The sequence below is a fragment of the Sphaerisporangium rhizosphaerae genome, assembly GCF_042665155.1.
GTDB classification, from domain to species: domain Bacteria; phylum Actinomycetota; class Actinomycetes; order Streptosporangiales; family Streptosporangiaceae; genus Sphaerisporangium; species Sphaerisporangium rhizosphaerae.
In genome coordinates, this window is sequence record NZ_JBHTCG010000017.1 from 112304 (window position 1) to 156246 (window position 43943).

At 73.0% G+C, this 43943-nt stretch carries 35 protein-coding genes and 1 tRNA gene (1 of these 36 cut by a window edge); 10 read left to right on the forward strand and 26 right to left on the reverse strand.

Going from position 1 to position 43943, the window contains the following annotated elements:
• Both ACFQSB_RS24165 and ACFQSB_RS24170 read right to left on the reverse strand, forming a co-directional pair.
• Nucleotides 1–2324 carry the 5' portion of a PEP/pyruvate-binding domain-containing protein gene (locus ACFQSB_RS24165; RefSeq protein WP_380829269.1) on the reverse strand. It extends 280 nt beyond the left edge of the window, so the window shows 2324 of its 2604 coding nt (coding positions 1–2324); its start codon is at nt 2322–2324; its stop codon lies beyond the left edge, outside the window.
• Complete coding sequence (locus tag ACFQSB_RS24170) at nt 2321–3106, reverse strand: TetR/AcrR family transcriptional regulator (RefSeq protein ID WP_380829270.1); 786 nt, start codon at nt 3104–3106, stop codon at nt 2321–2323. The genes ACFQSB_RS24165 and ACFQSB_RS24170 overlap by 4 nt, the downstream gene beginning before the upstream one ends.
• Nucleotides 3107–3285: 179 nt before the next feature.
• On the opposite strand from ACFQSB_RS24170, the gene ACFQSB_RS24175 reads away from it, so the two are divergent.
• The gene (locus tag ACFQSB_RS24175; protein ID WP_380829271.1) at nt 3286–4077 is read left to right on the forward strand and encodes a class II aldolase/adducin family protein; all 792 of its coding nucleotides are present in this window, start codon (nt 3286–3288) and stop codon (nt 4075–4077) included.
• Between the two features lie 15 nt (nt 4078–4092).
• On the opposite strand, the gene ACFQSB_RS24180 is transcribed toward ACFQSB_RS24175, so the two are convergent.
• Nucleotides 4093–4944: a spermidine synthase gene (locus ACFQSB_RS24180; RefSeq protein ID WP_380829272.1), complete on the reverse strand. Its 852-nt coding sequence runs from the start codon at nt 4942–4944 to the stop codon at nt 4093–4095.
• Nucleotides 4945–5006: 62 nt separating this feature from the next.
• Between ACFQSB_RS24180 and ACFQSB_RS24185 the strand changes: the two genes are divergently transcribed.
• Nucleotides 5007–6560 (forward strand): penicillin-binding transpeptidase domain-containing protein, encoded by a 1554-nt coding sequence (locus tag ACFQSB_RS24185; protein WP_380829273.1) that lies wholly within the window; start codon nt 5007–5009, stop codon nt 6558–6560.
• A 79-nt stretch (nt 6561–6639) separates the two neighbouring features.
• Nucleotides 6640–7314 carry a PAQR family membrane homeostasis protein TrhA gene (gene trhA, locus ACFQSB_RS24190; RefSeq protein ID WP_380829274.1) on the forward strand — a complete coding sequence of 225 codons (675 nt, stop codon included), beginning with the start codon at nt 6640–6642 and terminating at the stop codon, nt 7312–7314.
• A gap of 129 nt (nt 7315–7443) precedes the next feature.
• Here the strand turns inward: trhA and ACFQSB_RS24195 are convergent, their stop codons facing one another.
• Nucleotides 7444–8649 (reverse strand): M20 metallopeptidase family protein, encoded by a 1206-nt coding sequence (locus ACFQSB_RS24195; protein ID WP_354928662.1) that lies wholly within the window; start codon nt 8647–8649, stop codon nt 7444–7446.
• 156 nt (nt 8650–8805) lie between these two features.
• On the opposite strand from ACFQSB_RS24195, the gene ACFQSB_RS24200 reads away from it, so the two are divergent.
• Together ACFQSB_RS24200 and lat are read left to right on the forward strand one after the other, a co-directional pair.
• Nucleotides 8806–9408, forward strand: coding sequence for an HdeD family acid-resistance protein (locus ACFQSB_RS24200; RefSeq protein ID WP_380829275.1), 603 nt, complete (start codon nt 8806–8808; stop codon nt 9406–9408).
• A gap of 156 nt (nt 9409–9564) precedes the next feature.
• Entirely contained in the window at nt 9565–10875 is a 1311-nt protein-coding gene (lat, locus tag ACFQSB_RS24205) for an L-lysine 6-transaminase (protein ID WP_380829276.1), read from the forward strand.
• Nucleotides 10876–11012: 137 nt separating this feature from the next.
• On the opposite strand, the gene ACFQSB_RS24210 is transcribed toward lat, so the two are convergent.
• The 7 genes from ACFQSB_RS24210 to ACFQSB_RS24240 form a co-directional block, all read right to left on the reverse strand.
• Nucleotides 11013–11249 (reverse strand): helix-turn-helix domain-containing protein, encoded by a 237-nt coding sequence (locus ACFQSB_RS24210; RefSeq protein ID WP_380829277.1) that lies wholly within the window; start codon nt 11247–11249, stop codon nt 11013–11015.
• 202 nt (nt 11250–11451) lie between these two features.
• Nucleotides 11452–11527, reverse strand: a tRNA-His gene (locus ACFQSB_RS24215).
• Between the two features lie 71 nt (nt 11528–11598).
• Nucleotides 11599–12195 (reverse strand): oligoribonuclease, encoded by a 597-nt coding sequence (orn, locus tag ACFQSB_RS24220; protein WP_354840830.1) that lies wholly within the window; start codon nt 12193–12195, stop codon nt 11599–11601.
• Between the two features lie 21 nt (nt 12196–12216).
• A complete protein-coding gene (locus ACFQSB_RS24225; RefSeq protein WP_380829278.1) occupies nt 12217–13728 on the reverse strand; it encodes a DUF2510 domain-containing protein in 1512 nt (503 codons plus the stop codon).
• A gap of 57 nt (nt 13729–13785) precedes the next feature.
• Nucleotides 13786–15198 carry a protein kinase family protein gene (locus tag ACFQSB_RS24230; protein WP_380829279.1) on the reverse strand — a complete coding sequence of 471 codons (1413 nt, stop codon included), beginning with the start codon at nt 15196–15198 and terminating at the stop codon, nt 13786–13788.
• Complete coding sequence (locus ACFQSB_RS24235; protein WP_380829280.1) at nt 15199–16893, reverse strand: serine/threonine-protein kinase; 1695 nt, start codon at nt 16891–16893, stop codon at nt 15199–15201. It abuts the gene before it with no gap.
• A gap of 155 nt (nt 16894–17048) precedes the next feature.
• Complete coding sequence (locus tag ACFQSB_RS24240; protein WP_354928686.1) at nt 17049–17696, reverse strand: pyridoxamine 5'-phosphate oxidase family protein; 648 nt, start codon at nt 17694–17696, stop codon at nt 17049–17051.
• A gap of 66 nt (nt 17697–17762) precedes the next feature.
• Here ACFQSB_RS24240 and ACFQSB_RS24245 point away from each other — a divergent pair, with 66 nt between their 5' ends.
• The gene (locus ACFQSB_RS24245) at nt 17763–19283 is read left to right on the forward strand and encodes an aminotransferase-like domain-containing protein (protein ID WP_380829281.1); all 1521 of its coding nucleotides are present in this window, start codon (nt 17763–17765) and stop codon (nt 19281–19283) included.
• A gap of 123 nt (nt 19284–19406) precedes the next feature.
• On the opposite strand, the gene ACFQSB_RS24250 is transcribed toward ACFQSB_RS24245, so the two are convergent.
• The 3 genes from ACFQSB_RS24250 to ACFQSB_RS24260 form a co-directional block, all read right to left on the reverse strand.
• The gene (locus ACFQSB_RS24250) at nt 19407–20561 is read right to left on the reverse strand and encodes a DegT/DnrJ/EryC1/StrS family aminotransferase (protein ID WP_380829282.1); all 1155 of its coding nucleotides are present in this window, start codon (nt 20559–20561) and stop codon (nt 19407–19409) included.
• Nucleotides 20562–20745: 184 nt separating this feature from the next.
• A complete protein-coding gene (locus ACFQSB_RS24255) occupies nt 20746–21828 on the reverse strand; it encodes a GNAT family N-acetyltransferase (protein ID WP_354840850.1) in 1083 nt (360 codons plus the stop codon).
• A 96-nt stretch (nt 21829–21924) separates the two neighbouring features.
• Nucleotides 21925–22503 carry a hypothetical protein gene (locus ACFQSB_RS24260; protein WP_380829283.1) on the reverse strand — a complete coding sequence of 193 codons (579 nt, stop codon included), beginning with the start codon at nt 22501–22503 and terminating at the stop codon, nt 21925–21927.
• A 319-nt stretch (nt 22504–22822) separates the two neighbouring features.
• Here ACFQSB_RS24260 and ACFQSB_RS24265 point away from each other — a divergent pair, with 319 nt between their 5' ends.
• Nucleotides 22823–24208, forward strand: a complete 1386-nt coding sequence (locus ACFQSB_RS24265) for a GH39 family glycosyl hydrolase (protein ID WP_380829284.1) — start codon at nt 22823–22825, stop codon at nt 24206–24208.
• Nucleotides 24209–24226: 18 nt separating this feature from the next.
• Here ACFQSB_RS24265 and ACFQSB_RS24270 read toward each other — a convergent pair whose 3' ends face one another.
• The 10 genes from ACFQSB_RS24270 to ACFQSB_RS24315 form a co-directional block, all read right to left on the reverse strand.
• Nucleotides 24227–27481: a hypothetical protein gene (locus ACFQSB_RS24270; RefSeq protein WP_380829285.1), complete on the reverse strand. Its 3255-nt coding sequence runs from the start codon at nt 27479–27481 to the stop codon at nt 24227–24229.
• Nucleotides 27478–28869: a lipopolysaccharide biosynthesis protein gene (locus ACFQSB_RS24275; RefSeq protein WP_380829286.1), complete on the reverse strand. Its 1392-nt coding sequence runs from the start codon at nt 28867–28869 to the stop codon at nt 27478–27480. The genes ACFQSB_RS24270 and ACFQSB_RS24275 overlap by 4 nt, the downstream gene beginning before the upstream one ends.
• Before the next feature lie 49 nt (nt 28870–28918).
• The gene (locus ACFQSB_RS24280; protein WP_354928710.1) at nt 28919–29719 is read right to left on the reverse strand and encodes a polysaccharide deacetylase family protein; all 801 of its coding nucleotides are present in this window, start codon (nt 29717–29719) and stop codon (nt 28919–28921) included.
• Nucleotides 29720–29724: 5 nt separating this feature from the next.
• A complete protein-coding gene (locus ACFQSB_RS24285) occupies nt 29725–30711 on the reverse strand; it encodes a glycosyltransferase family 2 protein (protein ID WP_380829287.1) in 987 nt (328 codons plus the stop codon).
• 4 nt (nt 30712–30715) lie between these two features.
• Nucleotides 30716–31438 (reverse strand): glycosyltransferase family 2 protein, encoded by a 723-nt coding sequence (locus ACFQSB_RS24290; protein WP_380829288.1) that lies wholly within the window; start codon nt 31436–31438, stop codon nt 30716–30718.
• Between the two features lie 264 nt (nt 31439–31702).
• Nucleotides 31703–32716 (reverse strand): GNAT family N-acetyltransferase, encoded by a 1014-nt coding sequence (locus ACFQSB_RS24295; RefSeq protein WP_354928716.1) that lies wholly within the window; start codon nt 32714–32716, stop codon nt 31703–31705.
• A 101-nt stretch (nt 32717–32817) separates the two neighbouring features.
• Nucleotides 32818–33189: a hypothetical protein gene (locus ACFQSB_RS24300; protein ID WP_380829289.1), complete on the reverse strand. Its 372-nt coding sequence runs from the start codon at nt 33187–33189 to the stop codon at nt 32818–32820.
• A 265-nt stretch (nt 33190–33454) separates the two neighbouring features.
• On the reverse strand, nt 33455–35224 hold the full coding sequence (locus ACFQSB_RS24305; protein ID WP_380829290.1) for a hypothetical protein: 1770 nt from the start codon (nt 35222–35224) through the stop codon (nt 33455–33457).
• Nucleotides 35225–35751: 527 nt separating this feature from the next.
• Nucleotides 35752–37467 carry a substrate-binding and VWA domain-containing protein gene (locus ACFQSB_RS24310; RefSeq protein WP_380829291.1) on the reverse strand — a complete coding sequence of 572 codons (1716 nt, stop codon included), beginning with the start codon at nt 37465–37467 and terminating at the stop codon, nt 35752–35754.
• Nucleotides 37468–38140: 673 nt separating this feature from the next.
• Nucleotides 38141–38779 (reverse strand): cation diffusion facilitator family transporter, encoded by a 639-nt coding sequence (locus ACFQSB_RS24315; RefSeq protein ID WP_354840885.1) that lies wholly within the window; start codon nt 38777–38779, stop codon nt 38141–38143.
• 123 nt (nt 38780–38902) lie between these two features.
• Here ACFQSB_RS24315 and ACFQSB_RS24320 point away from each other — a divergent pair, with 123 nt between their 5' ends.
• On the forward strand, nt 38903–39811 hold the full coding sequence (locus ACFQSB_RS24320; RefSeq protein WP_380829292.1) for a DUF4184 family protein: 909 nt from the start codon (nt 38903–38905) through the stop codon (nt 39809–39811).
• Nucleotides 39804–40832 carry a TrmH family RNA methyltransferase gene (locus ACFQSB_RS24325; protein WP_380829293.1) on the forward strand — a complete coding sequence of 343 codons (1029 nt, stop codon included), beginning with the start codon at nt 39804–39806 and terminating at the stop codon, nt 40830–40832. The genes ACFQSB_RS24320 and ACFQSB_RS24325 overlap by 8 nt, the downstream gene beginning before the upstream one ends.
• A 3-nt stretch (nt 40833–40835) precedes the next feature.
• On the opposite strand, the gene ACFQSB_RS24330 is transcribed toward ACFQSB_RS24325, so the two are convergent.
• Both ACFQSB_RS24330 and atzF read right to left on the reverse strand, forming a co-directional pair.
• Nucleotides 40836–41009 carry a hypothetical protein gene (locus ACFQSB_RS24330; protein WP_380829294.1) on the reverse strand — a complete coding sequence of 58 codons (174 nt, stop codon included), beginning with the start codon at nt 41007–41009 and terminating at the stop codon, nt 40836–40838.
• 33 nt (nt 41010–41042) lie between these two features.
• Entirely contained in the window at nt 41043–42917 is a 1875-nt protein-coding gene (gene atzF / locus ACFQSB_RS24335) for an allophanate hydrolase (RefSeq protein ID WP_380829295.1), read from the reverse strand.
• Between the two features lie 152 nt (nt 42918–43069).
• Between atzF and ACFQSB_RS24340 the strand changes: the two genes are divergently transcribed.
• A partial coding sequence (locus ACFQSB_RS24340; RefSeq protein ID WP_380829296.1) for an RNA-guided endonuclease InsQ/TnpB family protein occupies nt 43070–43943 on the forward strand: 874 nt, incomplete at its 3' end.

Below are 43943 nucleotides of genomic sequence, written 5' to 3' on the forward strand. Positions count from 1 at the left end.
ACCCGCGCCCGGCCCTCGACCACGCCCGCCGCGCCGGGGAAGCCGGTCACCGCCTCGGCCGCCGGCGCCTCCCGGTCGTGCTCGTCGTACACGTCGCCGCGCCGCGCGGGGTCGGCCGCCCACCGGAAGGGGTCGAACCGGCCCCTGATCAGCGCGGGGTAGGGCGGCAGCGCCCGGTAGCGGTCGTAGAGCCGGCGTCGTCCGGCGACCGCCGCGAGCGCGGACGCCCCGTCCGCCGCCCCGTCCGCCGCGTTGCCGGCGCCCGGCGCGTCCCCGGCGCCGCCGCCGGGCGATCGGGCGTCGAGGACGGCGAGGATCTCCTCGACGGACAGGAAGAACAGGTCCTCGCCATGTCCGGTGATCTCGCCGGCGCGCAGCACGAAGTCGCGCACCGCCCAGAAGGCCCGGACCACCTCCGAGCGCGCCACCTCCCGGTCGCGGAGCGCCCTGGTCATGCGCGCGACCGTGCGCCGGGCGCGCCGCACCTGGCGCGGGTGCTCTTCCGCCAGCCGGCGCCACGCGGCGGCGCGCCACTCGCTCTGGCGGGCGAGGAGCGCGTCGAGGTCGTGCTCCGCCTCGCGGAGGCCGGCGAGCTGGGCGTCGATCCACCGGGGATCCTCGCCGGGGCGCGCGACGGAGACCTCGAACTCGCTCGGCCCCCTGTGGCCCCACTCGCGGGCGAAGGCGTCGCGGTCGATCTCGCCGCGGGACAGCCGGTCCAGGCCGACGAGCAGGCCGAGGCTCGCCAGGGCGGAGTCGCCGCCGTGCAGGCCGCTGCTCAGCGCGGCGACCTCGGACTCGCCGACCAGCTTGGCGAGCCGTATGCGGCCGAGGCCGAGCGCCCCGCTGTCCTGGCGGGTGGCGGCCTCCAGCATGTGCGAGCATTCGAGCAGGTACGGGCCGAGCTCCTCACGCCACAGAGCGGCCAGAGCGGCGGCCGTGGGGGCCGCCGCGACGCGTCCGCGCAGCGCTTCGCACCGCCCCGGCGCCGTGGCGAAGAACTCCGGCAGCCGGCGGGTGTTGACCCGTACTTCCCGCTTGACCGCGACCGCCGCCGGGAGGATCAGCCGGGCCATCCGCCACCACGACAGTGGCACCGTCGGGATGTCCATGCCGGCGGGCAGCCTGCCGAACACCGGCTCGATGAACATGGCGAAGCGCTTGCGCAGGCCGAACGCCGCCGCGAGCGTCATGGCCAGGCTGAGGTTCATGTAGAAGCGCCCGCCGATGCGCCCGTAGGCCCGGAACTCGGCGACGGACGAGGTGCGCATCGCACCGGACATGAAGATCTCGACGAAGGAGTAGGTGCTCGGCGTCATCACGTCGGGGATGGCCTCGCCGAGGTTGCCGTTGCTCCACAGGTAGTCGCCGGTGAGGCTGTCGTTCCACAGGTCCGCGGGCGCCGCGGCCTCCAGGGCGGTGATCGGGCGGGCCTGCAGGATGGACGGCCGCCCGGCGTGCAGGGCCCACTCGACGTCCATGGGAAGGCCGTACAGCTCCTCGACGCGTTCGCCCAGGCGGGCGAGGGCGGCGATGGCGGCGGCGTCCAGCACCGGGGCGGCGCGCAGGTCCTCGGGCACCGGCACCTCCGCGGTGCCGGCTCCGGCGCGCACGGTCATCACGGCCTTCTCGGCGGTGTGCCGGGCGATGACCGCCCCGCCCGGCCGGGCCACGACCACCGTGTCCGGGGTGACCTGACCGCCGACGACGGCCTCTCCGAGACCCCACGCCGCGTTGAGTACCATGCGGTCGCGCGCCCCGGTGACCGGGTCGGCGGTGAACAGGACGCCGGCCGCGTCGGCGGGCACCAGCTCCTGGACGACCACCGCCATCGTCACCTCCTCGTGCGCGACGCCGTTGCCGGCGCGGTAGGCGATGGCCCGGGCGGTCCACAGGGAGGCCCAGCAGCGCCGGACGGCGTCGATCAGGGCGGCCTCGCCCTGGACGCCCAGGTAGGTCTCCTGCTGCCCGGCGAAGGACATGCCCGGAAGGTCCTCGGCGGTGGCCGAGGAGCGCACGGCGACCACAGGCTCGCCGAGGGCCTTGTACGCCGCGCGGATCGCCGCGCTCACCGGCTCGGGGACCTCGCGCCCGGCGAACAGCGGCCCGATCGCCCCCTCGTCCTGGGCGGCGACGGCGGCCAGGACGGCCTCGCGCAGCCCGCCGGCGACGAAGCGCTCGTAGGCCGTGGTGGTGACGTGGAAGCCCGGCGGGACCGGCAGCCCGGCGGCGGCCATGCGGGCGAGCGAGGCGCCCTTGCCGCCGGTGAGGGCCAGGTCGGCGGCCGGGTCGGCCAGGGGCAGCACCAGAGGGGGCTCGCTCACGATCGGTAGTCCTCTCCGAGGTCGGTCGTCGTCAGGGACAGCCCGAGCCGTTCGCGGGCCACACGCAGCGCCTCGTCCAGAAAGGCGACGGCCGCCCCGGTGGCCTCGGCGGTCTGGCCGGGGGTGAGCGGGCGGCCCGCGTCCAGGGCGCGGTGCAGGGTGTCGGCGAGGAGTTCCGCCAGGTGCTCGCCGGAGAGCCGGTGGTCCTCCGGCATCCGCGGGGTGATCATGAAGAAGCCGTACATGGTGCCGGTGATCACGTTCACCTGCTCGACCGCCGACAGGTCGGTGCGGACGGCCCCGTGCTCGCGCAGCGCGCCCAGGTAGACCTCCGACAGCGAGCGCATCGCCGCGGCGGTCTGCACGGTGGGCTTGTTGCGGATCAGCTTGCCGAGCACCTCGGCGTCGCTCAGCAGGCTGGCCTTCATCAGCGGCCGGGTCATGACCGCCAGGGCGAGGTGCCGGAACAGGGAGCGGGGCGTGGCGCCGCCGGGGTCGGCGGCAAGGCCCGCGCGCACCTGTTCGAGCATGGCGACGCGGTCGCGGCGCAGCAGGGCGGCGAACAGCGCCTCCCGCGACTTCCAGTGCAGGTAGATCGTGCCCTTGGCCACCCCCGCGGCGCGGGCGATGTCGTCGATGGTCGTCTTGTCGTAGCCCCAGCGCAGGATCAGCTCGGCGGCGGCGTCGAGGATGCGGTGGGCGCGTTCTTCACGGCCTGGCCCGGGGGGAGCGCCTCGGCCGGCGCGAGGTTCGGTGTCGGGGGACGGCATGGCCTCACTCACGATGGACGGATGACCAGATAAGCTCATTTGGTCATCGGTTGGTCATCGAACGGTAAGCCCGGTCGTCCTCGCGGTCAAACCGCCGCGTCCGGCGGACGGCGGCAGGGCCTTCACCGGCCGGGCGACGACGGCCATACTGGTTGGTAACCGACAGATGTTCGGGCAATGAGGAGACCCAGATGAGCCTCTCGGACCTGCGTCCGGTCCCCGGCGAGCAGCTGACCTTCCGGCTGCCCCCGAAGTTCGAGAACGTGGCCGACGAGCGGCGCCACCGCCAGGAGCGGCTGGCCGCGGCGCTCAGGCTCTTCGGCCGCTTCGGCTTCGAGGAGGGCGTCGCCGGACACATCACCGCGCGCGACCCCGAGCACCTCGACCACTTCTGGGTGAACCCCTTCGGCATGAGCTTCAAACACGTCAAGGTCAGTGATCTGATCCTGGTCAACCATCAGGGCGAGGTCGTCGAAGGGCGTTACCACGTCAACAAGGCCGCGTTCGCGATCCACGCGATGGTCCACCAGGCCCGGCCGGACGCCGTGGCCGCCGCGCACAGCCACTCCGTGCACGGCAAGGCCCTGTCGTCGCTCGGGCAGTTGCTGGAGCCGCTCACGCAGGACGCGTGCGCCTTCTACGACGACCACGGCCTGTTCGACGACTACACCGGCGTCGTGGTCGAGACAGAGGAGGGCCGCAGGATCGCCCGGGCCCTGGGCTCGCACAAGGCCGTCATCCTGCGCAACCACGGCCTGCTGACCGTCGGCGACTCGGTGGACGCCGCCGCCTGGTGGTTCGTCACCATGGAGCGCTCGTGCCAGGCCCAGCTCCTGGCGAAGGCCGCCGGTGAGGTCGTCCCGATCACCCACGAGAACGCCAAGCTCACCCACGGGCAGATCGGCAACGACCTGGTGGGGTGGATCAACTTCCAGCCGCTGTACGACCAGATCGCCCGCGACGAACCCGACCTGTTCGACTGAGGCCGGGCGGGCGCGTCAGGTGAAGAGCTCGGGCGGCGGGACGGGGGTGAGCACCGCGTCGCCGTCCCTGATCGGCGCCGCGCCCGCGACGAACCTCACCAGGTCCTCCTCGTACACGCACCGGGCCTGGGTGAGGCCGCCCGCCGCCTTGCGGGTCAGCTCGGGCAGCGGCAGCGGCGCCGCCGAGGCGGTCACGATGAGGTTGCCGAACCGGCGCCCGCGCAGGATGCCCGGCTCTGCCAGCAGCGCCACGTGGCGGAAGGTGCCGCGCACGGTGGCGACGACGCGGCGCGCGAAGGCCAGCCCCTTGCCGTCGGCGATGTTGATCAGCAGGGTGCCCGGGTCCTTCAGCACGCGGGCGATGTCGCCCATGTACTCGGCGGTCGCCAGGTCCACCGGCATCGTCGCGCCGCTGAAGGCGTCCAGGATGAACAGGTCGGCCGAGGCGTCGCGCAGGCCGGCGGCGGCGCTGCGGCCGTCGGCCACCCGCACCTTCAGCCGGGGCACCGACCGCAGCCGCAACTGGTCGCGGACAAGCTGCACCAGGGCCGCGTCCGGCTCGATCACGATGTGCCGCGAGCCGGGCCGGGTCGCCGCGACGTACCGGGGCAGGGTGCAGGCGCCCGCGCCCACGTGCACCACGTCCAGCGGCCCCTCCTCGATCGCGTCGATCACGTCGGCCATCAGCCGGACGTACTCGAAGTCGAGGTAGGTGGGGTCCTCCAGGTCCACGTACGACTGAGGGACCCCGGCCATGCTCAGCAGCCAGCCGTGCGGCCGGTCCAGGTCGCGCAGCAGCTCGACCTCGCCCATGTCCACCGGGTAGCGGCCGGGCATGGGGCCCGCCTCGGCCTTACGCTTCCCCACACGGTCTCCCATGGTTCTGATATATCGGGATGTGCCATACCCGGCACTCTTGGGAGAACCGTATGCGCCGCCGAGGACTGCTCGCTCTCTTCGGGGTGACCGTCGTCATCATCGCGGCCTCCCTGGTGGCGCTGGTGCTGGACGCGCGCCGGATCACCGGCACCCCCGAGGCGGCGGGGCGGGCCTACCTGGACGCCTGGGCGGCGGAGAACCTGCCTTCGATGAGGGAGATGGTGTTCTCCCCGCCCGCCGACTTCCTGGACCAGCACCGCCGCCTCAGCACCGACCTGCAGGTGCTGTCGATCAAGCTGACCCCCGGCACGCTGGTGCGGCACGGCGAGCGGGCCGCCGACCTGCCGTTCGAGGGAGTGCGGCAGATCGGCGAGCTCGGCCAGTGGCGGTTCTCCTCGGTGCTCCATCTGGCCGTCAGGGACGGCGCGTGGAAGGTCGTCTGGACGCCGCAGACGCTCCACCCCGGCGTCGCGGCCGGCGAACGGCTGCGCCTGGCGGAGATCCCGGTGCCGGGCACCGAACTGCTGACCCGCCAGGGACGGCCGCTGCCGCACGCCAGCGGCGCCGAGACCTACCTCCGTGACCTGTCGGGCAAGGTCGACGACTTCTACGACGCACCGTCGGCGGGGTGGGCGATCGAGGCCGGCACCTCCGCGGGCAGGTCAAGGAACCTCGTGGTGTTCCGCCGGCCGGCCGAGCGGACCTTCCGCACGACGCTGGACTGGTGGACGCAGGCGGCGGCCGCCCGCGCGCTCGACGGACTCGACCGGCCCGCGGCCGTCGTCGCGGTGCGGCCGTCCACCGGCGAGGTGCTCGCCGTCGCCGACCGGCTCGCCGGCCAGGGCGCCTTCTACCAGCCCGCCCCGCCCGGCTCCACCTTCAAGATCGTCACCGCGGCGGCGCTGCTCGGCGACGGGATGAGCGCCGACACCCCGGTGCCGTGCCCCGCCCGCTACACCATCCCGAACGGGCGCACCTTCACCAACCACGACGACCAGGACCACGGGATGGTCAGCCTCCGCCGGGCGTTCGCCCTGTCGTGCAACACGACCTTCGCCCGGCTCGCCGTCGAACGCCTGGGCGACGGCGCGCTCCGGCGGGAGGCGACGGAGCTGGGGTTCGGCGGCGACCTGAAGTCGGGCATCGGGGGGACGTGCGGGACGATGCGCAGGGCCGGCGACCGCGACGAGCTGGGCGCCGACGCGATCGGGCAGAACTCGGTACAGGCCACCCCGTTGTGCATGGCCCTGGTCGCCGCGGCGGTCCGGGACGGCACCTGGCGCCCGCCCCGGCTGATGTCGGAGAAGGCCGTCAAGCGCCTGGAGATCGACGGCCGGCCGAAGCCGAGACGCATGCCCGGCCCGGTCGTCGCGCAGCTCAGGTCCATGATGGCGGCCGTCGTGACCGAGGGGACGGCCGCCGGCTCCGCCCTGCCCGGCGGGGTGGCGGGCAAGACCGGCACGGCCGAGACGGGGACGGGCGAGGACCACTCGTGGTTCGTCGGCTACCGCGGGGACCTGGCGTTCGCCGTCTTCGTCGAACACGGCGGCGCGGGGGCGGGGGCGGCGGCCACCGTGGCGGCCCGCTTCCTGGGCGCTCTCTGAGGCCGTCCAGTGCAGTGAGGGAACTCACCGCCTACGGAACCGTAGGTTACGGTACCGTAGGTTGGCAGGAGGTTCGATCATGTACGCATCGGTTCTCGACCGCCCCTCAGGCCCGGCGGTGTCCCCTCCCCGGCTGCGCGGCTGGCTGCACGCGGGCGCCCTGCCCGCCACGCTGCTCGCGGGGTTCGTGCTCGTGGCCCTGGGGCCGACGCTCCAGGCCCGCCTGGCCGCCGCCGTCTACGCGGTGACCTCGGGCCTGCTGTTCGGCATCTCGGCGACCTACCACCGGGGCCGCCCGGCGCCGCGCCTGGCCGAGGCCCTGCGGCGGCTCGACCACGCCAACATCTACCTGATCATCGCCGGCACCTACACGCCGTTCGCGCTGCTCGCGCTGGAGGGCACGGCACGGGTCGTCCTGCTCACGGCCGTCTGGACCGGCGCGGCGGCCGGGGTGGTCTTCCGCGCCGTGTGGATGGGCGCGCCCCGCTGGCTGTACACGGCGCTGTACATCGCGCTGGGCTGGACGGCCGTGCTCCTGCTGCCCCAGCTCGTGCGCGGCGCCGGGGCGGCGGCCGTCACGCTCGTCGTCGCCGGCGGCCTGCTCTACAGCGCCGGGGGAGTGGTGTACGGCCTGCGGCGCCCGGACCCCTGGCCCCGGTGGTTCGGCTTCCACGAGGTGTTCCACGCCTTCACCGTGGCCGCGTACGTCGTGCAGTACGTCGCGGTCTCGCTGGTGGTCTACGCCGCCGCCTGACCCGTGCTCCACGCCGCGGTCCGGCCCGTGCTCCACGTCGCGGTCCGGCCCGGTGGTCCTCGCCGTCCGACCCGGTGGCCGACCCCCGCCGTCCCGCCCGGCCCGCGGCGCGGCGGGGGGACGGCGCGCTCAGGCGGTGGCCGCCTCCAGGCCGAGCCGGCGCTCGGCCAGCTCGGCGTACAGGGCCGCGCCGTCGGGCAGCACCGTGTCGTCGAAGGCGGCCTCGGGCGCGTGGTTGTAGGCCGCCCGCGCGGGGTCGGCCCCGTCCGGGCAGGCGCCGAGGGCGACGAAGGCCGAGGGCACCTGGTCGCAGACGAAGGAGAAGTCCTCCGAGCCGGTGAACGGCTGCGGCGCGGTGATGTAACGGTGCTCGTCGAACACCTCGCGCACCGTGTCCCCGGTGAAGTCGGCCTCGGCCGCGCTGTTGACGGTCACCGGGTAGCTGACGTCGTACTCCGCGTCGACCTCCAGGGCGTGCGCGGCGGCGATGCCCTTGAGCAGCGTGAGGATGCGCTCCTGGACGCGGCCGTGCGCGGCGGCCGAGAACGACCGCACGGTGGCCTCGAACGTCGCCTCCTCGGGAATGATGTTGTCGGCGGTGCCGGCGTGGAAGCTGCCCACGGTGACCACCACCGGGTCGAACACGTCGAAGCCCCGCGTGACCATCGTCTGCAGCGCGGTGACCATCTCGCAGGCGGCGGGGATGGGGTCGGCGGCCCGGTGCGGCATCGACCCGTGGCCGCCCCTGCCACGCACCGTGACCTTCAGCCGGTCGGCCGCCGCCATGATCGGCCCGCCCCTGCTGACGAAGAGGCCGCGCGGCAGCACCGAGCTGATCACGTGCAGCGCATAGGCGGCGATCGGGCGCCGTCCTGAGGCGTCCAGCACGCCCTCGTCGATCATGATCTTCGCGCCGCCCTGGCCCTCTTCGCCGGGCTGGAACATGAACACCACGTCGCCGGCGAGCCGGTCGCGCCGCGCCGCCAGCAGGTGGGCCGCGCCGGCGAGCATGGTGGTGTGCAGGTCGTGGCCGCAGGCGTGCATCCGCCCGGGCAGCGCCGAGACCACCGCCGCGCCGCTGCGCTCGGAGACGGGCAGGGCGTCCATGTCGCCGCGCAGCAGCACGGTCGGGCCGGGCCGCCCGCCGCGCAGCACCGCCGTGACCGAGCTGAGCCGCTCGCCGGTGGTCACCTCCAGGGGCAGCCCCGCGAGGGCGCCGAGCACCTTCTCCTGGGTCCGCGGCAGGTCCAGGCCGAGCTCGGGCTCGCGGTGCAGGGCGTGGCGCAGCCGGACGAGCTCCTCGCCCAGGTCCTTGGCGGCTTCGCGGAGCGACACCGGGCATCCCCTCCAGGTTCCTCACCGATACATCCCAGACTTCAGACGATATAGCCCGACTTGGCGGCAGGTAGACAGCATTTGGCGACTTTTTGGTCTGTTACCAGGGTCTTTCCGGATAGGAACGGAACGGTAGCTCGACGGGGGAGATTCGACATGCATGAGGTCAGCGGCGAGGCAGGCCGTCACTGGACAGAGATGGGCCGTCACTGGTGGGTCCAGGCGGCGCGCGGCGCGTGCGCGATCATTTTCGGCGTCCTGGCCGTCGTGTGGCCGCTGATCACGCTGCTCACGCTGGTTATTTTGTTCGGCGCGTACGCGATCGTCAGCGGGGCCTTCGCCCTGTTCGGCGCCTTCCGCGGCGTCCATCCGCGCGACTCGCGCACCTGGCTGGCCATCTCGGGCGTCCTGGCGATCGTCGCCGGCATCGTGGCCTGGGTCTGGCCGGGCATCACGGCGCTGGCCCTGCTCATCCTGATCGCCGCCTACGCGGTCGTGATCGGGGTGTCGGAGATCGTCGCCGCGGTCGCCCGGCGCAAGGCCGGCGAGACCGACTGGGCGTACCTGGTCAGCGGCGTGCTCGCCGTGATCTTCGGCATCCTGCTGTTCGCCTGGCCGGCCTCCGGAGCCCTGGCCCTGACCTGGCTGATCGGCCTGTTCGCCATCCTCTACGGCGCCTCGCTGCTGCTGCAGGCCTACCGGGTCCGCGAGAGCGCGCGCAGGGGGAGCGCCGCGGGCCCCGCCGCGCACGCGGTCTGACCGGTCCGCCGTCGCCCGTTCCGCCCGCCGGAGGGCCGCCTGTCCTGCATGATTCCGCGTGGTAAGCCGGATGTACCGGAGGACTTCCACATAATCATGGACTTGGCCGGGAATATTCTTGCCGACTATCGGACAGGCTCCTCATGGGGAGGGCACATGAGCGTGCTCGACCGGCTGGCCCGCCACCTGCTCGTCGACGGTTACCGCTTCGAACTCGACCTCGACCAGAGCCGGGGATCGTGGATCGTGGACGCCGGCACCGGCCGGCGCTACCTCGACTTCTACACCTTCTTCGCCTCCGCGCCGCTGGGCGTCAATCCCTTCGACGACGATCCGGAGTTCCTGGCCCTGCTCGGCCGGGTGGCCGCCAACAAGCCGGCCAACTCCGACATGTACACCCGCCACCTGGCCGACTTCGCCGACACCTTCGCCCGGGTGCTGGGCGACCCCGCGCTTCCCCACCTGTTCTTCGTCGAAGGCGGCGCGCTCGCCGTGGAGAACGCCCTGAAGTGCGCGTTCGACTGGAAGAGCCGCCAGAACGAGGCGCACGGCCGTCCGCGCGAGCTGGGCACCAAGGTCCTGCACCTCACCCGCGCCTTCCACGGCCGCAGCGGGTACACCCTGTCGCTGACCAACACCGAGCCGGTCAAGACCGAGCGCTTCCCGGTCTTCGACTGGCCGCGCGTCGAGGTGCCCGCGATCCACTTCGGCGAGGTGGAGGCGGCCGAGGAACGGGCGCTCGCCCAGGCGCGCGCGGCCTTCGACCGCCACCTGCACGACATCGCCTGCTTCATCGCCGAGCCGATCCAGGGCGAGGGCGGCGACAACCACATGCGGCCGGAGTTCCTGCTGGCCGTCCAGCGCCTGTGCCACGAGCGGGACGCGCTGTTCGTCATGGACGAGGTGCAGACCGGCGTCGGGCTCACCGGCACGCCATGGGCCTACCAGCAGCTCGGCCTGGCCCCCGACATCGTGGCGTTCGCCAAGAAGGCCCAGGTCGGCGGCATCATGGCCGGCCGCAGGGTGGACGAGGTGCCGGGCAACGTCTTCCAGGTCAGCGGGCGGATCAACTCCACCTGGGGTGGCGGGCTGGTGGACATGGTCCGCTCGCGCCGCATGCTGGAGATCATCGAGCGGGACGGCCTCATCGCGCGCGCGGCCGAGCTCGGCGAACGGCTGCTCGGCGGCCTGCGCGAGCTGGAGGCCGGGTTCCCCGGCCTGGTCCGCGCCGCGCGCGGGCGCGGGCTCATGTGCGCCTTCGACGTGCCGGACCGCCGTGACGATGTCGTGCGGGCGCTGCGCGAGGACCAGGGCGTGCTGGTGCTGCCCTGCGGCGAGCGGTCGGTGCGGCTGCGCCCCGCCCTCTCGGTCACCGCGGAGGAGATCGCCCACGGCCTGGCGGCGCTCGAGCGCGCGCTGACGGCCGTCCGCGAGACCGCGCCGAAGGCCGTCGGCGTGCCCGCCTGACCGGTGGGGCCGCAGGCGGGTGGGGCCGCAGGCGGCGTGCCCGGCTGACCGCCGGGGTCGCGGGGCGGCACGCGTGGCCCGACGTCGGGCCGCGCGCCGGCCACCTCCCCCTGGCCGGCGCGCCGTCCGCGCCGTCGTCAGGCGCGCGACCGGCCGTCGCCCTTCCACAGGCCGATGGCCGTCATCCGGCAGTCGGCCCCGAGCTTGGAGTAGATGCGGTTCACGTGGTTCTTGACGGTCTTCTCGCTCAGGAACAGCCGCTGGGCGATCTCACCGTTGGAATGGCCCGTCGCGATCAGGTCCATCACCTCGGCCTCGCGTTTGCTCAGCCCGGCGTGCGCGTGCTCGTTGTAAGTGGCGTCATCGACACTCATCCGGCCTCCGTGGCACGAATCATTGTCTGATCGCCGAGCCCCCCGCGCTGGCGGTGTGCGGTTTTTGCGAGCATAGCCCGCCATCGCGGCCTTTGGGGGCCAGCCAGTCCGAGAAATGCTCACTTTCCCCGAAAGCGATGGAGAGGGCGGTGACGCCGTGAAAGCGCGATGGCCGGTCCGAGAGGGACCGGCCATCGACCGCTGGGGTGAGTGATGGGACTTGAACCCACGACATCCAGGACCACAACCTGGCGCTCTGCCAACTGAGCTACACCCACCATGTCCGCGGTCATCGCCGCGGCACAGGAAAAGTGTAGCGGGCTTTGGGGGGTTCTGGTGCCGTGCCGCGTCAAGATCCGGTTATGGCCTCCGCCACCTCACGTGCGGTGGCGGTGTCGGGGCCCGGCTGCGGCACGAAGACGGCGGCGCGGTAGTAGCGCATCTCCTGCACGCTCTCGGTGATGTCGGCCAGCGCCCGGTGGCCGCCCTGCTTGGCCGGGGAGGCGAAGTAGACCCGTGGGTACCAGCGGCGGACCAGTTCCTTCACCGAGGAGACGTCCACCATGCGGTAGTGCAGGTAGGCGTCGACGGCCGGCATGTCGCGCGCGATGAAGGAGCGGTCGGTGGAGATGGAGTTGCCGCACAGCGGCGCCTTCTTCGGCTCCTGCACGTGCCGCTGGATGTACGCCAGGACGAGCGACTCGGCCTCGGCGAGCGTCACGCCGTCCGCAAGGGCGCTGAGCAGGCCGGAGGAGGTGTGCATCTGCCGCACGACCTCCGACATCTGCTCCAGCGCCTCCTGCGGCGGCTTGATGACGACGTCGATGCCCTCGTCCAGCTGGTTCAGCTCGCCGTCGGTCACGACGCACGCGACCTCGACGAGCGCGTCATTGCCGAGGTCGAGCCCGGTCATCTCACAGTCGATCCAGACCAACAGGTCACTCATAATGCTCAGCGTAGTGCCCGGTCATGAGGCCTTGAGAGAGTCCAGTACGCGATCGATCAGCGATGTGTCCAAATTGTCGGGTACGGAGGCGTAAAGGACGGAAGGTCGCTTGCCCAGACCCTGGTCCACCAGGGCGATCACCCCGTGCTCCTTCTTGAAGTCCCAGCCCGCCTTCTTGGCCTCGGGCGTGAAGTCCATCTCGAACCTGAGCATCCACGCCTTCTTGCCGCTGACCTCGAAGCTCTCGTCCTTGACGATCTTGCGCTTGTGCGGGGGGCTGTAGAAGAGCTTCTCGTAGTTGATCAGGAAGCTCCCGGCCGCGTTGCGCAGGTCCTGCGGGCCCGAGTAGTCGAAGACCTGGGGGAGCGTGCACACCGTCACCGTGCCCACCCAGTCGTGGTCCTGGCCGTCGTAGTTCTTCTGCGAGGTGGCCTGGTAGCCGCTGGTCCACAGCGGGAAGCGCGGGTCGGGCCGCCCGGTGCCGTTCAGCTCCGCCCACGTCGGCACCGACCACTTGCCGCCGGGGAAGGTGAAGGACAGCCCGTTGCGGGGGTCGGTGATGGTGTCGCCCTTCGGCGGGGGCAGCTGGGCCGGGAAGTCCGTGACGCTCGGATCCGGGGTCGGGGTGTCCAGCGGCGGGTCGGTGGCCGGGGCCGACGGCTCCGCGGTCTCGCTCGGCAGGGGCGTCGACGCCGCGGTCGGGGTGCCGTCGCGATTGACGAAGGTGAAGGCGAGCACCAGGGCGATGACCACGAGGATCGCGACGGCGCCGCCGCCGAGCACCCACGGCAGCGGGCTCTTCTTCGGCGGCGGGGGCCCCTGCGGGCCGAACTCCGGCACCGGCATCTGGGCCGTGGCCCCGGGCGGGCCCCACTGCTGCGGCCCGCCGTACGGGCCCGGCTGCCCTGGTTGTCCCGGCTGCCCGTACTGCCCGGCCGGCTGGCCGTAGGCGCTGGTGGGCTGGGCGTACGGACCCGTCGGCTGACCGTACTGGCCCGTCGGCTGACCGTACTGGCCGCCCGGCCCGCCGAACTGCGGCTGCCCGCCGGGCGGGGCGAAGGCGCCGGGCTGCTGGTGCGCCCCGGTGCCCTGCTGTCCCCCGGGGCCGGGCGCGCCCGGCTGCGGGTACGGCCCGGTGCCCTGCTGCCCGCCGATCGCCCCGGGCTGCGGCTGGGGGCCGGTGGCGCCGGGCCGCGGGTACGGGCCGGTGCCGCCCGCGCCCAGGTGAGGCTGCGGCCCCGTCTGCGGCCCCGTCTGCGGACCGGTCCCCGGCTGCGGGGGCGCGTCCTGCGGGGTGTCGGCGCCCGGCGGGGAGCCGCCCGTCCGGGACGCCTGGGAGGAGTCGTCCGGCGCGGACCCCGCGCCCTGCTGGGGCGTGCCCTCCGGCCGGCTCCACTGGCCGGTCGTCACCGGGGCCTGGCCCGAGGAGGCCTCCAGGGGGTGGGTGGCGTCGGTCCACTGCGTGCCATCCCACCACCGCAGTTGCGGTGATCCGTATGGGTCCGGGTACCAGCCGGCGGGGGTCTGCGTCATGTCGTCAGAATAGTGACATCCCCGTTATTACGCGCATTTGGCGAGCGATCTGCGCGGTCAGCATTTATAAGTGAACGTCGCCGCGTCCTCGATCGGGGCGCCCGAGGCGCCGACCGGCGACAACACGCGCAGCCGCGCCGTCAGTTTCCGGGTACCGCGCCCGCTCACGTCCCATTCGAGGGTGACCTCATGGCTGGACCGCCCGGACGGCACGGCGTCGGTGTGCTTGATCGGCTTCTGCTTGCTCAGCAGCCACTCGTAGGAGACCTGGCCTGCCGACCCGTTCGTGGTGAGCACCCCGACGACGTTCACGGTGGTGTCGCACCCGGCGGCCTTCGGCTGCCTGACCTGGACCGCCGTCACCGAAAGCGGCGCGCCGCGCTGGAACCACAGGAAGACCGCGGCCAGCAGGATCAGCGCGAACAGCACGGCGGACCCGACGAAGCCGCCGCGCCGGCGCCGCCGCTTGCGCGGAGCGGCCAGTCGCTCGGCGGCCGCCACGGTGGGCTGCTCGCGTCCGGCCCGCCAGATCTGCGCGGCGGTCGTGTCCACGGGCACCCCGGGGCCGAACCGCATCTCGCCGCCGGCCGGCGTCGTGGCCGCGGGCGGGGCCTGCCCGGTCTCGGCCGCCGGGTGGGCCGGCCGCTCACCGGCGCCCGCCGGCACGTACAGCAGGGTCACGACCTCGCCGGTGTCCACGCCCTGCGGCGACGGGGGCAGGTGCGGGGGCTGCCCGGTGGGCACCGCCGACGCCGACCACCACTGGATCGTCTGGACCAGCCGCTCACGGGTGGCGAACCCCGAGGGCAGCAGGTCGCGCCCGTTGACCAGGGCGTCGCGCGCGGCGCCCAGGCCATGGGTGGTCGCGGTGGCCGCCGCGCGGTCGAACAGCCGCGCCGCCTGCTGGTCGCCGGCCGCCCACGCCGCAGCGAGCCCGCGGGCCAGCGAGGCCCACGCGGCCAGGTCACGCTCCACCGAGGCGTGCGCGCCGCGCAGCGCCGGGACCAGCCCGCGCTCGGCGAGCAGCGCCGTGCCGTCCTCGGCGATCACCACGGTGCCGGCGTGCAGCGCGCCGTGCACCAGGCCCGCCGAGTGGACGGCGAGCAGCGTCTGCGCGGTCTCCACCAGGATCGTGGCCGCGCTACCGGCGTCCGGGGCGGGGGCCCGCATCAGCTCGGCCAGCGACGGCGTGCCCGGCCGCGCGGTGAGCAGCCACACCTGTCCCCGGGCGGCGACCAGGTCGGTGATCGGCACCAGGCCCGCGACGCCGCCGCGTGTCAGGCGCCGGTCGGCGGTCACCTCGGCGACGACCCGGTCGCGTGCCCCGGGGTCCACCAGGACCCCGGGATCGATCCACAGGACCCCGCCGCGTCCGCCGTCCGGCGTGACCGCGTCGGTCCAGGTGCCGGTCTCACCGGCGCGAGATCGGCCCGTCAGCCGGTATCCCGCGATGCTCTCGCCATCTGGCATCTACCGCCGCCTCCGGTGCCGTCCCGCCATGCGCTGTCTGAGGACAAGTGTGGCGGGAACCGCCCCGGTCGTCACCAGGCCGACCGCCAGCACGCCTGCCGCGTCCCCCCGCGGGGTCGTCTCGGGCGACGGGGTGTCGCCGACGTCGCCCCTCGGCGGCGGTGACGACGGCGACTCCGAGGGCCGCGTCGAGGGACTGGGCGACGGCTCGGGGGAGGGCTGGGGCGGCTGCTGGGTCGGGCGGGGAGTCGGGGTGGGCTTGGGCTTGCCGGAGGGCAGCGTGTCGTCCACGTTGGGATCGGAGGTGTCGGGCTTGTCCGACGGGCTCGGCTTGGCCGAGGCCGAGGGCTTGGCGGACTTCGTCGGCTTCTTGCTGGGCGAGGGCTTCGGCTTCGGCGAGGTCTTGGTGGCGGTGGGCTGCGGGGCGGTCGAGGGGACCGCGGCGGCCGTGGTCTGGGGAGGGGCCGCCGTCGGCTCGGCCGTCGGGCTCTCGGACTCCGTCTGCTCCGTCGGCTCCTCGGAGGGCTCCTGCGCCGGCGACTCGGCGATCGCCGGCTCGGGCGAGCCTCCGGCGATGGCGGGCGTGGCCGACGGCGTGGTGGTCGTCGTCTGCGCCTGCAGCGAGCTGTCGCCGAGCGTCCCCACCAGGACCGCGCCGCCCGCCGCGACGACCGCCAGGCCCACGGCGCCCACCATGAGCTTGACGCTCAGCTTGCTCAGGCCCCGGCGGACGCCGCCGAGCTCGGTCTCCGCCAGCGAGGTGCTGGCGCCGGGCAGCTCGTCGACCAGCGGGAACAGCAGGGCGAGCAGGCCCGCCAGCGCGGCCAGGCGGCGGCGTCCCTTGTCCTCCCAGTCGGGCCCGTACGCCTGGAGGGCGACGTCCTCCAACTCGGCCAGGAACGCGTCGGCGGTGGCGGGCCGCTCGGAGGCGCGCTTGGCCATGCCGCGCTCGATGAGCCCCCGCAGCGGCGCGGGAACCTGCTCGACCGGCGGCGGCATCGCCTGGTGCTGCCGCGCCAGCGCCGCCATGTTGCGCGACTGGAACGGCCTGGTGCCGGTGAGGCACTCGAAGAAGACGATGGTCGCGGCGTACACGTCGGTGCTGGGGCCGGCGGGAGCGCCCGCCCACTGCTCGGGCGCCATGTACGGGGGCGTACCGGCGCCGCTGACCCCGTCGCCGGAGCGCACGGCGATGCCGAAGTCGATGAGCTTGCTGTCCCCGGTGCCCTCGATGACGACGTTCTCGGGCTTGAAGTCGCGGTGCACGACGCCGCTGGCGTGCGCGGTGGCCAGGCCCAGCAGCGACCCCTTGAGCAGCACGAGCGCCGCCTCGGCGCCGGTCGGGCCCTCCGAGCGCAGCATCGCGCGCAGGGAGACGCCGTTGACCAGCTCCATGATGATGGCGGCGCCGCCCTGGTGCTCGATGTACTCGTAGAACCGGGCGGCGTGCGGGCTGTCCATCAGCTCCAGCAGCCGCGCCTCGTGGCGGAAACGGACGACGAACCCCGGGTCGGCGCACAGCTCGTCGGACAGGTATTTGATCGCGACGTAGGTCTGGTCCGCGTCGTAGCGAGCCATGACGACACGTCCGGACCCTCCGCTGCCCAGGTCACGAATCTCGGTATATCCGGGGACTCGCCATGCCCCGCTCTGGCCGTCCATGCGGTCTCCTTTTGTGGCCGGGCCCCCACCCATGACGCGACAACGAAGCCTAATGGCGACGTGGCTGATCCGAGATGTTTAAATAGATATTTGCTATATTGTCGGCGCCATTGTCAGCGATGGGCGCGACCCGGCGGCGCTTTACGCCCGGCCTTCCGCGCGGTCGTCCAGGGCCCTTTTCCGTGCGGTCACCCGGCGTCCGGCCGCCCCCTGCCGGCGATGTGGGCGGGCACCGGCGTCCCCGGCGGCAGCGCCGGGTCGGGCTCGGGCTCCCCCCAGCTCACCCGCAGCGGCAGCACCCCCGCCCACAGCGGAAGCGCGTAGTCCTCCTCGTCGTCCACAGGAGGCCCCTGGCGCACCTTCACCGACGCCTCGGCGAGGGACAGCGCGACGACCGCCGTCGCCGCCAGCTCCTTCCCGTCCGGTGGCCGGGTGGCCTCCCACTGGCCGGGCGCCAGGTTCTCGGTGATCGCCCGCAGCCCCGCCAGCCGCTCGTCGGCGTCCTCGACCGGCCGCGGCGTGCCGTAGATCATCGCCGAGCGGTAGTTCACCGAGTGGTGGAACGCCGAGCGCGCCAGCACGACGCCGTCCAGATGGGTGACGGTCACGCAGACCTCCCCGCCCGCGCGCAGCGACGCGGCGCCGGTCGATCCGTGCAGGTAGAGGGTGTCGCCGATGCGGCCGTACCCGGTCGGGACCACCATGGGCGAGCCGTCGACCACCACGCCCACGTGGCAGATCAGCCCGGCGTCAAGGACGGCGTACAGCTCGGAACGGTCGGTGCGGCCGCGGCGCTTGCCGCGCCTGAGGGTGGTGCGCGAGGTCGAGGACAGCATGCGATTACCGTACGAAGAAGTGGACCTGTGGTGCAGGTCCACTGCCGCGCCGTTTCAGGAGACCACTTGCCGCTCCACGTCGACCTTCCCCTCGTCCTCGACCGGGACGCGCCCGTCCCGCTCACGGTGCAACTCGGCGACCAGCTCCGGGCCGGTATGCGCGCGGGCATGCTCAGGTCGGGAGAGCGCCTGCCGTCCAGCCGCGCGCTCGCGCGGCTGCTCGGCGTGAGCCGCACGGTCGTCACCGACGCCTTCCAGCAGCTGTACGCCGAGGGCTGGCTGGAGGGACGCCACGGCTCGGGCACCTACGTGGCCGACCTGTCCGGGATCGCCGGTCCGGCCGGCGGCGCCTCGCACGCGCCCCCGGCCGGGGGCGCCGGTCCGGCGGGCGGCGCCTCGCACGGGCCGCCGGAAGGGGCGCCCTCCGGGAACGGCCCGGCGACGCGGGCACCCGCCACGACGGCGGGCGCGGCGGCCGGGTGGACGCGGGGGGACACGGTGTTCGCCGCCGCCGGCGCGCAGGACGTGCCGGACGCCGGGGTCGTCGACCTGCGGCCCGGCCGGCCATGGGTGCGGGACTACGACCGGGCGGCCTGGCGGCGGGCCTGGCGCGGGGCCGCCGACCGGCCGCCCTGCGACGTCATCGACCCCTACGGGCATCCCCGCCTGCGGGAACTGCTGGCCGGCCACCTGCGCAGGGCGCGGGGCGTCCCGGTGGGCCCGGAGAACGTGATGGTCACCCGGGGCACCGGCCACGGGCTCGACCTGCTCGCCGCCGCCCTGCTGCGACCGGGCGACCGGGCCGGGGTGGAGGAGCCCGGATACGGCAAGGCCCGCTCGATCATCGCCGCGCGCGGCGGCCGCATCGCGCCGTGCCCGGTGGACGAGCAGGGCGTCCTGACCGAGGGGCTGCCCGACGACCTGCGCATCCTCTACACCACGCCCGCACACCAGTACCCGCTGGGGGGCAGGCTGCCCATCCCGCGCCGCGAACGGCTGCTGGCCTGGGCCCGCCGCACCGGCGCCACCGTGGTCGAGGACGACTACGACGCCGAGTTCCGCTACGACGTGGCGCCCCTTCCGGCCCTGTACGGCCTGGACCCCGGACGGGTCGTCCTGCTCGGCACGCTGTCGAAGTCGCTGGCGCCGGACGTGGGCATCGGCTGGCTGGTGGCGACGCCCGCCCTGCTCGGCGAGCTGGCCCGCGTGCGCGTGGAGCTCGCCGACCGGACCTCCGGCCCGGTCCAGGAGGCCGTCGCGGTGCTGCTCGAACGCGGTGACCTGGACCGCCACCTGCGACGGGCGCGGCTGTCCTACGGGCGCCGCCGCGCCGCCATCGTGGAGATCCTCGGCGGGCGGGTGAGCGGCGACTCCGCCGGCCTGCACGTCTTCCTCAGGCTGCCCGCCGGGCAGGTGGGCCGCCTGGTCGCCGCGGCGGCCGAGCGCGGCGTGTTGCTGGACACCACCGAACGGCACCACCACGGCCTGGTGCGCCACCACGGGGTGGTCATCGGATACGGCTCGGCGTCCCTGGCCGAGGTCCGCGAGGGCTGCGCCGTCATCGCCGCCCTGCTGTCCGGCCGCTGACCACGGCCCGCCGGCCAGGGCCGCCGGCTACGGCCGCGCCGGACGGGGGAGGCGACGGGCGCGGGGCCGGAGCCGTGTGCGGCCGGGGCCGGGCGGCAGAGGACGGGAGTCAGGGGACGGGGGTCAGGCGGCGCGGGGGAGCAGATGGTCGCCCGGCGGGGGCGGAGCCGGGAGCAGCGACTCGACCACCGGCAGCGCGCGCCCGGCGTACAGCGGGTCGACCGGCAGCACGTGCCGCGCCCACCAGCGGGCCGTCTCGCGCTCCGGCGACGGCTCGACGAACCCCTCGGCGTAGTCGTCGTACGGCGGGTCGTAGAGGTAACCGGTGGGCACCCCGCGGCGCTCCAGCGCGGCGATGGCGCCGTCGCGGTCGGCGACGAGCAACGGGACGCGGAACAGCGGCTGGTCGATCTGGGCGCGGACCCCGGCGGCGGCCGTCGGCAGCTCGGCCAGCCGGGCGACGCCCGCCAGCCGCGCCGCCCGCTCCTTGGGCAGGCGCGCGAGCCGCCGCCCCTGGTACCACCGGGCGACGGCGCCACGAGAGCCGCGGTAGTCGTGCAGGTCGGCGCGGACCCACGCGTCGAACGCCGGCAGGCCGTGCCCGCCCGCGAGCGTCGCGGCGAGCTCCTGCGGACGCAGGGCGATGCGGTAGCCCTGGCGCGGCTCCTGCAGGCCCAGAACGCGGGCCAGCCGCATGGCGGGGCGGGCCATGTCCAGGCGCAGGGCGGTGCGCCGGGCGGCGGAGGTGGCGACGCCGAGCAGGTCCCTGCGCAGGGCGCCCGGCTGGAGCAGCAGGTCGCGCTCGCGCTCCAGCTCGCGCCGGTCGGCCGGGCTGTCCACGGCGAGCACGCCCCCCGACCCCGCCCCCGCGTGCTTGGACATGCTGAAGACCCCGGCCACGCCGAACGTGCCGAGCGGCCGGCCGTCCACCGACGTCTCGGCCGCGTGGGCGACGTCCTCGATCACCAGCAGGCCGGTCATGCCGAGCACGTCGTCGGGCAGGCCGTACAGGTTGGTGGTGAGCACGGCGTCCACCGCGCCCAGCAGCACCCGGGCCAGCTCGATGTTGCCGTCCAGGACCGAGATCGGCGCGATGACCGGGATGAGCCCGGCGGCCAGGACCAGGAAGAGGATCTCGTCGGCCGAGATCGGGGACATCAGCAGCCGCTGCCCGGGTGTGCACCAGTGCCGCAGGGCCAGGTACAGACCGAGCCGGTTGGACGGCAGGTACACGGTCTCGCGCCCCGTGCGCGCCGCGAGATGTCTTTCGGGACTCACTGCTCCCTCTTTCCGCCGCCTGGTGGTGCCTGGACCAGGTCCGGCAAAGCAGAAAGGTAGCGCATGGGAGCCGGGCGGTTACCCCATCTATGCGGGCCCGTTACCCGGCTGGGCGGGCGCCTGTTACACGGCGAGGCCGGTGTGGACGCCGGTCATCAGGGACGACGCGCGGACGCGGAGCAGGTCACGAGGCGATGGTGGTGCGGATCCTGCCGTAGGTCTTCAGCGCCAGGTCGGCGGTCTCGCGGAGCACCGAGTTGGCGAGGACCGTTCCACGGGCCTTACGGACGGGCACGCGGACGAGCCAGTGAACTCCGGCCCCCGGAGTCGGCCGGGCGACACGGCCCTCGGTGACCCACAGCTCGCCGGTCTTCAGCTTGTCCTTGTACTCCTTCTCGCCGCGGCCCATGTCGATGAGGCGGATGCCGGCCTCGGCGGCGCGCTCGGCCATCGCCAGGTGGTGGATCAGGCCGGGGGAGTACTTGGCGTAGGCCGGGTCGTAGGCCGGGAACCAGCCGGCGAGGGTCGTCTTGGTGCGCAGCCCGAAGTGCCCGGCGACCGGCCGGCCGTCGACGTACACCATGTCGAGCTGCCCGCCGAAGTGCTCGGTGTCGATGTGCAGCAGGTTCTCCACCAGGCGCACGATCCACGGCCGCGCGAAGCGGTCGGTGCGGCCGGTGCGGCGGTACTGGTCGGTCTTCCAGTCGAGCAGCGTGCGCAGGACGGCCTCGTCGGTGACGCCGAAGTCGTGGCGCATCGGGCCGAAGTCGCGCTGGAGCTTGCGCGTCTTGTACGCGGTGGACTTGTAGGTCTTGCCCGACACCTGCTTGAGCGTCTCGACGTAGGCCGCGTAGCCGTCGGACAGGTCGATGACCGGCGAAGGGTGCCGGGTGTGCTTGGCGGGCACCAGCGGCTGGCCGGCCAGCAGGTGGTCGAACTCGAACACCGCCAGCCCGCAGGCCTTCATCAGCTCGTTCGGGTCGAGGTCGATGTCCTTGGCGTGGACCATGCCCTGGGCGTCGGTGAGCCCGGCGGCCACCGGCATGCCGATGCCGAACTGGTGGCGCTCGAAGGGAAAGAAGCCCACGATGTCGGCGCCGTCGGTGAGGACGGCCACCCGCGCCTGCTCGCGCACCCGGCCCGTCTCGATCGTGAACTCGGGCGAGAGGAAGGGGCTGTCGAGTGCGGGGTCGGCGGCCTGCAGAGCCCGCCAGCGGGCCGTCTCTGAGGGACCGAGTTCCCTGGGATGGACGACGGTTACGCGCATGGGCTCCTACTGGGGTGATCCCTGTGGTGTTGAGACGGCGCCTACACCTTCTACCCAGCTTGGTGCCTGCCATGTAATAGGGCGATAAAGATCGTATCACGGTGCGATTGGGGAATGCTGGTAGCGATCGCGCTCCACGTCGCGTCCATCGGCGCCGATCCTGCCGGCGCCGTTCACACCGCCCTCGCGCGGGCGCGGGACGTCGAGGCTCGCGGGCGGCTCGCCGACGATGCGGTGCACGTCGATCGCCCCCGGGTCCCCCTCGGAGGCGCCGGGCACCTGCGAGGCGCCGAAGTGGCCGCCCCTGGCCCACACTCGCGGACTGCCCTGCGCCGCCACCGACAGGGGGTAGGGCAGGGGAGGGCCGGCGGGCCACCGGCGCGGCACCGCCCAGGAGTCCAGCCAGGACAGGATGTCGTCCAGCCCGTCCATCTTGCTCTCGGTGAACGGCTCCTCCACCGATCCGAGCACGCGGATCTGGACGCACACCCGTCCCTGCCGGTTGAGCGCGCCCGGCAGCCCGCAGGCCGCCCTGGTGGGCGGGAGTGACTGGACGATCTGCCCGGTGACGGGGTTCCACACCAGATGGGCCGGTCGGGAGATCTGGACGAGCCGCTGGGCCACCGATTTGGCCGACACCCGTTGGGGGTCGGTCGGCCAAATGAACCAGACCACCCGGGGCGCGCCTCCGGCCATCGGCCCTGCGTCCTCGAGAGCGGGAATTCGACTGGCGACGGGCAGCCATGCCTGGGCCACTGTGCCCCCTCAAATCCTCGGTCGCGGCTTTTATACCCCTTTAATCAAGCCGTTGACACCTTATGCTGCTTGATTCTTGGAACAACACATAGAGTGATACTTGCGGCGTTAAAAGGGTTATATGCGTGTCTGGTGGTAAGTGGGCGAGCCATGTGCACCATGGCGGACGGCGCCCACGGGCCCTCGCGCGGTGGGAGCATTCAAGGGTCCTGCAAGCGTGAGCGGATACGGTGACGGAGTGTTGGAGAGCAGTGGCCGGCATGCTCGGCGTCGTTACATCCCGCGAGGGCCCATCGCCATCGGCGCCGGCGTCCTCGCCCTCGCCCTGGTGGCCGGGCTCCTGGCCATCGCCGCCCAGCGCGGCGGCGGGCGGTCCGACGGCGTCGCGGCCACCATCCTCGCCACCCCCGAGCCGCCGCCCAGCCTCGAGCAGCCGCCGGTGGTGGACAGCTGGCCGCGGTGGGGCGTGACCCACACCCAGTACAGCGCCGACAACGAGAGCGACGAGGTCCGCTCCAAGGTGGCCGACCTGTTCGCCCGCGTCCCCATGCTGGAGAACCAGCACATCATGGGCTGGGGCGCCGGCAACCCCGAGCCCGCGCCCGGCAAGTACGACTTCCGCGACCTCGACCGCCGCGTCAAGCTGATGGCCGCGACCAAGTCCCAGCCCGTGCTCACGCTGTGCTGCGCCCCCGACTGGATGAAGGGCGGTTCCGAGGGGCGCACCAACTGGAGCAAGATCGAGATGGCGCCGATGCGCGACCACTTCGAGGACTACGCCGAGCTCGCCGCCACCGTGGCCCGGCGCTACCCGACCGTGACCCACTACATGGTGTGGAACGAGTTCAAGGGGTTCTGGGACGACGCCCACAACGACTGGGACGTCGAGGCCTACACCGACCTGTACAACCGGGTGTACGACGCGCTCAAGGCCGTCAACCCCAAGATCCAGGTCGGCGGCCCGTACATCCCGATCGACAGCCACGTCAGCAGCGCCAACGCCTCCACCCTGCGCGGCCCCTGGGGCGCCGTCGACCGCAGGAACCTCGCCAGCATCGACTACTGGCTCACGCACAAGAAGGGCGCCGACTTCATCGTCGTCGACGGCTCCTCGGCCACCAACGACCGCGGGCTGGTCCCCGACGAGTTCACCGCGCTCAAGAAGTTCTCCGCCGTCACCGCGTGGCTGCGGCAGCGCGGCGGCGACCTGCCCGTCTGGTGGGCCGAGTGGTACATCGCCCCCGACAACATCGACTGGGACGAGCAGCACCGCTCGGCGGTGCAGGCCGTGGCCATGATGGAGTTCGCCAGGAGCGGCACGGCCAGCGCCCTGTACTGGAGCCCGCAGCGCAAGGCCGGCGACGACTGCCCCGGCTGTCTGTGGACGCCCGGCGTGGGCGACGAGATGCCCATGGCCGGCCTGCTCAGCGGCTTCACCCGGTGGTTCCCCGCCGGCGCCGAGCTGGCCGACCTGAGCGTCTCCGACCCGCGCGTCCAGGTGCTCGCCGTCGACCGGCAGATGGTCATGGTGAACACCGCGGCCAGCGCGCTGACCGTCACCGTCGACGGCAAGTCGTTCGAGCTCGCCCCCTACGACGTCAAGTGGAGCGACCGCGGCCGGTGACCCCGGGCCGCCCCGCGGTCAGCCGGAGGTCAGGGTCAGGAAGCGCTCCACGATGACGGCGAGGGCGGCGGCGGTCATCAGCAGGCCGATGATCACCAGTTTGCGCCGCCCGCGCGCGGCCCGCTCGGTGCCCCGCAGGCGCGCGAGCTCCGCCGCGAACAGCGTCGAGACGGCCAGCGCCAGCGCCACGAGCCCGAACGGCGTCCACGGCGTCGAGCGGTCGCCCACCATCGTCACCGGAGCCGGCGGCGGGATCTCCGACCCCTTCGGATAGGTGCGCAGGGTGTAGATGGCGGCGTCCTGGTTGGCGTACACGCGCTTGAGCTTGGTCGAGGCGTCCAGCGCCGCGCGGAACCGCTCACCCCACTCCGGGGGGAAGCCCTCGTTCAGCTCCAGATACGCCGCCTGGCCCCGCGTGGTGATCAGGAACGTGTTCGGGGCCTTGCCGCGCAGCGCCGTCAGCACCCCGGCCAGGTCTGCGGGATCCTTGGTGACGAGCGCCTGGTCGTACTCGACCCGGTCGATGTCGCGCTCGCGCCACGGGATGGTCGGCGTGACCTCCTCGCCGAGGATCGGCACCAGGTACAGCAGCCGCGCGCTCGGCCGGTCGTGGGCGTACACGTAGTGCATCGCCGCGGCCTCGCCCGTGGTGACCCGCTCGAACTTCTCGTTGCCGTACCGCGCCACCAGGAACGCGCCCGCCAGCGCCAGGGCGGTCACCGCCGCCAGCACCGCCGAGACCCGCCGCGTCGTCCCCGGCGCGTACCGCATGGTGCGGCGGCGGATCGGCACCGTCTCGCCCTCGCGGGCGTCGGTGGTGTGCGCGGGCAGGTTCGGGAAGAACGCGTACGCGCCCAGGATGCACGCCGCGGGCAGGGCGAACATGTAGACCCGCAGGCCGATCTCGCCGCCGTAGCTCTGCAGGCCGAGTGCCAGCGTGGGCACGCACAGCAGCACCGCCGCGGCCCGGTCGCCGACGCCGCGCCGCAGCCGGCGCAGCAGCCCGACGGCCGCGAACAGCAGGATCACCCCGCAGATCCCGAGCCGCACCTTCAGCACGATGCCGTGCTGCGCGTCGGTGCCCACCAGCCGGTCGCCGGTGTTCTCCTGCAGGTTGGCGAAGATCTTGCCGATGCCGCCGAACAGCTCGTCGATGCGGCCGCTCCAGAACGGCGTCGCCTGGTAGTTGATCCAGGCGATCACGATCAGCCCGAAGAACACCGGCAGCGCCAGGGACAGGGCGCTGCGGCGCAGCAGGATGAGCCCCGTCAGCGCGCCCATCATCATGAACGGCGTGATCTGGTGGGTCGCCGTGGTGGCGAAGAACAGCCCGACCAGCAGCGTGAGCAGCACCACCCGGTCGGTCACCGTCGTCGGCCTGGCCGGCAGCTCCCCGGGCGTGAGGCGGTCGAGCCGGGCCAGGGTGCGCCGCAGAAAACCCTTGGGAGGCAGCGGCGCCGTCCTGGGCTCCGCGCGGCCGAACCAGCGCATCAGGACGGCGACGAACACCAGGTACAGCGCGAAGGTGAAGCCCTGCGGGGAGAAATAGTCCTGCCCGATCCACTGCACCAGGATGAACAGCAGCGCCGCGAACCAGCGGGCCCGGGTGGTCGCCACGATCTGCCGCAGGATCAGCACGAACGGCAGCAGATAGAGCAGGTTGGACACCAGCGGCGTCCACTGCAGCACCGTCGAAGGATCCTCCACCCCGGCGGCGCGCAGAACGAACCCGAACAGCGCGAAGAATCCCGGCCAGGCGAAGCGGGCGTCCAGCCCTGGCAGCGCCTCGCCCGCCCGTCCGATGTACTCGGCGAAGCCCGCGTGCACCCAGGCCGTGGGGAAGCGCGGCTCGGCCTCGACCAGCGCCGCCGCCCCGTGCAGGGTGAAGGTGACCGCGGCGAGCTGGAACAGCAGCAGGCCCTTGCGGTCGGTGTTCTGGGTCAGCGTCACGAAGAACGAGACGATGATGAGGGCGATCGCGGCGAAGGCCGTGACCGGCAGCACCGAGATCAGGCCGAGCCCGTTGATCCGGTCGAGGTCGACGCCGCGCATGGCCCCGTGCGGCACCCGCAGCGCCAGCACGTACATGACCAGACCTTCGAGGGTCAGCAGCGGCGGCAGCCACGACGCCACGCTCGCCGCCAGCCGCGACACCCGCGGCTCCGCCCGATCGCCCACCTCCACCGCCTCCGCCACGGCGACCCCGGACGGAACCGCCCCCGACGCGGTCGCGGCGGAGAGCTTGGGGGGAGTCCCGGGCGCGGCCTGCGCGACGGCCGGAGTCGTGTCAGGGGTATCGGACTCGTCCGAGTCGTCGGGGTGGTCCGGGTCGTCTGGGGCGTCCGTCCGGCCCGCCGCAGCCTTGGCCCTGTCGTCCGGCCGAAGCGGCTCCTCGGGCGCGGGCGGCGCCTGGACGGCCCGCGCGACCGGCCGCGGGCGCGAGGCCGGCAGCGGCAGCGGGATCACCTGCGTGACGTCCTGGTCGACCGGTTCCCCGGCCGGCACCACGGCGAGCTCGTCATCGGATTGGGCGGTGTCGTCCCCGTCGTCGTCCCCGTCGTCGTCCGACGGGGCCTCGGCGTGGGCGTCGGCGCTCGCCGTGTCCCGCGCCGTGCCGGCGTCCTCGGTGGCGTCCTTGGCAACGCGGGACGGGGTGGGCTGGACGGGTAGTTGCAGCACCTGGGTCACATCGGCGTCGTCGGCGTCGTCGTCCCCGCCCTCGGCGTCGTCGGCGCGCTCGGCGTCGTCGGTGTCGTCGGTGTCACCAGGCTCGGCGGTGCCGGCGTCGTCGTCGCTGTCACCGGATTCGGCGGTGTCCGCGGGCGCGGGGGCGCGGTCGATCGGCAGGGCCACCGGCCGGGTGAACTCGGAGGTGACGTCGGAGTCGTCCTCCGCGTCGGGAGCCTCCTCCGTGCCCGGACCGTCCTCCGCGTCGAGAGCGTCCTCGCCGTCCGGACCCTCCTCGGGCCCGGTGGCCTCGGCGTCCGGACCGTCCTCGGTGTCGGTGGCCTCGGCGTCGAGATCGTCCTCGGCGTCCCGGGCGGCGATCCCGGCGCCGGGATCGCCGGCGTCCGGGCGGTCGGCGGCGTCGAGGGGCTGCTCGGCCTCCAGGTCGGCCTCGGGGCCCGCGTCGTCGGCCTCCGCGCCTGCGTTCTGGTGTGCGGGGTGACCGGTGCCCGGATCGTTCGCGGGGTCGAGGGCGTCGTCGTCCGCCGGGGTGGCGATCTTCGTCGCCGTGTCCTCTGTCACCTCGTCGCCTGTCCGTTGCCTCACGTGGACCATGATGCGGTCTCGGACGCCTCCCGCGCGTTCGATGACCGCGGCGTCGCCGAGCCGCCGAGTATCCGGCGCAGCCCCGGGAGGATCAGCAGGGCGACCAGCACCTCGCTGAACAGCAGCCCGTACCCGACCGAGGTGATGCCCGCCACCGGCAGCAGGATGACCGAGGACGACAGCACCAGCACCGCCAGGCCGATCTGCACGACGGCGAGCGTGCGGGCGTCGCTGCGGGCCCGCAGCCCGCTCAGGTAGATCTCGATCAGCACACGGGGCAGCACGGCGACGGCCATCAGCCGCAGCAGCGGCGCCCCGTGCTCGGCGAAGCCCGGCCCGAACACCGCCAGGATCAGCGGAGCGGCCACGACGGTCACCGCCACCACCGGTATGATGATCATGTACGCGCGCCGCAGCGCCTGGCGGCAGTTGGCGGCCAGCATCGAGCGGTCGCCGGCCCCTTCGACGGTGAGCGAGGTGGCCATGTTGATGGCCAGCAGCTCGATCATCGCCCCCAGGGTCTGCGGGATGGAGAAGTACCCGAACATCTCGCCGTTGACCCGCGAGGCGACGTACACCGGCAGGAAGTACACGATGGCGAGGATCGAGAACGCCCCGGGGTAGTCCCCGGCGAGGAAGCGGCCGATCTCGCGCAGCCGGGGCGGGCGCGAGCCGGCCGGTGCCAGCTTGGCGTGGCGCGGCACCAGCACGCCGAAGATGAGGATGTTGATCGGGATGAGCGCGAGCGCGGTCGGGACCACCCACGAGACGTAGATGCCGTCGTCGGGCAGGGCCCCGGCCAGGGCCACCAGCAGGCCCATCTTGACCAGGCCGAAGCTGAAGCTGTTCACCGGCACCCAGACGGCCTTGCGCATGCCGGCGAGCGCCACGTCCTGCAGGGTGAACACCGACCAGATGGCCACCGAGGCCAGGAAGAACAGGCCGGGGCCGACGCCGGCCAGCGTGGAGTAGTTCTCTCCCCAGAACGGCAGGGTCAGCAGGAACGCGCCCGCGGCCACGACGGCCGTCAGCGTGGAGATGAGGTAGCCGCGGCCGATGAGCCCGCCGGTGCGCCGGCCGGCCACGGGGATGAACCGGGCGAGCGCGCCGGTCAGCCCGAGCGCCGTGAGCCCGGCGAACAGCCGCATCGCGGTGATCAGCGCCTGGCTGCGCCCGAAGTCCTCCGGCGAGTACAGCCGGGCGGCCAGCAGCCAGTAGCCCATGCCGAGCACCGCGGTCACGCCGGTGTTGGCCATCAGCGCGTAGCCGTTGAGGAACAGCGGGTTGCGCAGGTCGTGAAGGAGCCGCCGCCACAGGACGGTCAATCTCCCGGCGGCCTCATCGGCGTCCGTCGCCTCCGGCCTGTCGCCGGTCACTGTCGTCTTCATGGTCGCGTCACCCCCCTCATCGACGCGCGGCGTCTTCCCCGCGGCTACTTCACTCACGCCCGACCACGTGGCGCAGGCCGTACCTGGTGCGGCGCACCACGGCGTACCCCTTGGTCAGCGCGTGTTCCTTCATGTAGATGATCGGCACGCCGCGCCCCTCGACGGCCCGCCGGAAGCGGTTCATCGTCGTGGAGCGGCCCACGGTCAGGCGCGGCAGCGCCATGACGTCGTCGGCGTCGCAGGCCAGCGCGTTGGCCACGGCGCAGGCCGCCCAGTAGCCGGCCTTGCGCACCTCCTTGCGCACACGCGCGGAGGAGTAGCCGTAGGGGTAGGCCATCGTGGCGACCGGCCGCCCCACCTTGTCCTCCAGCAGGGCCTTGTTGCGGCGCAGCTCCTGGCGCAGGGCGGCCTCCGGTAACTGGTCGAGCTGCGGGTGGCTGTGGCTGTGCCCGGCGATCTCGACGCCGCAGGAGGCGGCCTCGCGGGCCTGGCTCCAGGTCAGCATCTTGTCCAGCGGGCGGCCCGCGGCGTCGCTCCCCGCGTCGCCGACCCATCCGCTGGTGAGGAAGACCGTCGCGGGGAAGCCGAGCCGTTCGAGGATCGGCAGGGCCTCGCCGTGGAAGTCGGCGTACCCGTCGTCGAAGGTGACGACCACGGGACGCTCGGGCACCGGCGCGCCGCCCGTGCCGTACAAGGTGGCGACCAGGTCGCCGAGCGTCAGCGGCGTGAACCCACGGTCCTTCAGGTAGGTCATCTGGGACTCGAACACCGACGGGCGGACCGCGAGCGGGCGGGTCGCGCTGTTCGGACGGTCGGTCACCGAGTGGTACATCAGGATCGGCACGCGCATGGTGGTCACCGTTCGTGGTCGATGGTTCGTCCGGCCCGGTCACCGCGCACGCGCAGCCGCGCGGAGCCCACGGCGTACCCCCACGTGGTCCAGGCGAGGCCGGCGACGATGGCGCCGGCCCTGGCCAGCCCGGCGGGGTCGCCCCGCAGGGCGTCGGCCACGCCGCGCAGGACGCCGTGCGGCAGCGTCTTGACGGCGTGGGCGCGCTCGCTGGACAGCCCGTCGCCGGCGCCCACGCTCTGGGAGACCAGCGCCTTGGACAGGCCTTCCGCGTAGCACCGGGACCGGAAGTAGCGGAAGGTCGCCCGGGAGGCGGGCACGCGGTGGCCGATGACCGCCCGCGGCTCGAACATCATGATCGAGCCCGGCCTGCGCTGGGAGAGCCGGATGCAGAACTCGGTCTCCTCGCAGCCCAGCGGGCGGCTCTTACGGCCCTGGACGCTGCGGCCGATGCCGGAGTGGAAGCCTCCGACCTCGCCCACGACCTCCCGGATGAAGGCGGCGTTGCCGCCCATCACGTTGCGGATCGGCTTGCGTTCGGCGGGCAGGCCGCGGTAGGTGCACCCGATGGTCCAGTCGAACTCCTCGGGGAACCACCGCGGCCGTTCACCGGTGTCCCACAGGGGCTTGGTGAGCCCGCCGACCCCCACGACCGTTCCGGAGCCGGCGGGCCGCTCCGACATCGTCTCCTCGAAGGCCGCGAGCCAGTCGGCGTCCGCGACCGCGTCGTCGTCCAGGAACGCCACGACGTCACCGGTGGCGGTGGCCACCCCGGTGTTCTTGCCGCCGGACAGGCCCCGCGCGTGGGTGTTCTCCACGACGATCGCGTCGGCGTACTCCCGCTTGAGCCGCAGGTGCAGCTCGGGGTTGTAGTCGACGACCAGGATCAGTTCGTACGGCTGGCGTCTCTGGCTGCGCACCGACTGCACGGCGGCCCTGATGTCGTCCCACCGCTCCTCGGTGTAGACGCAGATGACGACGGAGATGTTCATACCGTTATGCCGCGCCCTGGTCGGCGGCGGGCTGCTGGGCGGCCGCCGCGGGAGGGATGTCGATGACCGGGCGCCGCCACTCGCGGACGATGGTCTTGAGCACGCGCCAGCCGTCCCGCACGACGCGCAGGTTGCTCTCGCCGTGGATGCGGTTGCGTTCGTGGCTCGGCACCTCGTGCACGCGCAGGCCCGCCTTGGCCGCCCGGATGTTGAGCAGCGTCTCGACCTCGAAGCCTTCGCAGTCGAGGTCCAGGACGTCCAGGTGGCGTGCCCAGAAGGCGTTGTAGCCGTAGCACAGGTCGGTGTACTGGGTGCCGTAGATCCGGTTGACCAGCGAGCGCAGGACGCTGTTGCCCAGACGGCGGCTCAGCGTGAGGTCGTCGCTGCCGCCTCCGCTGGCGTAGCGCGAGCCCTTGACGAAGTCGGCGCCGGTGACCAGGGCGCCCACGAAGTGGATGATCTCGCGGCCGTCGGTCGAGCCGTCGGCGTCGATCATGACGATGATGTCGCCGGTGGCCTCGGCGAAACCGGTGCGCAGAGCGTCGCCCTTGCCCTTGCCGCGCTGATGCACGACGCGGAGGTTCGGGCGCAGACGCCGCGCGACGGCGACGGTGTCATCGGTGGAGTTGCCGTCCACGAGGATGACCTCGTCGATCCAGTGCGGAAGCGTGGCGAAAACGTGCGGAAGGTTCTCCGCCTCGTTCATGGCCGGTACGACCACGCTCACCGTCGGCGAAATGGCCAGGTGGGGAGTGAGAGGTGTGAAACGGTCCACTGTCGGCAGTGGCCTCAGCGTATGAAGCTGAGATTTCCCGTTGTGCTTGGTGATCTCGGGACTCATTTTCGAGGGATGTCCTTCCGGGCGGTCTGACATCGGCGGCGACTGCCAACAGGACCGGCGCGACTGGACGGAGAGGGGTTTCTCCGTCCCGGTCAGAGCAGTAGAGGGTGTGCGGTGTGCTGTGCTGTGCTTGGGAGGGGGAGCTAGCCGTCAGCGCGCCCCCGAGGGTTCCTTCTCGACGGACTCCGGCTGGAGGGATGTGCGCACCCGCCCGAAGCCCTTCAGCAGCCTGTCGGCCAGCCGGTAGAGCGAGGGGCGGTCGACCACGATGTTGCGGGCCTTGTTCACCGGCGTCCGGCCCATCCAGTGGACGGCCGCCGCCGCCGACGGACGGGAGACCCGGCCTTCGGAGACGTGGATGACGTCGTTCTTCAGCCAGCCCTTGTACTCCCGGCCCCCCTTGCCCATGTCGACCTGGCCCAGACCGTGGGAGGCGGCCTGCTCGGCCATGTGCAGGTGGTGCATGATCCCGGGGGAGTACCGGGCGAACTCGGTGTCGTAGGCGGGGAACCAGCCGACCAGCGTGTGGTGGGTGCGCAGGCCGAAGTGGCCGGCCACGGGGGTGTCGCCGGCGTACAGCATGGTGAGCACCCCGCCGAACGACGGAGTGTCCATGGCGTGCATCTCGTCCAGGAGCTGGACGATCCACGGTTGGGCGAACCGGTCGACCCGGCCCGTCCGGCGGTACTGGTCGGACTTCCAGCCGGTCAGCGTGCGCATCGACTCGGGATCGGTGGCGCACCATTCGAGGCGGATGTCGCCGTGCTCGCGTGCGAGCTTGCGTTCCTTGTAGCGGACCGTTTTGTAGTTCTTGGGAGAGTTCGTCCGCACATGGTCGATGTAGGCGTCGTAGCCGCCGGTGAGGTCCATCATCGGCACCGGGCGCACCGCGGACTCGTGCGGCGCCCACGTGGGCTGCCCGGCGACCATGTGGTCGAAGTCGAACACCGACAGCCCCGTCGCGCGCAGGATCTCGCGGGCGGAGATGTCGAGGCCGGGCACGGAGATCAGGCCGTGACAGGTGGTCAGCCAGCTTCCGAGGGGCTTGCCGATGCCGAAGGCGTGCCTTTCGAACGGCAGGAAGCCCGCCACCTTGCCGCCGTCCTCGATGACGGCGACCCGGACATAGGAGCGCAGCCGGCTCAGGGCCAGCGTGAACTCCACGGAAAGGAAAGGATTGTCGAGCGATGGCGTGGCGCGCTGGAGTTCGCGCCATCGGGTGAGTTCGGCGTCCCCTAGTTCTCCAGGCCGAACGACCGTGACTTTCACCTTGACCCGGCCCCCTGTTCGGTGCGCACGTTGCCGTTCCCCCGGTACAGAGACCGAAGCACCCACATGAATCCGCCGAGCACCGCGACGGTGGCCACACCCGCGCGGGAGGACCACGCGTCGAACATGAGCATGGCCTCGGCTAGTAAGACGTTTACAACGAGACTCGCGGCGGCGCCCACCGTTAGTGCCGCGAGAGGGTCACGATCACGCAACAGTCCGACGACCGACGCTCCCGGGACCACGAGGAGGAAGAGCGGGACCAGGACCACGCGTGCCGGTGTGCGAATGTCGGCGAGCGCGATGACCGCCCCCGCCGCACACGCGATCGCCAGCACCCATGTGAGCACTGTCCTTCTCCTACGCATTCTCTCCTGGCTCCGCTGGTCAAGACCGACCAAAAGGCTTGGATGATCGGTCTCTTCATAGGACCAACCACGCCACGCCGACGTCAATGCCGACGCCCCAACCCTGCCACGGGTTTACAAGGCCCAGGGCAAGAACCATAGCGCGGCCGATCAAAGGACCGGCCGCGCCAATGACTGTTGCCCCCGAGACCGCCGTGACTGTAGGGACTTGGGGGTATTCACACGGTACTATCCGTTCGCCCCAAGTGTGGACTCGGTGCCGGAATCAGGTGGCCTCAGTGGTGGCCTGCTCGCTCGCGGTCTCCGTCGGAGACGGGTCCGACGTGGGCTGCTGGTCGGGCGGCGGATCGGAGGCGGGCGGCGGGTCCTGGGCCTCCCACGAGATCGCGCATGTCGCCGCGCCGGCCGCGGATTGCAAGGTCACGGCGCCTTTGCCGTCCTCCTCCGGAGCCGAGACCACGACCGAGACCCGCTGCTTGACCCCCGCCTTGAGCGTGCCCGACGCCGGGGAGACCGACAGCGCGCCGGTCGCGGCGGCCGTCCAGGACACACTCGCGTTGCGCGCGGAGATGAGGATCTCACCCGCGTCCTTCCCACCGAAGGCCCCCGGGCAGGAGACCACGAGCCGGGCGGCCGGGGAGGGCGGCCGGGGCGTGGGCGTGCGCGAGGGGGGCGCGCTCGACGACGTGGCCGCCGGCGCGGCGGCGGACGTGCGCGCCTGTGGCGCCCGCGTCGGCGTCGGCGTCGGACGGGTCCGCGAGGACGACGTGGGGGAAGGCCCGGCGGAGGTCGCCTCGTCGGTCGGCTCCGGGCCGTAGCTGATCTGCAGCTCGCCGGGGGTGCGGCTCGGGAAGCGCAGCGTCGGGGTCGTGCCGCCGGGGTGGGAGGCGTCCTGCCCGGTCGCGACGACCATCGCCCCGGTCGCCACCAGCACGCAGGCGATGGTGGCGAAGACGGGCGTGGACCTGCGGGAGGCCCTGCGCGTGACCGGCGCACCGCGCCTGCGCGCCGGGCCGCGCCCGGACCTCCCCGAGCCCACGCCCGTCCCGTCCTGTTCCCCGGCCATGCCGTGCCGGGGGGTCTCGGCGTGGGCGACGCCCATGCCGTAGTAAGGGGTCTCGGCGGCCTGGTCGGCGGCGGCGCGCCGCTCGTCCCTGCCGCCCCGCCGCTCCGCGCGCAGCCGGCGCTCGGCCGCCGCCGCCGGGGGGAAGCCGTTCTTGTCGAACCCGTCGGCGAGCGTCATGATCGCCGTGCGCGCCTCGTCGTGCCGCGGCCGGGCGCACGACTCCGCGACCCGCCGCCGCAGCGACAGGGGCGGGAAGGCCACCGGCACCGAGTCCAGCAGCCGCTCGGCCGAGACCCGGCGGCGGCGGCCCTCGGTGCACTCCTTGCAGCCGATGATGTGGCGGGTGATGCGCCGCCGCAGTTGCTGCGGCAGCGGCCCCTCGATGGAGTCCAGCAGGGCGGACAGGTCGGGGCAGTGCGCACGCCCGCTCCTGGCCAGGACCACGGCGGCCGCCGCGTTCTCCAGGTGGTCGCGGGCCCGCTCCAGGCGCGTCCCGGCCTGGCGCGAGGTGAGCCCGAGCACGGCGCCGATGTCGGAGGCGGCCAGCCCGTGCCGCACGCCCAGCACCAGCGCGTCGCGGTCCTTGGGCGCGAGCTCGCCCAGGGACTCCCGCACGATCTCCGCCAGCTCGGGGTCCTCTTCGTCCCCCGGCAGGTACTGCTCGGTGTCGGTGCCGTGCGCGGGGGTCCGGCCGCGGCGGGTGCCGCACTGGTAGCGCGTCAGCGCGTACAGCCAGGCCCGCAGGCGGGCCGGCTCACGCAGGACGCCGATGCGGCCGTGGGCGGTGACGATCGCGTCGTGGACGGAGTCGGCGGCGGCGTCGATGTCGCGCAGCAGTGAATGGGCATAGTCGTTCAGTCGGTCGGCATAGGCGTCGTAGAGACCGTCCGCCGCGCGGCTGTCCGCCTGGCGCAGACGTTCCACCAGTCGCTGGTCGTCGGCACGGCCGACGCTCGGCCATCCGGGCACGAATCTTCCTCCCCCGCAGGACGGGTACCTGGCTTGCGGTCACGCACGATCGCGAGAATTTCCCCTGCCCGCGCCAGGCCCACACGCGTAGGACGTCCGCTTCCTTCAGAGGGTTCACCCGGAAATAAACAATAATCAGCGGGTATGACCTGGGAAAATAGGGATTGAGGAGTCTGCTGGAACCAGTGTGACGTCTGCGTGAGAGGGGGTGAAGATCCCTCACCCTCGGTGGCGAATCCGCTGACGGAACGTGACGGCACGGCGTTTCGGACGACCGCCCGCGCGGGCGTTTCGGATCGGCCCCGCACGGCCGCGGGACGGAGAAGCGGCGGCGGGACGGAGAGGTGGCGGCGGCCGTCCCGCAAGCGCACATGTCGCAGCCGGATGCCGGGAGGCCGGCCCGCCGGCGGTCGTCCGGGAGACCGCGGCGGTGGCCCGGACGGCGGACGTCGCGAGGGATCAACGGCGAACGCCCGGCTCCGGATCTCAAGGACCGGTGCCGGGCGCATGGGCCGTCCGCGCCGCTCCTACTGCGAGCCGCCCCCGCCGGTGCCGCAACGGGGGGCGCACAGGCGCCGGGAGATGCCCTCCAGGAACACCTTGCGGATCTCCAGGGCGTTGTTGGGGAAGAACGCCTGGCCCTGGGTGGCCTTGGCGATGGCCTGCATCTGCCGCCGGCCCGCCGCGTCGTCGGCGCCGAGCGCCACGATGATGATGCTGATCGGCTGGGTCTGGTCGAACTCCTGCCGCAGCTTCTTGAGTATCGCCGCGTTGCTGATGCCGCCCTCGGGGTCGTCGTTGCCGACGCCGTCGGTGAAGACGAGGATCGTGTTGATCTTGTCGGCCTCGTACTCGGCCTTCATCTTGTCGTAGGCGGCGGCCAGCGTGTCGTTGAGGCCGGTGTCGCCGGTCGGCTTGGCCTTGATCTGCTGGAGCGACTGCGAGACCACCTCGCGTCGGGTGGCGCCGTTCACCTTGGCCCCGAGCGGCCCCACCGGCACGGCCTCGCGGTAGTCGACGCCCTTGCCGTTGAGGTTGGTGGAGAACACCCAGGTGCCGACCTCGGTCTTGTCGGGGAAGAGCTTCAGGCCCTCGATGGCCGTCTGGGCGATCAGCCGCATGCGGTCGCCGGGCGCGCCCACGGCGGGCAGCGCCATGGTGCCCGAGATGTCCAGCAGGGCCAGCAGCCGGCCGCCCAGCTTCAGCCGGGACCACGCCTGCGACAGCCGCGTCACCGTGGCCGCGTCCGGGATCTTCAGGGACCGCGGGGTCGCCGGGTTCAGCCCGTTGGCCTGGCTGATGGCGCCGCCGGCCTTGCCGTCGGGCGTGCGGAAGCCGTACTCGCGGATGGTCTTCTTGGCGTCGGCGGCGGTCAGCGCGGCGGTGAACTCCTTGGCGGCCTGCCGCTTCTGCTCGTCCTTCGCGGTCACGACGACCGGGTAGTCGAGGCTGATCGTGCCCTCGGCCGGATAGAGCGCCACGACCTCGCCGGGCTTGCTCTTGTCGTTGTTGGACCAGATCTCCTGCTCGGAGGCGATGCCGATCGGGGCACGGGAGGACGGCTTGGCCATGCTGGCGAACATGTTGCCCGGCGAGTTCACCGCGTTCTCCGACAGCTGCCTGAGCACGCCCACCAGTTGGTCCTCGCCCGCGCCGGACGCCTGGAGCACTCCGGACCCGGCCAGCAGGGCGCTCATCCCCGCGGCGTTGAGCGTCGGGTCCAGCGGGAGCACGCGGATCTTGCGGCCGAGGCCGTCGGGCGTCGCGGCGTTCGCCGCCGACATCAGCCCGCTCCAGCTCGGCTCGCCGAAGGCGCTGCGCAGCTTCTCGACCACGGGCTTGGGCGCGGCGAGCACCACCGGGGAGCGGGCGACGGAGCCGGTGGGGTCGGGGATGCCCTCGCCCTTGGGGCTGGAGCGCAGCCTGGCGACCCACAGGCTGGAGTCCGGGATCCACACGTCGCCGTCGAACTTGCCGGTGGTCGCCCCGGTGCCGGCCAGGGCGTTGGTGACCCCCGCGGGGTCGCTGCCGGAGACCGCGACCTGCACGCAGGACGCGCCGTCCGCCGGAGCGGCCTTCTTGTTGTAGGCGGCGGCGATCTTGCTGATCGCCGGCTCGATGTCGGGGGAGGCCACCACCTTGAGCGCGACCGTGCCGTCGCCGCAGGCCTTGTCGCGGCTCATGATCACATAGGCGGCGACGCCCAGCAGTACGGCGAGCGCGACGGCGCCCGCCAGAGGCACCAGCACCTTGCCCCGGCCCCCGCGGCGGCGGCCTGACGGCTCGTGATAAGGGTTGTAGCCGCCCTCAAGCTCGTCTGTCCGGTGGCGTCCACCCACGATGTCCTCTTAGGTGTCGATCTTCAGGGGTACGGTGGCGCGCTTCGCGGCGACCATATAGGGAGATGTCGGGTAATGCTTACGGAACCATAGCGTCAAGCTTTATACCGGCAAAACCGATCTTTTGCTGCGGCGATGACCGGATTCGGGGCACAATCCGGTGGTTGATGCCTGTATTTCGCGATACATCTTGACGCCGCGCGAACGCGATGTATCGTGTCACGGTATATCGCGATTTCTGGTGCTCGGTCGCGGAGCCGTAGGGGGCCGGGGGCGGCCCGGGGCAGGGGGTGACACTCGTGTCGACGCTCGTCGAGGCACGTGCCACACCGGAGGTGACGGCCCTGGCGGGGCCCACCGGCCGGGGGGTCGCGGAGCGGCGGCCCGATCTGCTGCTGATCGAGGCCGACCACCCCGGCTGCCCGGACGAGGTGCGCCGCGCCCTCTGGGAGTCCGACTGCGTGCGCGAGGTCGCCATCGCGGGACGGGTCTGCCGGGCCCTCGCCGACCCGGGCACCGCGCCGCTGGTGGCCGCCGCGCTGCGCGCTCAGGGCCTCCGGCTCGCCGTGGTCATCGTTCAGTGGCGGCAGCAATGGCCGCGCCAGGCCCTGCCGCCCTCGCGCACCGCCACCGCGGCCAGCGCGACGGCGACGGCCGGGTCGAGCCACCACCAGCCGAGGGAGGTGGCGGTCAGCCCCGCCAGCACCCCGGCGGCCAGCAGGGCGCACAGCATGTTCTGCGTGCCCTCGCCGGCGGTGGCCGCCGAGCCCAGGCGCGCGCCGAGCCGTCGCTTGGCCAGCCCGAGCAGCGGCATGCTGACCAGGCTGATCGTGGTGACGGCGATGCCCAGCGCCGTGGACGCCGGCCGCTGACCCTCGCGCAGGTCATAGGCCACGTGGGCCAGGAGATAGGGCGCGAGCACCCAGAAGCTGACCGCCACGGCCCGCTGCGCGCGCGACTCGGCGGTGGCCGAGTGGAGCCGGCGCCCGGTGAAGCGCCAGATGACGATGAGGCTCGCCAGCGCCTCGACCAGAGACGCCCAGCCCCAGCCGATGAGCGCCACCGAGTGGGCCGACAGTCCCGCCGCCAGGCCGAGGGAACTCTCGGCGCCGAGCCAGACGAGCGTCGCGACCGACAGCCGCCTGGCCAGCCGCGCGTCGCGCAGGAACTGCGGCGCGGCCGAGGGACGCGCCCGCGTACCCGGATCTGGCACCATGGCCCCCGATCACCTGAAAGCCGATCCGACAGCGCTGCGTAGTCTACCGGTAGCACACAGTGCCCTGCCGTCGTCGGCGCGCGGCCATGGACGGCCGGCGGGCCGTCCATGGAGGAGATCCCATTGCCCTTCACCCCCGCCCACGTCGCCGTGGTCATCCCGTTGATCGGCTCGCCGCGGGTGCGCAAGGTGCTCGATCCCTGGGCGCTCGGCGTGGGGGCGATGGTCCCCGACCTGCCGATGTTCCTGCCGTACCTGTCGAACTACAGCCGGTGGCACTCGCCGGCCGGGGTGGTCACCGACGACGTCGCCGCGGTCTTCGTCCTGCTGGCGCTGCTGCAGTTCGTCCTGCGCGACCCGCTGACCGCGCTGCTGCCCCCTCGTTTGGCCGCGCGCGTCGCCGCGCTGCCCGGACCGGCCTGGCGGCGCTTCCCCGCCATAGCGCTCGGCGCGGCGGCGGGCGCGGCCACGCACGTCCTGTGGGACTCCTTCACCCACGAGTGGGGAGCCGCGCTCTGGGGCTGGGCATGGATGACCGCGCCGGTGGTCGGCTGGCTGAACGGCGCCCAGGTGGCGCAGTACGCCTCCTCCGTGCTCGGCCTCGCGCTGACCGTCTGGTGGGTCCTGCGCTACCTGCGCGCCGCCCGCACCGACCTCCGGCCCGAGGCCCCCGGCTCGGGGCTGGACGGCGTGCGGCCGCGGCTCACCGCGCGGGCGGGAGTCGCGGGACGGCCAGAGGTCACGGCGCGGGCGGGAATCGCGGGACGGCCGGAGCTCACGGCGCGGGCGGAGGTCGAGGGACGGCCGGAGCTCACGGCGCGTGCGCGGTGGGGCGTGCTCGCCGGCGCGGCCGCCGGCGCGTGCTGCGCGGCCGCCCTGTGGACCTTCGTCGACCCGCCGAACCCCCTGTACGGCTGGGCGGGCGTGCTCGCCAAGACGGGCGTCGGCCTGGTCGTGGGGCTGTGCGCGGTGCTGACCGTCTACGCCCTGCTGTGGCAGCTCGCGCGGGTCATACGCTTGACGCGTGCCTGAGCTCATCACCGTGGAGGACCCCGCCGATCCCCGGCTGGCCGACTATGTGCGCCTGCGCGACGTCGAGCTGCGCAAGAGCCTGGAGGCCGAGCGCGGCCTGTTCATGGCCGAGGGCGAGAAGGTCATCCGGCGGGCCGTCGCGGCCGGATACCCGGTCAGGTCGGTGCTCACCACCCCGAGGTGGCTCGCCGGGCTCGCCGACGTGCTGGGCGAGGCCCGCGTCTACCTGGTGTCGGAGGAGGTGATGGGCGGCATCGCCGGCTTCGCCGTGCACCGCGGGGCGCTCGCCTCCATGGCCCGCCTGGAGCTCCCCGCCGTGAGCGACCTGCTCGCCGGCCGGTTCACCGCCCCAGGCGACCCCCGCTTCACCCCCGCGCCGCCCACCAGGCCCCCAGCCCCGACTCCATCGCCGTCCCCCAGGCCTCCGGCCTCGACTCCACCGCCGCCCACCGAGCCGCCGGCGCCGACTCCGTCGCCGTCCACCGGGCCCCCGACTCCGCCGCCCGCCTCGGGCCCGGGCACGCAGCGGGAAGGCGGGCTCCCGCGGCGGGTGCTCGTCCTTGAGGACCTGGTCGACCACGGCAACGTGGGCGCCATCTTCCGGTGCGCCGCCGCGCTCGGCGTCGAGGCCGTCATCCTGTCGCCGCGCTGTGCCGACCCGCTGTACCGGCGCTCGGTGAAGGTGTCCATGGGCGCGGTGTTCGCCGTCCCGTACGCCCGCATGACCAACTGGCACGCCGGCCTCGCCGAGCTCCGCGAGGCGGGGTTTCGCACCCTGGCGCTCACCCCAGACCTTTCGGCGACCCCGCTGGAGGCCGCCGCCGTCGGCGGCCGGGTGGCGCTGCTCCTCGGCTCCGAGGGCGACGGCCTGTCCTCCCGCTGGCTGCGCGAGGCGGACGAGGCGGTGCGCATCCCCATGAGTCCCGCCGCGATGGACCTCGGCGTCGACTCCCTCAACGTGGTCGCCGCCGCCGCCATCGCCTGCCACGAACTCACCCGACTCCCGGCCGCCCTCACCTGACGGTCAGGACGGAAGGCGGCCCGAGCCGTGGGGATCAGGACGCGGTGAGGTCGGTCGCTGGATCTGGTGGACGCTGGGCGTCCGGGCCACCCATCCGCGGGGCAGGACGCCGATGTCGTTGACCAGGCCGCGCAACTTCTCGTCCACCTCCAGCACCATCGCCTGGTAGACGGTCACGCCGAGGCGGGGAACCGCGCCGCCTGGCGGGGGCTACCGCGGGGTGCGGGCGGTGGTGAGGAGGTAGGCGGGCCAGCTTCCGTGGGCGCTGATGTCCTTCGCCGACTCGGCGGCGTACGCCTCGCACAGGAAGCCGAGGACGCGGCGGCCGTCGGCGAGGTCGACGGTGCCGAGCGTCAGCGGCGGCGCGGTGTCGGCGAGCAGCGTGCCGAGCGCCTGCGTGCCCAGCTCGTACAGCTCCACCTCGACCGCGACGCCCGCGCCGGGCCGGCGCACCAGGCCGGGACGCGCCGGCTCGCCGCCGTCCAGCGCGTAGAGCCGGTAGAGCGGCGCGGTCATGGCCGTGCCGAGGCCGGCGGCGCCGAGCGCGGCGAGCCGGCCGTGCAGCGGCTGCCCGAGCCGGTGCGCCCCGACGACGGCCAGCACTTCCCGTCCGCGATCACGGACGCCCGTCGCCGCCTCCGGGGCCTCGGTGGGTGAGGACGAGATGTCCGTTCCAGAGGCGCCGGGCCGTGCGCGGGAGGCGCCCGCGGTCGCGTCGCCGCCGGATGGCGTGGTGGCCTCGGCGGGCGACTGGAAGGCGTCGGCCAGGCCGGCCAGAAGGGCGTCCGCGCCGGCCGGGGCCAGCAGGCTGAGGCCGTGCGGGCGGCCCGCCGCCGTCATGCCGCCGGGCACCGCGACCGCCGCCAGGTCGAGCAGGTTGGCGAAGGTCGTGTAGTGCCCGAGGACGGTGTTGCGGTCGATCGGGCTCTCCAGCATCTCGGCGACGGTGAAGGTCGTCGGCACCGTCGGCAGGGCGAGCGCGTCCATCGCCGCCCACGCGCGCCGGGTCTTCGCGCGCAGCGCCCGCAGGCGGTACAGGCCCTCGAAGGCGTCGACCGCGCTGAGGCCGGCGCCGCCGCCGAGCACCTCGCGGGTGACCGGGTGCAGCTCGCCGGGGTGACGGGCGGCGAAGTCGCCCACCGCGGCGAGGCGTTCGGCGATCCACGGCCCCTGGTACAGCAGCCGTCCCGCGGCGAGGAACGGGTCGAGGTCGACCGGGACGATCCGGTGCCCGAGCCCGGCCAGCCGCTTCACCACCTCGGCGAACGCGGCCTCGGCTGCGTCGTCGCCGAAGAACGACAGGTGCTCGGGCACCCCGACGCGCATCGCGCCGACGGCGGGCGGCGCAGGGGAGGGGACGGGCAGCGGGCGCGACCACGGGTCGTCGGGCTCGGGACCCGCCATCACCGACAGCACCGCGAGCCCTTCTGCGGCCGACCGGGCGAAGACGCTCGGGCAGTCCAGCGACGCGCACGCCGGCACGACGCCCAGCGTGCTGACCAGACCCCGGCTCGGCTTGATCCCGGTGGTGCCGGTGAGGGCGGCCGGCACCCGGCCCGACCCGGCCGTGTCGGTGCCCACGGCGAAGGTCACCAGCCCGGCGCCCACCGCGACCGCGGAGCCCGAGCTGGACCCGCCGGAGATCAGGCCGGGCACCAGCGGCGACTCGCACGTGCCGTACGGGCTGCGGGCGCCGGACAACCCGGTGGCGAACTGGTCCAGGTTGGTCTTGCCGACCAGCAGCGCCCCGGCCGCGAGCAGCCGCTCGACCAGCGGCGCGCCGCGCTCGGGCACGTAGGCGTAGGCCGGGCAGGCCGCCGTGGTCGGCAGCCCGGCCACGTCCACGTTGTCCTTGACGGCGAAGGGGACCCCGTACAGCGGCGGGCGCGAGCCGGGGTCCGGCCAGCGGCGGGCCAGTTCGGCGGCGTCGCCGAGCAGGTCCGCCGCCGGCCGCAGGGTGATCCACACGTGGTCGTCGCCGCGGGCGGCGATGCGCCTGAGCACCTCCGCGGCCACGCCGGCCGGGGTGAGCGACCCCTCGCGGTACCCGCGGGCCAGGTGCGCAAGATCGAGCGAGACGGTCATCAAAACTCCTTGAGCGTGGAAACCGGTCCTTCAGGGGCGGGAGGAAACGCGGGACGGTGTCGCGCCGGTATCTGATCCAACAACTCTGATAGGGTTCGAACATACGTACGGCATACAAGGTGTGGGTCTACCCCACCCCCGAGCAGGCGGCCATGCTGAGTCGCACGTTCGGCTGCGTGCGCGTGGTGTGGAACCGCACCCTGGCCTGGCGGCACGCCCGCTACCACGGCGAAGGCGCCAAGACCGGCTTCACCCAGGCCAATGCCTACCTGACCGCGCTGAAGGCCACCGATGAGCTGGCGTGGCTGAATGAGGTGTCGTCGGTTCCGCTGCAGCAGGCGATCCGCCATCAGCAGGTGGCGTTCACCAACTTCTTCGCCGGACGCGCCAGGTATCCGCGCTACAAGTCCCGCACCGGGCGCCAGAGCGCCGAGTACACCCGCTCGGCCTTCCGCTACCGCGACGGGCGGCTGCTCCTGGCGAAAATGGACGTCCCGCTGGCGTTCGTGTGGTCCTGGCCGGGCATCGATCCGGTGACGATCGACCCGACAACGGTGACCATCTCGCGCGATCCGTGCGGCCGCTGGTACGCCTCCTTCGCCGTCGACCTCGCCGTCGACCTCGCCGTCGACGTCGACGATCCCGGGCAGGCTCCGGCGACCGGCCGGGTGGTGGGCGTGGACGTCGGGGTGAAGGACTTCGCCGTCACCTCCGACGGCGAGAAGATCGTCAACCCGCGCCACCTGGCGAAACGGGAACGCAATCTGGCCCGCTACCAGCGGCGCGAGGGCCGCAGGAAGCGCGGCTCGAACAACCGGGCCAAGGCCAGGGCCAAGGTCGCCCGTGCGCACCGCGAGGTCCGCGCCTCCCGCGCCGACTTCCTGCACCGTACCTCGGTCCGGCTGGTCGGTGACCACGACGTGATCGTGATCGAAGACCTCAACGTCAAGGGCATGGTGCGCAACCGGAGCCTGGCCAAGGCGATCTCCGACTGCGGCTGGGGCGCTTTTCGCCGCATGCTGGAGT

Coding starts and splice junctions, on each gene's coding strand:
- ACFQSB_RS24175 (WP_380829271.1), top strand. CDS start 3,286: ATGAGCCTCTCGGACCTGCGTCCGGTCCCCGGCGAGCAGCTGACCTTC.
- ACFQSB_RS24185 (WP_380829273.1), top strand. CDS start 5,007: ATGCGCCGCCGAGGACTGCTCGCTCTCTTCGGGGTGACCGTCGTCATC.
- trhA (WP_380829274.1), top strand. CDS start 6,640: ATGTACGCATCGGTTCTCGACCGCCCCTCAGGCCCGGCGGTGTCCCCT.
- ACFQSB_RS24200 (WP_380829275.1), top strand. CDS start 8,806: ATGCATGAGGTCAGCGGCGAGGCAGGCCGTCACTGGACAGAGATGGGC.
- lat (WP_380829276.1), top strand. CDS start 9,565: ATGAGCGTGCTCGACCGGCTGGCCCGCCACCTGCTCGTCGACGGTTAC.
- ACFQSB_RS24210 (WP_380829277.1), bottom strand. CDS start 11,249: ATGAGTGTCGATGACGCCACTTACAACGAGCACGCGCACGCCGGGCTG.
- orn (WP_354840830.1), bottom strand. CDS start 12,195: ATGAGTGACCTGTTGGTCTGGATCGACTGTGAGATGACCGGGCTCGAC.
- ACFQSB_RS24225 (WP_380829278.1), bottom strand. CDS start 13,728: ATGACGCAGACCCCCGCCGGCTGGTACCCGGACCCATACGGATCACCG.
- ACFQSB_RS24230 (WP_380829279.1), bottom strand. CDS start 15,198: ATGCCAGATGGCGAGAGCATCGCGGGATACCGGCTGACGGGCCGATCT.
- ACFQSB_RS24235 (WP_380829280.1), bottom strand. CDS start 16,893: ATGGGTGGGGGCCCGGCCACAAAAGGAGACCGCATGGACGGCCAGAGC.
- ACFQSB_RS24240 (WP_354928686.1), bottom strand. CDS start 17,696: ATGCTGTCCTCGACCTCGCGCACCACCCTCAGGCGCGGCAAGCGCCGC.
- ACFQSB_RS24255 (WP_354840850.1), bottom strand. CDS start 21,828: ATGCGCGTAACCGTCGTCCATCCCAGGGAACTCGGTCCCTCAGAGACG.
- ACFQSB_RS24275 (WP_380829286.1), bottom strand. CDS start 28,869: ATGAAGACGACAGTGACCGGCGACAGGCCGGAGGCGACGGACGCCGAT.
- ACFQSB_RS24280 (WP_354928710.1), bottom strand. CDS start 29,719: ATGCGCGTGCCGATCCTGATGTACCACTCGGTGACCGACCGTCCGAAC.
- ACFQSB_RS24285 (WP_380829287.1), bottom strand. CDS start 30,711: ATGAACATCTCCGTCGTCATCTGCGTCTACACCGAGGAGCGGTGGGAC.
- ACFQSB_RS24300 (WP_380829289.1), bottom strand. CDS start 33,189: ATGCGTAGGAGAAGGACAGTGCTCACATGGGTGCTGGCGATCGCGTGT.
- ACFQSB_RS24315 (WP_354840885.1), bottom strand. CDS start 38,779: ATGGTGCCAGATCCGGGTACGCGGGCGCGTCCCTCGGCCGCGCCGCAG.
- atzF (WP_380829295.1), bottom strand. CDS start 42,917: ATGACCGTCTCGCTCGATCTTGCGCACCTGGCCCGCGGGTACCGCGAG.